At 45.6% G+C, this 56,819-nt stretch carries 59 protein-coding genes and 2 riboswitches (1 of these 61 running past the window's edge); of the genes, 15 read left to right on the plus strand and 44 right to left on the minus strand.

Annotation, left to right across the window (positions count from 1 at the left end; all coding sequences use genetic code 11):
• Positions 1–408 precede the first annotated feature (408 nt).
• Positions 409–1,509 carry an AbrB family transcriptional regulator gene (locus tag L2D08_RS14795; protein WP_242234707.1) on the minus strand — a complete coding sequence of 367 codons (1,101 nt, stop codon included), beginning with the start codon at positions 1,507–1,509 and terminating at the stop codon, positions 409–411.
• Positions 1,510–1,629: 120 nt separating this feature from the next.
• On the opposite strand from L2D08_RS14795, the gene L2D08_RS14800 reads away from it, so the two are divergent.
• Positions 1,630–2,502 carry a LysR family transcriptional regulator gene (locus L2D08_RS14800; protein ID WP_242234709.1) on the plus strand — a complete coding sequence of 291 codons (873 nt, stop codon included), beginning with the start codon at positions 1,630–1,632 and terminating at the stop codon, positions 2,500–2,502.
• Between the two features lie 39 nt (positions 2,503–2,541).
• On the opposite strand, the gene L2D08_RS14805 is transcribed toward L2D08_RS14800, so the two are convergent.
• The 9 genes from L2D08_RS14805 to L2D08_RS14845 all read right to left on the minus strand — a co-directional run bounded on the left by L2D08_RS14805 (position 2,542) and on the right by L2D08_RS14845 (position 8,821).
• Positions 2,542–3,186, minus strand: coding sequence for an SDR family oxidoreductase (locus L2D08_RS14805; RefSeq protein ID WP_242234711.1), 645 nt, complete (start codon positions 3,184–3,186; stop codon positions 2,542–2,544).
• 76 nt (positions 3,187–3,262) lie between these two features.
• Positions 3,263–3,775 (minus strand): acyl-CoA thioesterase, encoded by a 513-nt coding sequence (locus tag L2D08_RS14810; RefSeq protein WP_242234713.1) that lies wholly within the window; start codon positions 3,773–3,775, stop codon positions 3,263–3,265.
• 80 nt (positions 3,776–3,855) lie between these two features.
• Positions 3,856–4,707, minus strand: a complete 852-nt coding sequence (locus L2D08_RS14815) for a Cof-type HAD-IIB family hydrolase (protein WP_242234715.1) — start codon at positions 4,705–4,707, stop codon at positions 3,856–3,858.
• The gene (locus L2D08_RS14820; protein ID WP_242234717.1) at positions 4,704–5,462 is read right to left on the minus strand and encodes an inositol monophosphatase family protein; all 759 of its coding nucleotides are present in this window, start codon (positions 5,460–5,462) and stop codon (positions 4,704–4,706) included. Before L2D08_RS14820 ends, L2D08_RS14815 begins: the two co-directional genes overlap by 4 nt.
• An 84-nt stretch (positions 5,463–5,546) precedes the next feature.
• Entirely contained in the window at positions 5,547–5,756 is a 210-nt protein-coding gene (locus L2D08_RS14825) for a hypothetical protein (protein WP_242234719.1), read from the minus strand.
• 103 nt (positions 5,757–5,859) lie between these two features.
• Positions 5,860–6,876, minus strand: coding sequence for a GTP 3',8-cyclase MoaA (gene moaA / locus L2D08_RS14830; RefSeq protein ID WP_242234869.1), 1,017 nt, complete (start codon positions 6,874–6,876; stop codon positions 5,860–5,862).
• 18 nt (positions 6,877–6,894) lie between these two features.
• Positions 6,895–7,128, minus strand: coding sequence for a molybdopterin converting factor subunit 1 (gene moaD, locus L2D08_RS14835; RefSeq protein WP_242234720.1), 234 nt, complete (start codon positions 7,126–7,128; stop codon positions 6,895–6,897).
• On the minus strand, positions 7,125–7,577 hold the full coding sequence (locus L2D08_RS14840) for a molybdenum cofactor biosynthesis protein MoaE (protein WP_255821979.1): 453 nt from the start codon (positions 7,575–7,577) through the stop codon (positions 7,125–7,127). Before L2D08_RS14840 ends, moaD begins: the two co-directional genes overlap by 4 nt.
• On the minus strand, positions 7,562–8,821 hold the full coding sequence (locus L2D08_RS14845; protein ID WP_242234721.1) for a molybdopterin molybdotransferase MoeA: 1,260 nt from the start codon (positions 8,819–8,821) through the stop codon (positions 7,562–7,564). Before L2D08_RS14845 ends, L2D08_RS14840 begins: the two co-directional genes overlap by 16 nt.
• A 67-nt stretch (positions 8,822–8,888) precedes the next feature.
• Between L2D08_RS14845 and moaC the strand changes: the two genes are divergently transcribed.
• Entirely contained in the window at positions 8,889–9,383 is a 495-nt protein-coding gene (gene moaC / locus L2D08_RS14850; RefSeq protein ID WP_242234723.1) for a cyclic pyranopterin monophosphate synthase MoaC, read from the plus strand.
• A 59-nt stretch (positions 9,384–9,442) separates the two neighbouring features.
• Here moaC and L2D08_RS14855 read toward each other — a convergent pair whose 3' ends face one another.
• Positions 9,443–9,943: a MogA/MoaB family molybdenum cofactor biosynthesis protein gene (locus tag L2D08_RS14855; RefSeq protein WP_242234724.1), complete on the minus strand. Its 501-nt coding sequence runs from the start codon at positions 9,941–9,943 to the stop codon at positions 9,443–9,445.
• Between the two features lie 15 nt (positions 9,944–9,958).
• The gene (locus L2D08_RS14860) at positions 9,959–10,978 is read right to left on the minus strand and encodes a ThiF family adenylyltransferase (protein ID WP_242234726.1); all 1,020 of its coding nucleotides are present in this window, start codon (positions 10,976–10,978) and stop codon (positions 9,959–9,961) included.
• Positions 10,979–11,029: 51 nt separating this feature from the next.
• On the opposite strand from L2D08_RS14860, the gene L2D08_RS14865 reads away from it, so the two are divergent.
• Positions 11,030–11,413, plus strand: coding sequence for a hypothetical protein (locus L2D08_RS14865; protein ID WP_242234728.1), 384 nt, complete (start codon positions 11,030–11,032; stop codon positions 11,411–11,413).
• Positions 11,414–11,470: 57 nt separating this feature from the next.
• On the opposite strand, the gene L2D08_RS14870 is transcribed toward L2D08_RS14865, so the two are convergent.
• The 7 genes from L2D08_RS14870 to L2D08_RS14900 all read right to left on the minus strand — a co-directional run bounded on the left by L2D08_RS14870 (position 11,471) and on the right by L2D08_RS14900 (position 17,081).
• Positions 11,471–12,538, minus strand: a complete 1,068-nt coding sequence (locus tag L2D08_RS14870) for an ABC transporter substrate-binding protein (protein ID WP_242234730.1) — start codon at positions 12,536–12,538, stop codon at positions 11,471–11,473.
• A gap of 13 nt (positions 12,539–12,551) precedes the next feature.
• Entirely contained in the window at positions 12,552–13,331 is a 780-nt protein-coding gene (locus tag L2D08_RS14875; protein ID WP_242234732.1) for an ABC transporter ATP-binding protein, read from the minus strand.
• A 4-nt stretch (positions 13,332–13,335) separates the two neighbouring features.
• Positions 13,336–14,142 carry an ABC transporter permease gene (locus tag L2D08_RS14880; protein ID WP_242234734.1) on the minus strand — a complete coding sequence of 269 codons (807 nt, stop codon included), beginning with the start codon at positions 14,140–14,142 and terminating at the stop codon, positions 13,336–13,338.
• 110 nt (positions 14,143–14,252) lie between these two features.
• The gene (locus L2D08_RS14885; RefSeq protein ID WP_309241369.1) at positions 14,253–14,477 is read right to left on the minus strand and encodes a GIY-YIG nuclease family protein; all 225 of its coding nucleotides are present in this window, start codon (positions 14,475–14,477) and stop codon (positions 14,253–14,255) included.
• Between the two features lie 9 nt (positions 14,478–14,486).
• Positions 14,487–15,233, minus strand: a complete 747-nt coding sequence (locus L2D08_RS14890; protein WP_242234736.1) for a DUF2087 domain-containing protein — start codon at positions 15,231–15,233, stop codon at positions 14,487–14,489.
• Positions 15,234–15,338: 105 nt separating this feature from the next.
• Entirely contained in the window at positions 15,339–16,799 is a 1,461-nt protein-coding gene (locus L2D08_RS14895) for a glycoside hydrolase family 32 protein (protein ID WP_242234738.1), read from the minus strand.
• Between the two features lie 33 nt (positions 16,800–16,832).
• Positions 16,833–17,081: a hypothetical protein gene (locus tag L2D08_RS14900; protein ID WP_242234740.1), complete on the minus strand. Its 249-nt coding sequence runs from the start codon at positions 17,079–17,081 to the stop codon at positions 16,833–16,835.
• A 163-nt stretch (positions 17,082–17,244) separates the two neighbouring features.
• Here L2D08_RS14900 and L2D08_RS14905 point away from each other — a divergent pair, with 163 nt between their 5' ends.
• From L2D08_RS14905 to L2D08_RS14920, 4 genes are all read left to right on the plus strand, one after another.
• A complete protein-coding gene (locus L2D08_RS14905) occupies positions 17,245–18,246 on the plus strand; it encodes a LacI family DNA-binding transcriptional regulator (RefSeq protein ID WP_375337594.1) in 1,002 nt (333 codons plus the stop codon).
• 143 nt (positions 18,247–18,389) lie between these two features.
• A complete protein-coding gene (locus L2D08_RS14910) occupies positions 18,390–19,829 on the plus strand; it encodes a sucrose-specific PTS transporter subunit IIBC (RefSeq protein WP_242234742.1) in 1,440 nt (479 codons plus the stop codon).
• A gap of 61 nt (positions 19,830–19,890) precedes the next feature.
• Positions 19,891–21,363: a glycoside hydrolase family 32 protein gene (locus L2D08_RS14915; protein ID WP_242234744.1), complete on the plus strand. Its 1,473-nt coding sequence runs from the start codon at positions 19,891–19,893 to the stop codon at positions 21,361–21,363.
• A gap of 1 nt (position 21,364) precedes the next feature.
• The gene (locus L2D08_RS14920; RefSeq protein WP_242234746.1) at positions 21,365–22,351 is read left to right on the plus strand and encodes a carbohydrate kinase family protein; all 987 of its coding nucleotides are present in this window, start codon (positions 21,365–21,367) and stop codon (positions 22,349–22,351) included.
• Between the two features lie 28 nt (positions 22,352–22,379).
• Here the strand turns inward: L2D08_RS14920 and L2D08_RS14925 are convergent, their stop codons facing one another.
• Positions 22,380–23,396, minus strand: a complete 1,017-nt coding sequence (locus L2D08_RS14925) for a C40 family peptidase (protein WP_242234749.1) — start codon at positions 23,394–23,396, stop codon at positions 22,380–22,382.
• A gap of 180 nt (positions 23,397–23,576) precedes the next feature.
• A complete protein-coding gene (locus tag L2D08_RS14930; RefSeq protein ID WP_242234751.1) occupies positions 23,577–23,939 on the minus strand; it encodes a YidH family protein in 363 nt (120 codons plus the stop codon).
• A gap of 185 nt (positions 23,940–24,124) precedes the next feature.
• Between L2D08_RS14930 and murB the strand changes: the two genes are divergently transcribed.
• Together murB and L2D08_RS14940 are read left to right on the plus strand one after the other, a co-directional pair.
• Positions 24,125–25,021, plus strand: coding sequence for a UDP-N-acetylmuramate dehydrogenase (gene murB, locus L2D08_RS14935; protein ID WP_375337595.1), 897 nt, complete (start codon positions 24,125–24,127; stop codon positions 25,019–25,021).
• Positions 25,022–25,076: 55 nt separating this feature from the next.
• A complete protein-coding gene (locus L2D08_RS14940; protein ID WP_242234755.1) occupies positions 25,077–25,811 on the plus strand; it encodes a MurR/RpiR family transcriptional regulator in 735 nt (244 codons plus the stop codon).
• 138 nt (positions 25,812–25,949) lie between these two features.
• Here the strand turns inward: L2D08_RS14940 and L2D08_RS14945 are convergent, their stop codons facing one another.
• From L2D08_RS14945 to pruA, 13 genes are all read right to left on the minus strand, one after another.
• Positions 25,950–26,429: a C40 family peptidase gene (locus L2D08_RS14945; RefSeq protein ID WP_242234757.1), complete on the minus strand. Its 480-nt coding sequence runs from the start codon at positions 26,427–26,429 to the stop codon at positions 25,950–25,952.
• Between the two features lie 510 nt (positions 26,430–26,939).
• Positions 26,940–27,446: a flavin reductase family protein gene (locus tag L2D08_RS14950; protein WP_242234759.1), complete on the minus strand. Its 507-nt coding sequence runs from the start codon at positions 27,444–27,446 to the stop codon at positions 26,940–26,942.
• 193 nt (positions 27,447–27,639) lie between these two features.
• Positions 27,640–28,038, minus strand: a complete 399-nt coding sequence (locus tag L2D08_RS14955; protein ID WP_242234761.1) for a DoxX family protein — start codon at positions 28,036–28,038, stop codon at positions 27,640–27,642.
• Positions 28,039–28,218: 180 nt separating this feature from the next.
• Positions 28,219–28,626, minus strand: a complete 408-nt coding sequence (locus L2D08_RS14960; protein ID WP_242234763.1) for an Rrf2 family transcriptional regulator — start codon at positions 28,624–28,626, stop codon at positions 28,219–28,221.
• A gap of 99 nt (positions 28,627–28,725) precedes the next feature.
• Positions 28,726–29,100 (minus strand): hypothetical protein, encoded by a 375-nt coding sequence (locus L2D08_RS14965; protein WP_242234765.1) that lies wholly within the window; start codon positions 29,098–29,100, stop codon positions 28,726–28,728.
• A 4-nt stretch (positions 29,101–29,104) separates the two neighbouring features.
• Positions 29,105–29,788 carry a ribose-5-phosphate isomerase RpiA gene (rpiA, locus tag L2D08_RS14970; protein WP_242234766.1) on the minus strand — a complete coding sequence of 228 codons (684 nt, stop codon included), beginning with the start codon at positions 29,786–29,788 and terminating at the stop codon, positions 29,105–29,107.
• Positions 29,785–30,081, minus strand: coding sequence for a DUF3219 family protein (locus L2D08_RS14975; RefSeq protein WP_242234768.1), 297 nt, complete (start codon positions 30,079–30,081; stop codon positions 29,785–29,787). The genes rpiA and L2D08_RS14975 overlap by 4 nt, the downstream gene beginning before the upstream one ends.
• A 136-nt stretch (positions 30,082–30,217) precedes the next feature.
• A complete protein-coding gene (locus L2D08_RS14980; protein ID WP_242234770.1) occupies positions 30,218–31,936 on the minus strand; it encodes an ABC transporter ATP-binding protein in 1,719 nt (572 codons plus the stop codon).
• 26 nt (positions 31,937–31,962) lie between these two features.
• A complete protein-coding gene (locus tag L2D08_RS14985; RefSeq protein ID WP_242234772.1) occupies positions 31,963–32,778 on the minus strand; it encodes an ABC transporter ATP-binding protein in 816 nt (271 codons plus the stop codon).
• 309 nt (positions 32,779–33,087) lie between these two features.
• Positions 33,088–34,692, minus strand: a complete 1,605-nt coding sequence (locus tag L2D08_RS14990; RefSeq protein ID WP_242234774.1) for a M20/M25/M40 family metallo-hydrolase — start codon at positions 34,690–34,692, stop codon at positions 33,088–33,090.
• 100 nt (positions 34,693–34,792) lie between these two features.
• A complete protein-coding gene (locus L2D08_RS14995) occupies positions 34,793–36,112 on the minus strand; it encodes a Glu/Leu/Phe/Val family dehydrogenase (RefSeq protein WP_375337593.1) in 1,320 nt (439 codons plus the stop codon).
• Between the two features lie 185 nt (positions 36,113–36,297).
• The gene (locus L2D08_RS15000) at positions 36,298–37,500 is read right to left on the minus strand and encodes an ornithine--oxo-acid transaminase (protein WP_242234775.1); all 1,203 of its coding nucleotides are present in this window, start codon (positions 37,498–37,500) and stop codon (positions 36,298–36,300) included.
• Between the two features lie 22 nt (positions 37,501–37,522).
• A complete protein-coding gene (gene pruA / locus L2D08_RS15005; protein ID WP_242234777.1) occupies positions 37,523–39,070 on the minus strand; it encodes an L-glutamate gamma-semialdehyde dehydrogenase in 1,548 nt (515 codons plus the stop codon).
• 210 nt (positions 39,071–39,280) lie between these two features.
• Between pruA and L2D08_RS15010 the strand changes: the two genes are divergently transcribed.
• Together L2D08_RS15010 and rocF are read left to right on the plus strand one after the other, a co-directional pair.
• Positions 39,281–40,690 (plus strand): sigma-54 interaction domain-containing protein, encoded by a 1,410-nt coding sequence (locus tag L2D08_RS15010; RefSeq protein WP_242234780.1) that lies wholly within the window; start codon positions 39,281–39,283, stop codon positions 40,688–40,690.
• A 98-nt stretch (positions 40,691–40,788) separates the two neighbouring features.
• A complete protein-coding gene (rocF, locus tag L2D08_RS15015) occupies positions 40,789–41,694 on the plus strand; it encodes an arginase (protein ID WP_242234783.1) in 906 nt (301 codons plus the stop codon).
• 30 nt (positions 41,695–41,724) lie between these two features.
• On the opposite strand, the gene L2D08_RS15020 is transcribed toward rocF, so the two are convergent.
• The 4 genes from L2D08_RS15020 to L2D08_RS15035 form a co-directional block, all read right to left on the minus strand.
• Positions 41,725–43,551, minus strand: a complete 1,827-nt coding sequence (locus tag L2D08_RS15020) for an APC family permease (protein ID WP_242234785.1) — start codon at positions 43,549–43,551, stop codon at positions 41,725–41,727.
• Between the two features lie 133 nt (positions 43,552–43,684).
• Complete coding sequence (locus L2D08_RS15025) at positions 43,685–43,822, minus strand: hypothetical protein (protein WP_242234787.1); 138 nt, start codon at positions 43,820–43,822, stop codon at positions 43,685–43,687.
• 33 nt (positions 43,823–43,855) lie between these two features.
• Positions 43,856–43,999, minus strand: a riboswitch (cyclic di-AMP (ydaO/yuaA leader).
• Positions 44,000–44,049: 50 nt separating this feature from the next.
• A complete protein-coding gene (locus L2D08_RS15030; protein ID WP_242234789.1) occupies positions 44,050–44,421 on the minus strand; it encodes a Na-translocating system protein MpsC family protein in 372 nt (123 codons plus the stop codon).
• 82 nt (positions 44,422–44,503) lie between these two features.
• Positions 44,504–45,763: a DUF445 domain-containing protein gene (locus L2D08_RS15035; RefSeq protein ID WP_242234791.1), complete on the minus strand. Its 1,260-nt coding sequence runs from the start codon at positions 45,761–45,763 to the stop codon at positions 44,504–44,506.
• A gap of 162 nt (positions 45,764–45,925) precedes the next feature.
• A riboswitch (Lysine riboswitch) is annotated at positions 45,926–46,105 on the plus strand.
• 74 nt (positions 46,106–46,179) lie between these two features.
• On the opposite strand from L2D08_RS15035, the gene L2D08_RS15040 reads away from it, so the two are divergent.
• Complete coding sequence (locus tag L2D08_RS15040; RefSeq protein WP_242234792.1) at positions 46,180–47,574, plus strand: amino acid permease; 1,395 nt, start codon at positions 46,180–46,182, stop codon at positions 47,572–47,574.
• Positions 47,575–47,632: 58 nt separating this feature from the next.
• Here L2D08_RS15040 and bcaP read toward each other — a convergent pair whose 3' ends face one another.
• The gene (bcaP, locus tag L2D08_RS15045; RefSeq protein ID WP_242234794.1) at positions 47,633–49,027 is read right to left on the minus strand and encodes a branched-chain amino acid transporter BcaP; all 1,395 of its coding nucleotides are present in this window, start codon (positions 49,025–49,027) and stop codon (positions 47,633–47,635) included.
• Between the two features lie 248 nt (positions 49,028–49,275).
• Here bcaP and chrA point away from each other — a divergent pair, with 248 nt between their 5' ends.
• A complete protein-coding gene (chrA, locus tag L2D08_RS15050) occupies positions 49,276–50,460 on the plus strand; it encodes a chromate efflux transporter (RefSeq protein ID WP_242234796.1) in 1,185 nt (394 codons plus the stop codon).
• 40 nt (positions 50,461–50,500) lie between these two features.
• On the opposite strand, the gene L2D08_RS15055 is transcribed toward chrA, so the two are convergent.
• Together L2D08_RS15055 and L2D08_RS15060 are read right to left on the minus strand one after the other, a co-directional pair.
• On the minus strand, positions 50,501–51,355 hold the full coding sequence (locus L2D08_RS15055) for an MBL fold metallo-hydrolase (protein ID WP_242234798.1): 855 nt from the start codon (positions 51,353–51,355) through the stop codon (positions 50,501–50,503).
• A gap of 84 nt (positions 51,356–51,439) precedes the next feature.
• A complete protein-coding gene (locus L2D08_RS15060; protein WP_242234800.1) occupies positions 51,440–51,613 on the minus strand; it encodes a hypothetical protein in 174 nt (57 codons plus the stop codon).
• A 150-nt stretch (positions 51,614–51,763) separates the two neighbouring features.
• On the opposite strand from L2D08_RS15060, the gene L2D08_RS15065 reads away from it, so the two are divergent.
• Positions 51,764–52,699: an SDR family oxidoreductase gene (locus tag L2D08_RS15065; RefSeq protein WP_242234801.1), complete on the plus strand. Its 936-nt coding sequence runs from the start codon at positions 51,764–51,766 to the stop codon at positions 52,697–52,699.
• Between the two features lie 235 nt (positions 52,700–52,934).
• On the opposite strand, the gene arsD is transcribed toward L2D08_RS15065, so the two are convergent.
• A complete protein-coding gene (gene arsD / locus L2D08_RS15070) occupies positions 52,935–53,255 on the minus strand; it encodes an arsenite efflux transporter metallochaperone ArsD (RefSeq protein ID WP_242234804.1) in 321 nt (106 codons plus the stop codon).
• A 254-nt stretch (positions 53,256–53,509) separates the two neighbouring features.
• On the opposite strand from arsD, the gene katA reads away from it, so the two are divergent.
• Positions 53,510–54,964, plus strand: coding sequence for a catalase KatA (gene katA / locus L2D08_RS15075; RefSeq protein WP_242234875.1), 1,455 nt, complete (start codon positions 53,510–53,512; stop codon positions 54,962–54,964).
• Positions 54,965–55,140: 176 nt separating this feature from the next.
• Here katA and L2D08_RS15080 read toward each other — a convergent pair whose 3' ends face one another.
• Together L2D08_RS15080 and L2D08_RS15085 are read right to left on the minus strand one after the other, a co-directional pair.
• Complete coding sequence (locus L2D08_RS15080; RefSeq protein ID WP_242234806.1) at positions 55,141–55,863, minus strand: glycerophosphodiester phosphodiesterase; 723 nt, start codon at positions 55,861–55,863, stop codon at positions 55,141–55,143.
• Positions 55,864–56,008: 145 nt separating this feature from the next.
• Positions 56,009–56,819, minus strand: the 3' portion of a protein-coding gene (locus tag L2D08_RS15085) for a class I SAM-dependent rRNA methyltransferase (RefSeq protein ID WP_242234808.1). It continues 389 nt past the right edge of the window; 811 of the gene's 1,200 nt are visible here — the last part of the coding sequence; its start codon lies beyond the right edge, outside the window; it ends in the stop codon at positions 56,009–56,011.

The following is a 56,819-nucleotide window of genomic DNA, read 5'->3' on the forward strand; positions in this document are numbered from 1 at the left end:
GTGTTTTTAATGGGAAATAAAAATTTTAAAACGTTGACGTTTTTATTGATTTTGTTCAGTTTTCAATGTTCAATTTGTTTACGCTATCTCTGCGACAGCTATAACAGCATATCATTAATCACTTTTGAATGTCAACAACTTTTTTAAAGGTTATTTATTTCATACTGAGAAGTTATTAATGAAGCTAAATCACTTTATCATACCTCTCAAATCTAGTCAATCTTTTTGAGAAGATATTAACCAAAACCGTTTAAAATTTTCATGTTTTGAATTACTGTTCAAGAGACGGTATTAAATATAACACTTTTACTTTTTAAAAGTCAAACCTTTTTAAAAAAGACTAAAGAAATAACTCTGTTTTTCTTCTCTTCTGCTAAAGAAGAAAAACAGAGCCAAAAGTTAATTGTACTAAACGGATGCATGAGAATGAGTTTCTTTTCTTGTCTCCCATGCATGCAGCATTCGGAACACTGGCGGCAGCACGAGGATCACCGCGATAATACGCAAAACTTGAACCGCTACAACAAAAGTCGCATCAGCATTGAGAACGACTGCAGTTGTTGCCATTTCTGCTACCCCACCTGGCGCGAACGCCAAAGCAGCCGTCATAAACGCAATGCCCGTTGCTTTTGATACAATATATGCGCAAACAAACATAGCGCCGATAAACAGAACCGTACTAATAAACGCGATGGCAATGGTCTGCTTTAATCCGTAAAACATTTCTTTCCGAAACCGTGATCCAATGGAAGCAGCAATCACAATTTGCGAAAGGATCATAATTTCATGCGGCCAGTATGCCTGCATATCGTATCCGACTGCAGAAGATGTACCTGACTGTACAATTGCTGTCGACAGCATGCCTCCCAGCAGCCAGGGGGCAGGAAATTTCAATTTTTTTCCAACATGGTAGCCTGCATACGCTGTTACAGCGAGGACCGATGTCCAGCCAAAGCTGGTCCATTCAAATACAGAAGGAGCTGTTTGGGCAGCAGAAGCGGCAGATGGATGAAATACGAGGACCGAAACAACGATAGGGATAATAAAGATAACCAAAAACACACGCATCGTCTGCAAAATGCTGACAACCGCTGTATTAGCCCCTACTTCTTCGGCAATTCCCGGCATAGCCGACAAACCACCAGGAGCTGTACTGAAAAAGCTTGTCAGCATATCTGTTTTGCTGAATTTCCACAAAACCACACCTGACAGGAGCGAAAATACAATCGAAAGCAGGAGCATAATGATAATAACCGCCCAATCCTTTTGAAAAACAGTAAGAACGGAAAGATTGATTTTTTGACCAAGCTCAATGCCTAAAATACATTGACCAGCATAAAGCCAGTATTTCGGAACGCCTTTCTTTCCTAAAACGTTTGGCTTAGTGAAAGAAATAAGCATAGCGGCTAAAAGTGTGCCGAGCATCCAGCCAATCGACAGGCCAGTCATGGAAAGCAGCAGCCCTCCAATAGCGCTTATGGCAATAAACAGCCATTTTGTTTCTTTCATGGTGACTCCTTCTTTCTTCTTGTTCTACTATTTACTATAATGAAAAAAGAGAAATAAATAAAATATCGTTTTTCTATACTTAACGATAAATATTGATTATACCTGTAAGGAGACGGTCAAATGGATGAACGCGACTGGCTTATATTACAAACACTGCATGCACATAAAAATATTACAAGCGCCGCGCGGTCGCTTTATATTTCCCAGCCTGCTCTGACAAGCCGTCTGAAACAAATGGAAAAAGAGTTTAGCGTGCAGATTGTCACACGCGGAAGGCGCGGTGTGCAGTTTACACCGCAGGGAGATTATTTAGCAAAGTGTGCAGACGATATGATTCACCGCATGCAGAAAATCAAAGAAAACGTGTTAAATATGGAAAATACGATGTCCGGCACACTTCGTCTTGGTGTCTCAACTTTTTTTACGGATTATAAGCTGCCGGGCCTTTTAAAAATGTTTAAAGAAGAATATCCAAATGTCGAGTTTAAAGTTGTGACAGAATGGAGCAGCCATATTACCCATTTAATCCACAACCAGGATGTACACGTTGGATTCGTCAAAGGCGATTACGGCTGGAAAGACCAAAAGCGCCTCCTGTTTGAAGAAACCATCTGTGTGGCATCGAAGCACGAAATTGACCTGGAGAACCTGCCTGACCATCCGAGAATTGATTATAGGACTGATCAAGGACTGAAAATGGTCGTCGATAACTGGTGGGCAGAGAATTATGCGAAGCCGCCTTTAATCAGCATTGACGTTGATAAAGCCGGCACGTGCAAAAACATGGTGGCAAACGGTCTCGGCTATGCCATTTTGCCAAGCATGATTTTAGAAGATATCGAAAATCTCTATAAAATCCCTTTAAGGCAGCCAAACGGCGAGCTGATCAAGCGGAAAGGCTGGATGTTTTTCCATGAGGAATCGCTTGAATTAAATATTGTCAGAGCGTTTGTTGAATTTATTGAACAAATTGACCTTAAAGCCATCCATTAAAAAAACAGCTCTCCCTGTTTCACAGGGAGAGCTGTTTTTTTAAATTTGTTTTAACGCACTGCTGACCGACTTTTCCCCGGAGATCAAATCAAAGGAGCGGTTAAACGTATGTGCCTCGTCAAGTGCATGAAAAACGACCAGCGCTACGTCTTCACGCGGAATGGAACCGCGCTCAAGCTGTTTGCCTGCCTCCACTCTCCCTGTGCCTGGCTCATTCAACAAGCCGCCAGGGCGCACAATTGTATAAGTGAGTGAGCTTTGTTCAACTGCACGGTCTGCATAGTGCTTCGCTACATAGTAAGGAAGAATCGCTTTATTCCAGTTTTCGCGATTGTTCGCTTGCAGCGCACTCACCATCACAAATCGTTTTACTCCGATTTTTTCGGCTGCTTCCACCATTTTTACTGCTCCGTCCAAGTCAATCAAAAGCGTTTTATCAGGGCCGGTGTGACCGCCGGATCCAGCGGTAAAAACAATCGCATCACAGCCATACGCCGCATCTGTCAGCTCATCTACACTGCCTTCCAGATTGGCAACAACCGCTTCTATTCCCTTTTCCCTCAGCGCTTCCGCTTGTTTTTCCTTGCGTACCATAGCCCGCGCTTCGTGCTTCTCACTATCCTGCAGAAGCCCGACTAATTTTTGCCCGATTTGTCCGTTTGCTCCAACTACCAGCACTTTCATTGTATATGAGCACCTCTTTCCAAATCATTTCCTGCTCATTATTTCAAAAAAAGGAAGTGGGATCAAACGAGACGACTTACGACTCTAATTTGTCTGTCGTTAAATAAGCCGCTAATTCTTTACTGTCCTTTTTCCGCTCTTTCCGCTTTTGTGCCCGCATTGGTGCCGTTTCATTCAGCTTTTTTTCTTCATTCGTAACAGGGATCACACCTGGAACAGGAGCCGGACGCCGATTGTCGTCCAGGGCGACAAACGTCAAAAAAGCCGTAGCCGCGATTTTTCTCGCACCGGTTTTTAAATCTTCCGCAATAATTTTAACAAAGACTTCCATCGAAGAACTGCCTGTCCACGTCACAAACGATTCAAAGCAAACCGAATCGCTCGGGCGGATCGGATGTAAAAAGTCCACAGAATCGGTTGAAGCCGTCACACATTCCTTCCGGCTGTGGCGCGCAGCTGAAATGGACGCTACCTGGTCCACATCACTCATCAGACGTCCCCCAAATAATGTATTATGATTGTTTACATCATTTGGAAACACCCGGCTCGTCCGCACGACACGAGATTCTCTGCATTTTTTCGGCTCCATTGTTTATCACTCACTTATCCTTAATTTTAGAAATATGCGTTTCATTATAATCCCAAAATGTGCATAAAGAAAGAAGGATTTTACAAGAGCTGGCGGATCGCATGAGCGACGCCAAATTCGTCGTTGGCGAGTGTGACAGCCCCTGCCTTTTCTTTTACTTCTTCCGGCGCATTGCCCATTGCCACACTCCGGCCGGCGGCTTCAAACATCGATATATCATTGAAGTTGTCGCCGATCGCCATCGTTTCTTCTGTTTTCACACCAAATTGATCAGCCAGCTTCCGAACAGCATTTCCTTTTGAAACATCCGGATGCATAATATCGAACACATGACTCGCTGAAGCCGTCAGAGCAAGATCACGCCGACCCGCATAACGGTCCCATGCTTCCTGCAATTTTTCTTCATCATAAGAAAAAGCGAGCAAATTAAAATACTGATTCGTTTCCTCCAGTATCTCTTTATAAGACGTTACAAAATGAAAAGGTTCCTGACTAAACTGCCGCTCGGCCGCTTCTTTCATTTCCTCACGGTCCGCATACGGGTTGGCGGTTAGAATACGGTCCATTTCAACCTTTACCAATTCATGGCCATTGTTCGGTGAAAAAATGCTTTGTTTCGAAAACACCTCGTAGTAAAAGCTGCGCGCTTCAAAATAAGCGAGGATCTCTTCTGCCTGTTCTCTGCTTAAGGAAACAGCCTGGACGCAGGTTCCGGACGGGTCATGTATTGTCGCTCCGTTCGCGCCAATAATCCAGGTGACCAGTCCAGCCTCCTTCATAAGCTTTGAAGCATCCGGGTATGAGCGTCCAGTTGAGATGACAACCTCTATTCCTTTTTTCTGCGCTTTGCGTATCGCTTCTATATTTTCATGCGGAATTTTATTTTGGCTGCTGAGAAGTGTTCCATCCATATCTATAGCAATCAGCTTCATTTTGCTTCCTCAAGTAAAGAAACGAGTTTGTCAGCCGCCTGTTTCTGTCCAAACATCGTATACGGACCGGCTGCTGCCATTACACCTCCGGCTTCTGTTACAAGAAGCTGACCCGCCGCAATATCATAAAAAGCCGGGTGCATATAAAGTGCAGCATCCCATTTTCCGGCTGCAATGTATGCGAGCGTAACGGCTGCCGTGCCAATAATGCGGACGCGGTATACGTCGTTTACAATCTTCGAAAGCAGATCGAGCCGACGCACATTCGCTTCTTTGTTACCGTCTTTCGCAAAATCACTATGTGAAACAAAGGATTCCGCCAAAGGCACATTCCTTACACGAATCGGTTCACCATCCTTAAAAGCACCGCCGCCTTTTGATGCCCAATACGTCTCATCCAGCCCTGGCAGATCAATGACTCCGACAATTGGTTCCCCTTTGTATGTAAGCGCAATGGAGACACCATACTGCGGCACGCCAATGCTGTAGTTAATCGTTCCATCAATTGGATCAATTACCCATTCGTAGTCACTGTCCGCCTCAATCACTCCAGCTTCTTCACTGAAAATGCGATGTTCTGGATACTTCTGTTGAATTCGTTCGATAATAAGCGCTTCAACTTTGATATCCATTTCTGTAACGAAATCCTTTGCTGCTTTGATTGTCTGTCCGCCCGCTTTTCCGGCATTCGGCCGTAAAAAAGCACCCGCTTCCTTTCCAAGCTCAATCGCAAACGCAGTATACTCCTCGTACATCTAATCGCCCCTATCCTTATATGTATTAATCGTATCATATCAAAAAAAGGGCCTGCTCCTCCACCGTTGGAGAGCAGGCATCCATTAATAAACACCACGAATATGCTGTTTTACTTTTTCATCATAAAACGCTTTGACCCGCTCCTGCTCTTCCTGTGTGAAAGAAGGCGTGTGGGGCGCCCGCAGGTTTTGCTCGACTTGCCGCGTGTTTTTAAATCCGGGAATGATGCACGTTACTTCCGGATAGTCGAGAGAAGCTTCTGCCCTCGATCCTCTTCCCTCTGCAATCCACATGATCCTCCCTTGGTTAAGAAAACGCTTTTATAAAAGTAAGTACACGAGACAAGCCGATAAAATAAAAGCGCCGGCCCCCCGATCAAAGGAGCCGGCACTGCTTTTATCCGCCAATATAAGACATGCCAATTTTTTTACGGCTTTTCGCCGTTTGCTCTGTTCGCTCATCGGAATAGCGGTCCGTCCGCCCTTCCCATACACCTCGAATAGCCTGAGCCAGCTCTTCGTCTGAAGCACCGGAGCGCAGCAGTTCTCTTATATCAAACCCACTTGTCGCAAACAAGCATGTATAAAACTTTCCATCCGATGAAAGCCGGGCGCGTGTGCAGGAAGAACAAAACGACTCAGAAACAGAAGGAATAAACCCAACTTCTGCTTCCCCATCTTTATAACGGTACCGTCCGGCCACTTCACCAAAATAAGCCGCTTCGGCTGGAATGAGTTCTTCTGTTTCGCGAAGGCGGTCAAGAAGCTCCCCTTTTGTGACGACTTGTTTAAAACTCCAGCCGTTGTCTGTGCCTACATCCATAAATTCAATAAACCGGAGAGTGATGTCCCGCTTCTTAAAATAAGCCGCCATCGGAGCGACTTCATGATCGTTCACACCTTTTTGCACAACCATATTAACCTTCACTGTAAATCCAAGTGACTGCGCGTAGTCAATATTTTGAAGAATAGCGTCCGGTGAAACCCCGCGGCCATTCATTTTCCCGAACGTTTCTTTTGATAACGCATCCAGACTGATGTTCAGCCTCCGAAGCCCTGCATCGAACAACGATTTACCATGCTGCTTCAGCAAAAGTCCGTTTGTCGTCAGACCGATGTCTTCTAGTCCGTCAAGCGATGACAGCATGCGGATTAATTGCGGCAGATCACGACGCAGCAGCGGTTCTCCGCCTGTCAGCCGCACTTTCTTAACGCCAAACCCTATAAACAGCGCTGCCAGCCGTGTGATTTCTTCAAAAGAGAGAAGCTCGCTTTTCGGCATAAACGCGTAATCATCACCAAAAATCTCCTTCGGCATGCAATACGTACAGCGAAAGTTGCACCGGTCAGTTACGGAAATCCGCAAATCACGCAATGGACGCTGAAGTGTATCGGTTATGTTCAAAGCGCTCAGTCCTTTTCATAGTTTTGGTTATCCCCCGCTTACCGGTGGAATAAAAGCTACGTGATCACCTGGGTGAACAGGCTCACTTTCGAGTACATATTCTTCATTAACCGCTATTTGCACAGCGGAAAAATCAAACTGTGGATAAGATGTTTTGACCCACTGCAGCACATCTGACGCAGTGCCGCTCTCCCATGCAAGCTCTTCTTCGGCTTTTCCGGCTGCTTCTTTTAAGCCCGCAAAATAATGCAGATAAATCATCCTTTGCCTCCTTCCGGTTTATAAGCTTGATCGCCGATCCATTCTTCTCCATCTTCCCATATTTCTTTTTTCCAGATTGGGACCACTTTTTTGATTTGCTCAATCGCGTATTCATTCGCTTCATAAGCGGCTCTTCGATGCGGAGAGGAGACAGCGATAATCACCGCAATGTCAGAAATGGCAAGCTCGCCAATCCGATGAACAATCGCTACGCGTGAACCTGGCCATTTCTCCATAATTCCATCACCGATTTGCGCCAGCTTTTTTTCAGCCATTGGCACGTATGCTTCATATTTTAAGTACATTGTCCGCTTTCCATTTGTCCACTCACGAACTGTACCAGCAAACAGTGTAACCGCACCTGCTCCCGGATGCGTGACGTAATCCATATATGGCGCTCCGTCAAGCGGCTCCTCTGTTACATGAAATGGTTTTAATTCAGCTCCCATACTGCTGCTCCTTCCTCTGATCCAATGATCAGTACATCTACTTCATCGCCTTTTTGGAATCCGCGCGTGCCGCCTGGCAATACGATAAATGCGTTTCCTCTTGCAATTGATGTGACTGAGTTTGATTTATTAAATCCTGCCGGGCTGACCACCGCGCCTGATGGAGCGGATGTATAAACGGCCCGAATGAACCGGTTAAACGGGTTTGGCTTTTTAAAATCTGCCGCCAGTACCGCCTTCTCATAAGGTAAATACGGCCGGCCGCTCCCCATCATGGAAAGAAGAGCGGGACGCACAAAAAGCTCAAAGCCAACAAAGCAGGCGGATGGGTTTCCGGACAAGCCAAATAAAAAAGTATCCCGCACATGAGCAACTGTTGTAACACTGCCTGGGCGCATCTGTACTTTATTAAATAATACCTCAGCTCCGAGACGGGCGTATACGGCCGGCAGGAAGTCAAAATCACCTACCGATACTCCACCCGTTGTAATAACGGCATCACATTCATTAATTGCCGCCTTCACCATATCGAAACAGGCATCCTCATCATCGGGAAGCGAACCAAGCAGCCGGCACTCTATGCCCATTCGCGCCAGCTGAGCGGCAATCATAGGACCATTTGAGTTACGGATTTTCCCCGGCGCAAGCGGCTCATGAACGTCAACAAGCTCGGTGCCTGTTGCCAGCAGCCCGACGACCGGCTTTTTCGCTACACGTACCTGTGCGTATCCGAATGTTGCCAGGACAGCAATAACGCCAGGCTGGATAAAAGTTCCGGCTTTGACGATAATCTCTCCTTCCTGTGCGTCTTCTCCTTTTAACGACACATTTTCAAGCGGTTCAAATGGCTTGCGAATGGTGAACGTATCTTCTGTGATCACTGTCTGTTCCAGCATCACAACAGCGTCCGCTCCGTTTGGCAGCGGTGCCCCGGTCATGATACGAACTGCTTCTCCCGCGCCGACTGTATGCGGCGACACAGCTCCTGCGCCAATATGATCAATGACGCGAAACTCAACACGCGACTCGCCGGAGGCGCCCTTTGTGTCGGCAGAGCGGACGGCAAATCCGTCATACGGAGAACGATCAAACGGGGGCACATCGTGACTGGCCCGAACCGGCTCCGCTAAAATCCGCCCGTATGCTTTATGGAGCGGTACCGTTTCCTCTGTTAAATGTGTCACCCGTTTCATCACTCTCTCAATCGCCTCTTTTACTGCAATCGGCTTTCGCTTGTCAACCATTCTCTTTTCCTCGCTTTCTTTTCCCCATGCTATACTGAGATTATCTATTACTTGAAAGGATGTTTGTATGTCTGAATTCACGCATTTTAATGAGCAGGGACGCGCTAAAATGGTGGATGTTTCTGAGAAAGCAGAAACGGTCCGTCTTGCTGTCGCTCATTCCTCTATCGAAGTAAACCAATCTATTTATGAGCAGATCACGCAAGGTACAAATAAAAAAGGGGATGTCTTCGCGGTTGCCCAAGTAGCCGGCATCATGGCCGCTAAACAAACCTCTTCAATTATTCCCATGTGCCACCCTATACCTTTAACCGGTGTTAATATCACGTTCCATTGGAAAGTGGACGAAGCAGCCGGCCGCTTTGTTGTATTCATTGAAGCAGAAGCAAAAACAAAGGGTGTAACCGGGGTTGAGATGGAGGCATTGACTGCCGCTTCAGCCGCTGCACTCACTATTTATGATATGTGTAAAGCATCCGGGAAAGAAATGGTGATCGGTCCAACGTATTTGCAGAAAAAGTCAGGCGGCAAAAACGGAGACTATGAGCGCGGCCGCAGTTAAGCGGCCGCTTTTCCCTTCCTCTACCACCGAATGAAAAGCTCTACACTTTTTATGCCTTTTTATTTTCTAGCTTCATGAAGCAAATGCGCCGCTTCCGGCAAAATCAACTTCCGCATCGCTAGATCAACCGCCCCGCGCGAGCCCGGCAGAGCAAAAAGCAGCTTTCCGCCTTTAGCTGTTCCCGCTAACGCTCTGGATAACATCGCTTTTGTGCCAATATCTTCTGTGAAACTTAAATAACGAAAAAACTCTCCAAATCCCGGAATTTCCTTTTGAAGCAGCGGCTTTACCGTCTCAATAGTAATATCCCGGGGTGCAATGCCAGTTCCGCCTGTTACAATGATCAAATCAATCTGATCATCTTCGAGCCACTTTCCAATCATCCCGCCCACTGCTTCCTGTTCATCCGGCACAATGGCATACCGCATCGTTTGATGGCCGTTTTCTTCCAGGAGAGCCTGGATGTGAGCACCGCTTTTATCCGATTCAACGGTTCGTGTGTCGCTCACAGTCAGAACACCGGCTGAACATGACGTTTCTTTCCCAAAATCAACTGACATTTCTTCCGCTCCCCCTTAACTGAAAAGCTGGTTATAAATTTTCAAAGCCTGCTTAGCGTCCTGCATTCCATGAAAAAACAAACGACCGTTTTCAAACAAAACAATTCGATGTTCACCAAACATAATCTGCAAAAAATAAGGCGTCCGCTTATGTTTCAACTGCTGTTTCCGGGCTATTTTCTCTCCGTCTTCAAGTGTCAGCGTCCGGCCGGCACCAGGTGTCAGCTGAATGGTGTCACGGCCGCACAATAAAGCCGCCTTTGTTTCATCTGACTGCCTCAAAGCCGGATACGTGCGTTTCACTCCGCACGACAGGCAGTCCAGCCGCTTCATTTTCTTCACACCGAATGCGTGCTTTTCATTTGTCCATGTGTCAATTCGCAGCATATCACGCCGTATAGAGTCAGCGTTCCCCGTCAACCATTTTAGTGCTTCAGCGCACTGAAAAGCTGCAGTTATATATACAGCCGGCGCAATCACACCGGCCGTGTCGCATGTTTCAGCAGAAGAGGGAAGTACCGGCAGCAGGCATCGAAAGCAAGGGCCTTCTCCGGGGATAAACGGCATAACAACACTTGTTGCACCGACGCAGGCTCCATAGATCCAAGGAATGCCATGCTTGACACTTGCATCATTGATCACAAGACGTGTTTCGAAATTGTCGGTCCCGTCAATCAGTAGATCGCTTCGCTGTGCCAGCCCTTCAATGAGCGCTGCATCTGCATGATCCATCCACGTTTCCACAGCAACCTCGCTATTGACGGCCGCCAGACGCTTTTTCGCCGCTTCCACTTTTGGCATCATATCGAGTGCATCCGCTTCTGTGTAAAGCGGCTGCCTGTGCAGGTTAGACACTTCAACATAATCACGATCGACAAGCAGCAGCCGGCCAACACCAGCGCGCGCCAGTGTATCTGCCGCGGCAGAACCGAGCGCCCCGCACCCAATAATCGCGACCGTTGACTGCGCCAGCCCTTCCTGGCCTTTTCTGCCGATCGGATAAAATTTTTGCTGCTTTGCAAACCGGTTTTCCATTTTCCCGCTTCCTCCCTGACGCTTTTCCCATCTTCATGGATAGATTGCTGTATGCTTTTAACGGCTTCGTTTGATTCTTTTATTTTACCATACTCTTTTTCTTTCCGCGCAGCCAGACAAAAGGATAAAGGCGCCCCGCAGCGCGCGAAACACCTTTATCCTTTTGATAGCGTAAATTTGTCAATGGCCCGCCGAAGTGTATCAACAACGAGAGAGCTTTGCCCTGAGTCAAAGCGCACGTCTTTAATCAGCTCAGCCATTTCCCCTGCCGACCCGTCCACCTGCCCGATTGTCTGTGCGTTTTGTACATTGCTTCTTATTCATGCAACGAATGGGACGGTTAGAATGAGAGCCGATAAGGCAGCGGGCTTTCCACATCAGCTTCTTTTAAAAAGCGGTGCCTCCCGACAAGCAGCCTGTCCGTTTTCTTTATGAAAGAAAAGACTGACGACTTTGCCGCCAGCCTTGGAACAGGTATTTATATGCAAGCCTTCATTTATAAATGCCAATGATCTCAACCGCCTTTTCTGTAACGGTTGTATCAATCGCTTTATCAAAATCAAATTCGCCGCGGATGGCTCCATGTTTCTTGTACATATCATATTGCTGGCGGATATCGTCTACGAACATTTTTCCATTTGGATCAAGGCCTGTTACGTACACTTCTTCCCACACTGCTGCATCCTTCAAAGAAGTATACTTGGTCATAATGTCAATGATCTCTTTCTTGCCTTCTCCTTTCTTAAAGGCATCGTTATAGTCGCGGACTCCTTTTAAATAGGCAGCCATAAAGCGCAGAGAAATATCCTTTTGTTCGTTAATAAACTGCGGCGAGCCAAGCACCATGGCAATTTGCGCTTTCGGGGCAAAGTCCGTTGCATCACCGAAGCGGACATGAATGCCTTCCGATACGCCCTGCGTAATGAGCGGTTCAATTTGAAGCGCTGCATCAACGGAGCCATTTTCGATAGCTGCCAGCATATTGCCGAAGTCCGGCATTAAAACAAACTCTACGTCGCTTTCCTTTAAGCCGGCGTGCTCGAGCATTTTCCGGAAGATATAATCATCAACCGCGTGCTCGGTGGATACCGCTACTTTTTTCCCTTTTAAATCGCTGTAATCTTTAATTTCATCCTTCTTGTCTGCGCCAATCACGAAAGTAAAATACGATTTTCCTTTTTCATTGTGCCCTTTGTCAGCGATAATTTTCACATCGATTCCTTGAGCAATGGCGTTGAAGAATGAGGCGGAAGAAACCCCTCCCGCAATATCTACTTCACCGGATGCAAGAGCGGGAAGCATATCGTCACTGTTAGCAAACGTCGCAAACTCCACTTCAATGTTGTAGTCCTCAAAATATCCTTTTTCATTGGCAATGTAAAATCCAGCACCGGATGCTGAACCGTCTTCCGCTATAATGACTTTTGTTTTTTCTTCCAAAGGAGCCAGATCACCGGATGGATTAGTCTTACTTACTTCATTCCCTACACTAGATGGTTTTTCTTCTCCACAGCCCGCTAAAAGGAACATAACACTTAACAATCCAAGCCACTTTTTCATTCTGAAGCTCCTTTCATTCTCTTGATCCCTGTACTTCTTCCTGCAGATGCTGCCAGATTTTCGAAAAGGCGGCGGTCATGTCCGGATTGGACCGGATATCTTCAAGCTTTCTTGGCCTCGGCAGATCAATGCGGACATCAGCAGCAATACGGCCGGGCTGCGCGCTCATCAAAAGAACCCGGTCGCTTAAATAAAGAGCTTCATCGATACTGTGTGTAATAAAAAGAACCGTTTTCTTCGTTTCGGACCAAATCGACAGCAGCTCCTCCTGCAAAATAAACCGGTTCTGTTCATCGAGTGCCCCGAATGGTTCATCCATGAGCAGAATCTCAGGGTCGTTCGCAAAAGCCCTGGCGATGCTGACCCGCTGCTTCATTCCGCCTGAAAGCTCTTTCGGATACATTTTCGCGAATTTCTCCAGTCCTACTTTCGCCAAAAAATATTGTGTTTTTTCTTTCACATAGGATTTTGGCAAGTGACGCATATTCAAACCGAAGGCGACGTTTTCTTCTACTGTCAGCCACGGCAGAAGCCCCTTCTCCTGAAACACCATCGACTGGCCCGGACGGTCTGCACCACTTTTTTGAATGTCAAAACGGCCGGCACTTTGTTTTTCGAGACCGGCAATAATACGGAGCAGTGTGGTTTTTCCGCATCCGCTCGGTCCAACCAAACAAACAAATTCCCCTTCTGCGATATCAACGGAAATCCTCTCAATAGCGGTTGTACTGCCCTGCTTTTTATAAAAAACTTTCGTCAGCTCGCGAATGGATATTTTTGGCTTATCATTCATCTAATCACCTCCACGGAAGTAACTTTCGCTGCAGTGCACGCAGAAGCAGGGAAAAAAGATAGCCGAAAAATGAAATTAAAATAAGCCCGACAAACATGTCTTTGAGCAGAAACGCATTATACGATGTCCAGATTAAGTAGCCAATTCCCGACCGCGCCCCCATCATCTCAGCCGCTACGATGGTTAATAGAGCAATCGCCTGCCCCATTTGAACTCCTTCAAGCATAAAGGGAAGTGAACCAGGCAGGGCAATTTTAAAAAAGAAATCTTTACGGCTTGCGCCATAGTTTTTAGCTACGTCCAAGTACATGGAATCAATGGAAACAACACCAGCCGCTGTATTGATCACCACTGGAAAAAAGACACTCCCTGCAATCGTCACAACTTTCGACGTTTCACCAATGCCAAACAAAATTAAAATGATTGGCAGCAGCGCAAGTGTGGGGATGGGCATAAGCGCCATAATTAGAGGAGAAAGAAAATGCCTGATTGGTGCATACAAGCCCATGAACAGACCGAGGATAATACCGGGAATGGCTCCAAGCAAAAAGCCCACAAAAATACGAAACAATGAAATCCGAATATGCCCGAACAGTTCACCGCTTACAAGCATATCAACAAACGTAGCTGCAATAGCGGTCGGCGGCGGAAAAAACCGTGCATCGATTAAGCCGCTTCGGGACAAAAATTCCCAGATCAGCAGAAGAAAAAGTGGAGAAAAAACAGTTAAGGCCGTTTTTGCTTTTTGCCGTTTACGTTCCTTCTTCCATTCCTGTTTTTCGGTTTCCACCGGATTGTGTAAAATTTTCATGTTCACCACCTCTTCTTACCAATAATATGCATGCTTTTAAAAGTGTGTTCCCACCAAAAAAGCCGGCCTGCTCGCATTTGAGCAGGCCGGCTTTTTTGGTATTTACTTATTTAACGGAATCGATCTCTACCATATTCGTTCCATTCTTTCTGTAAAGCCTTGTTTGTGCTTGAACCTGCTTCCAGCCCGAACTTCCGCCCATTCAACGTTTTAAAATTCCGAGTGCTGCCAATAAAGATCTTTTGATTGATCGTATTTTTTATTTCATACACGCCTGCTTCTATCTTCATTTCTTTAATCTGCTGTTTCAGTTCTCTTTTTCTCTCCCTTTTCATTGCCTCCCCTTATTCATTCACCCAATATTCGCTTCCGTCCGGCTTGCGGTTTAAAAATCCATATTCAATTAAGTATCTTCGTATTTTGACGTAATCATTGAAAATAGCGAATAGAATCTCGTTTGTTTCTTTTTCGCTATACACCTGGCCTGCTTTGAACTTTTTCGCCATTTCCCGCATGATAATGAGCCGCTGTTTTTCTTTTGGCGGAAATGCGAGCAGAATTCCCTCTGGCATAAACTTTTGAATCACCTTTTCCTGTTCCTCTTCTGTTACGTTATAACGGCTGTCAACCATTCTAGCCTGTTTGTGGGGAGGGACGACAACAGGAGCATGGGCATCCCTTTCATTTAACAGCTCCATCACTGCCAAAAACATTTTAGCCTGGCGTTCTTTTTCTTTTAGTACAAAACGATGGTTTCGGATGGTGGAAATACTTCCGATCCCCATTTCCGCTTGTATTTCTTTATTGTTTTTTCCCTCGTAAAAAAGGCGAAGCAGCTTATTTTGATGTTCGGTCAGCCCCGTCAGCTTTTTATCCATTTTCATGATATAGTCAAAAACAGAGACATGTTCTTGGTTAATGTGAGCCTGCGTATACCGCTCCGCGTCATAGAGCTTGTCTTCAACCGGATAAATGATCCCTTTCTCAATTCTTTTTCCGCACAGAAGGCAGGTAAAAAAATCAGTTTCTTCTACGTAGCCTTTTTTTAATTCTTGAATCGATGCATTCCAAAACATTGCTGAAGTATCCATAACAAACATTTCCTTTTTACGTTTATTTATTTATAGACATATTAATAAAACGTCTGTTTTATGTCAATAAAAAAACCACCTGTTTTCTAGGTGGTTTAAAAACATTTATTCCTGTTTCCACACATCTTTCAGTTTCCATGCCGCGAACGAAACCAGCCTCGCTTCACCGCCGTCGGCAAATAATTGAACCTTCGTACTTTTTTCATTCGGATAAATACGTCCGGTCATAACCGCTTCTCCATCATTCACAAACACTTCAACCGAAGAACGATCGACAAATATATGCAGTTTCACAACAGCTGATACTCCAATTTTTGCCCTGCGGATACCGCCTTCCCCTTCACCAGATGAATGCCGGTCAAAAATAATGGCTTGATCAGCTGCATCAAAGCGGATCGTCGTTTTTTCCCGGCTGTCTTCTGAACATCTTACATGCAGGCCAAACGACATGGCACTTCGCGCTTCAAATTCCGCTTTGATTTCCAGACGGTCTCCGGATATATGGAACAGCTGTGTCCCGGAAAGAGGCATTGGACCGGCAATCGTTTTTTCCCGGCGCAGTTTTTTCAATTCTTCTACAGGCTGCATCACAAGCCGTCCCGATTGATTAAAGGACAGCTGGCGCGGAATCGTCAGCGCCCCTGCCCAGCCATGTGCCTGTTCCGGCATAACCGCCTCCCACATATTCATCCAGCCGAATACAATCCGCCGTCCCTGGTCATCCTCAAATGACTGTGCCGCATAAAAATCAAAGCCTTGATCAAGCTCAGTAAATTCACTGTACGTGAATGCAGCCGTTTCGTAATCCAAATCACCGATCAGCGTTCCGGTCTGGTAAAGGTTTTGATAACGGTCGCCAGAAGCTTCAATGCCTTGCGGTGAAACGAGAAGCACATGCCTGCCCTCAAGCTCAAAAAAGTCAGGACATTCAAGCATGAATCCAAGCTTACCATCGCTTTTTATAATGGCTCCGCGATCCTTCCATGAAAAAAGATCCGCCGACTCATACAAGTGTACACGGCCAAGCTTGTCCTTTTGACTGCCGACAACCATATACCATTTCTCTTTATACTTCCACACTTTCGGGTCACGAAAATCAGCCGCGGCTCCCCGGGGAGGGGCAGAAATAACCGGGTTTTGTGGATGCTTCTCGAAATGAATGCCATCTGTGCTCGTTGCGATACACTGAACCTCTTTTATTCCGTCTTCACCTTCTGCATGTCCGGTATAAATAAGCGTTAATATACCGTCATGATCGACTGCACTGCCGGAAAAACAGCCGCTTCTGTCATATTCCTCATCTGGTGCAAGTGCAATCGGCAAATGCTCCCAGTGAACAAGGTCACGACTTTTCATATGCCCCCAATGGATGGAGCCCGGTTTTACGTCATACGGGTGATGCTGATAAAACACGTGATAGTCACCCCGCCATTGAATAAGGCCGTTTGGATCATTTATCCAGCGGGCCGGCGCCATAATATGATAACCGAGCCGGTATGGACTGTGTGCTGCCCGTTTTTCGTCCTGACGAAAAGCGTGATGCGCTTTTTCAATTGCTTGTTTCATTGATTCCGCCTCCTTTAAATGCCCGACAGCACTTTAAAAGTCATCTTTTATATGTATGGGAGCCGAAATATCCGCATACATCCGTTCAGCCTTTCCTGGTATATCGCCTGGCAGCTCCCTCGCAGCAAGCCATGAACTTTCAGAACACGAAAGCGGGTTATTCTGGTTATTAACCACCCGTAAGTCATGGCGAACGGCTTTTTTCTTTTTGTAACAAATTCCAGGCAATTTTGTGTGCTTTAAAATGAAACTACTCAACTCCCTTAAACCTTTCTTCTTCATTTTATAGCGCTTACATTTCATCATAGTCGATTTTTCTCTGTATTTCACTCCAAAACGGTGTGAACCGCTTCGTTTTCATAAAATTCTCTTTCTGTATTTCGCTTTCTTTCGTTTTCTCCCTTCTCTTCAATCATGTATAGTAGAAGATAGAAACGGAGTGGAATTGATGAAAACCATTGCAGATATTGCCAAAATCGCCGGTGTCGCAAAAAGCACTGTATCACGGTTCTTAAACGGCGGTTCGGTCAGTGAAGAAACAAAAAGGAAAATTGAACAGGTCATCAATGAAACAGGTTATACACCGAACGCTTTTGCCCAGAGCTTAAAAGCGAAACAAACAAATATGATCGGCACAATCGTTCCCCGGCTCGATTCCTATGCTACTTCCCGTACGCTGATGGGGATTGATGAACGGCTTCGCGAATTAAATTATCATATGCTTATTTCCAATGCGGGACAAGATCTCCACCGGGAAATTGAAAGCATTTATACACTCGCCAAACAAAAAGCGGCGGGCATTATTCTGCTCGCTACCCAAGTAACAGATGCGCATTTACAAGCGTTTCGCACCATTGACATCCCGGTTCTTCTTGTCGGCCAGCAGCACGAAGAGGTATACAGCCTGATTCATGATGATGAAACAGCAGGCTACGCCATTGGTAAATACATTGCCCAGCGCGGACATAAAAAAATTGCTTTTCTTGGGGTCGGCGAATATGACGTGGCAGTTGGAGTCAAGCGAAAAAAAGGAGTAGCCCAGGCGTTGCGCGAACATGCGGAAGAAGTAGAAGCCCGCTTTTTTGAAACGACCTTTAGTATGACCGACGCTGCCGAAAAAGCAGAACAGCTTTTTGATGAATTTTCGCCTTCAGCGCTTATTTGTGCCACCGATAATATTGCTTTCGGAGCCATGAAAGCAGCCTACCGAAAAAAACAGTATGTTCCAAAAGATATTTCCATTACGGGCTTTGGAGGCTATGAAGTAACCGCTATGATGCACCCTTCTTTAACAACCGTCCACATTCATTTTAAAGAAGCCGGCCAGATGGCAGCGGACCATATCACCAAGCTGATTAAAGGGGAGGACATTCCAAAATTGGCCTATTCGCGGTTTGAACTCGTTTTACGAGAAAGTGTTGACATCCGTACAGATCATCTTTTATAATTATGTAGAAACCGGTTCCAACTCCGGTTTTCCTATTTACTCGTTCTTGGAACCGGTTCCCTTTTTATTTGATGTTTTTGGGAACCGGTTCCAAATAATCTTACACGTATCGGTTATACTTTACCTACAAAGGAGGAACTCCAATGAACTACCCTCAAATTGCACGCGAAACGCTTGAAGCGCTTGGCGGAAAGGAAAACATTGCAGCAGCAGCCCACTGTGCTACACGCCTTCGGCTCGCTCTGCATGATGAATCGATTGTCGATCAGGAAAAGCTTGACGCGATGGACAGCGTCAAAGGGACTTTTTCTACCGGCGGTCAATACCAGATTATTTTCGGCTCTGGCACCGTTAACAAGGTATATGCAGAGTTTGCCCAGCTGACTGGTACTGGCGGCATGTCAACAGCTGATGTGAAAAGTGCCGGCGCCAAGAAAATGAATCCTCTCCAGCGATTTGTAAAAATGCTGTCCGATATTTTTGTACCAATTATTCCGGCGATCGTTGCCGGCGGTCTGTTGATGGGAATCAACAACCTGCTCACAGCACAGGGACTGTTTGTAGATGGCAAGTCACTGATTGAAGCTTATCCAAATATGGCTGATTTAGCAGCTCTTATTAATACATTTGCCAATGCTGCCTTTGTATTTCTCCCTATTTTAATTGGTTTTTCTGCAACCCAGCGCTTTGGCGGCAACCCTTATCTTGGCGCCACGCTCGGTATGCTGATGGTTCACCCAGATTTATTGAATGCTTATAATATTGCAGATGCTCTAGCTAAAAACGAAATTCCTGTCTGGTCTATTTTCGGATTTGAAATTGAAAAAATCGGTTACCAGGGTACAGTTCTTCCCGTTCTCGCTGCTTCCTTTATTCTGGCTAAAGTAGAACTATCCCTTCGCAAAATTGTTCCATCGATCTTTGATAACTTACTGACGCCGCTTTTAACAATTTTCATTACAGGTATTTTAACGTTTACACTTGTAGGCCCGCTTACTCGTACAGCCGGCAACCTGCTGTCTGACGGTATGATCTGGCTCTATGATACAACCGGTTTTGTAGGAGGCGCCCTGTTCGGCCTGCTTTACGCACCTATTGTCATCACCGGTATGCACCACAGCTTTATTGCCGTTGAAACACAACTTCTTGCGGATATAGCAAAAACCGGCGGCTCCTTTATCTTCGTTGTAGCGACCATGTCAAACGTCGCTCAAGGAGCGGCTACACTTGCCGTCTTTATGAGAACAAAAAACAAAAAGCTAAAAGGAACAGCTTCCGCCGCAGGTGTTTCAGCCCTGCTTGGCATTACAGAACCTGCCCTGTTCGGAGTGAATTTAAAGCTTCGCTATCCGTTTATTGGTGCGTTGATCGGTTCTTCTGTGGCAACGGCGTATGTGACATTCTTTAAGGTAAAAGCGATTGCGCTTGGCGCAGCCGGTCTTCCGGGCATCATTTCTATTCAGCATGAAGGACTTATTCAATATGTGATTGGAATGGTTATTTCGATTGTAGTTGCTTTTGCTGTAACGATGTTCCTTGGAAAACGCGATGAGAAAAAACAGGCTGTGCAAAAAGCAGCATAACATTTAGGTGGAGAAGATTTCTCCACCTCCTTTTCATTTTAATAAATATGAGGTGATCAGATTGCAATGGACAACAGAACAGCGTTATACACGACTTGAAGACATATCTAAATCAGAGTTGGCTGCCTTAAAAAAGCAGGTGGATGGTTCCCCCTGGCGGCAAACTTATCATATTCAGCCCGAAACAGGATTGTTAAATGATCCGAACGGCTTTTCTTTTTATAATGGTGAATACCATTTGTTTTACCAGTGGTTCCCGCTTGGCCCTGTTCACGGCATTAAATATTGGTATCACACAAAATCAAAAGATCTCGTTCATTGGGAGAATGCCGGTATCGCGATTCGGCCAGATAGTGACCTTGACAGTCACGGTGCTTACTCTGGCAGTGGTATCGTGCACAATGACCAATTGTACTTAATGTATACCGGCAATACACGTGATGATCAATGGGTGCGGCATCCGAAGCAGAATATTGCCATTATGGACAAGCAGGGCATTATTCAAAAAAAGCAAAAACCAGTGATTCATGAAGTGCCCCCCGGCTATACCGATCATTTCCGCGATCCAAAAGTATGGAAAGAAAACGGGCTTTTTTATGCCATTATCGGTGCCCAGCGGACAAACCTGACGGGCTGTGTCGTGCTCTACAGCTCCCCGGATATGGAAACATGGACATTCGAAGGCGAAATTAAAACCAATCTTCCCCACTTCGGTTATATGTGGGAATGCCCTGATTACTTTACAATTGATGGACAAGGTGTCCTTGTTTTTTCACCGCAGGGCATTGCGCCGAAAGGCGATTGCTATCATAATATTTATCAATCCGGCTATGTTCTCGGGAATCTTGATGTTGAAACACAAAGCATAGATCATGGCGTATTCGCCGAGCTGGACCGCGGCTTTGATTTTTATGCACCGCAAACGATGGAAGCGCCGGACGGACGGCGTATTTTAGTCGGCTGGATGGGACTTCCTGAAATGTCTTATCCAACGGATTCACATGGCTGGGCGCACTGCCTGACCCTGCCCCGGGAAATCGCGATTGAAAACGGGCGGCTTATGCAAAGACCAGTCCGGGAGCTTGAGCGCCTGCGCGGTGTTCAAATGGAAGCTTCAGCTGATCTTTGTGATGAAGTACAGACTTTTGACAGCTTCAGCGGTACAGCTTTTGAAATGATTTGTTCGTTTGAGCTGGAGGATGCAGATTCATGCGGAATTGAAATTCGCGTAAGCGAAGAAGAAAAAACCGTTATTACGTATGACGCTCTCCAGCAAAAGGTCCATTTGGATAGGACATATTCCGGTGCGCTTACAGATTCGCCATATGGAACGGTGCGCAGCTGCTCGTTAGCGGGGGACAAAGTGACGTTTCGTTTATTTGTGGATTCCTCTTCCCTGGAGCTCTTTGTAAACGATGGAGCCGAAGTTTTTACAAGCCGTATTTTTCCAAGCAGGGACTCAGCAGGCATCCGCTTTTTTGCAAAAGGCGGCCGCGCATCATGCCAGGCGGTAAAATGGACGATAGGAGAGTAAAATGAGTACATTATTTTCAATCGGAGAAGTATTAATTGATTTTATCCCACAGCAAAAAGGACTGGCTCTTAAAGATGTCGTATCCTTTGAACGCGCACCCGGCGGAGCCCCGGCCAATGTGGCCGCTGCCGTTTCAAAACTCGGCGGGCACTCCGCCATGCTGACGAAGCTTGGCTCCGATGCATTCGGTGATTTTTTATTGGAGAAGCTGGTTGAAGCAGGAGTGGAAACCAAGCATATTATCCGCACGAGTGAAGCCAATACGGCTCTTGCGTTCGTTTCCCTCCGTGAAGATGGTGAGCGGGACTTTTCTTTTTACCGGAAGCCTTGTGCAGATTTGCTGATGACAGCAGATGAAGTGGACGAATCCTTGTTTCACCCCGGTGACATTCTGCACTTTTGTTCCGTTGATTTAGTTGAAAGTCCAATGAAGCATGCGCATATTAAAGCAATCGACCGGGCTAAACAGCGCGGTGCTTTCATCAGCTTTGATCCGAATGTGCGGCTTCCGCTTTGGGATGATCCGAATGCGTGCCGCGAAACCATTTTAGCATTTATACCCAAAGCGCATCTGATCAAAATTTCGGATGAAGAACTTGAATTTATTACAGGTATTTCAGAAGAAAAAGCGGCTATTGCTTCCCTGTTTACAGGAGATGTAAAAGCGGTGGTGTATACCCGGGGGGCAGCAGGTGCCTCACTGTTTGTGAATGAAAAAGAAATCCAGGCAGCCGGCTTTACTGTACAGGTGCAGGATACGACTGGTGCGGGGGATGCTTTTATTGGCGGCTTTTTATTTCAACTGCTTCAGGCTGGTGCCAATTTAGAAAACGTTTCTTCTCTTCTTGAGCAGCGCGGAGAAGAAATCGTCCGTTTTGCCAATGCAGCCGGAGCCATGACGACCACCGGCAAAGGAGCCATCTCTTCCCTGCCTTCCCTGCAGCAAATAGAAAATATGCTTAATGAACTTCATTCAGATACAAAATAAAAAGCGCCGCCCGTTTGGGCGGTGCTTTTTATTTTGCGTTCATTGCATTGTAGATGGCTACTGTAAATGCTTCACGTGTTGCATTGTGTGTTCCATAAAACTTGTCGCCTTTAAAAAAGCCGGTTTTATCAATAGAAGCCATGGAAACGATGCCTTCGTATGCCCAATGGCCTGCCTTAATGTCTGTATACACCACATTTGCTGCCGCCGTTTCGGACACTTTTAAGTTAAAAGCACGCTGGATCAAAGATGCCATTTCGTTTCTTGTCATTTCTTCTTCTAAGCCGAATGTTTTATCTCCGTAGCCATTCATAATTCCCGCTTCATGAACCGCTGCTATATCCACAGCAAATCGGTTTGTTTTCGGCACATCTGTAAAGTAGCTCATTTTTTCTGGTTTCAAGCCACGTACACGGTTGATAATGGCTGCGGCTTGTCCACGCGTTATTTTTTCGTCCGGCGCGAATGTATCAGCCGTAAATCCATTAATAACTCCCTGTTCCGTCAATGATTTAATCGCATTGTACGCAAGATCTGTTTTTTCTATATCTGTAAACCATTTTGGTGCTTGTTCTTCTTCAATCACACGTTTAGCGCCTGCATACTTTGGAGACCAGTATGGATCACCATCTAGTGGAACAAGCGCGATGCCTTTGCTTGATGTGGCATTCAATACTTGGTTGTTGCCTGCATATACCCCAACATGAGAGATGCCTTTTTTATATGTGTTAGCATAAAAAACAAGATCGCCAACCTGAAGATCGCTTTTGGCTACTGCTGTGCCCACATTGTACTGTTCACCTGTTGTGCGCGGCAAAGAAATATCAGCAGCATGTTTATAAATGTATTGAACGAAACCGGAGCAGTCGAATCCTTTTGGCGTTGTGCCGCCAAACACGTACTCTACACCCATGAATGTTTTCCCAAAAGCAACAACTGATTCACCAATGGACTCGGCTTCCGCTTTAACAGATGCCAATGGGGACACGCTAAAAAACAAGATAACCGCTAAAAATGAAAGAATTGCTTTCTTGCAGCTGTTCACCATGTACCTCCCAATTTCCCATTCTTTTTTCTCTACTTAATTCCTCATAAATCTTATTCTAGCAAAAATAAACATTACGATGTTTTACGGTAAAATTACAAATTTCGATCTTTCTGTAATAATACATCCTTATTTTTCCTTAAATAAACATAAAAAAAGAACTGGGGAGCGGCAGTTCTTTTAAGAAAAAACAAATAATATATACACTCCGAACAGCAAAATTAAAGTGATAATGATCCCTGTCAGGAGCAAAATACTCGCTTTTTCAGGTTTAAACATTTCGTTGTCTATCGCTTTGGCTTTAATAAAATAACTGCGTGTAGAAAAAGCAAGGACGAGCAGTCCTGATAGAATAGCAGCAAATCCAACTATGTCTGCCAGGAGATCGGCACGTGTCGAATGCCGGGACAAAAAACTAAAGTGAAGGTTGCTGATTAAAAACCCAATTCCTATAATAGCAATAGCCGTTCTTGTCCATGCCAAATAAGTGCGTTCATTCGCCAAATGCTGCTGAACAAAAGCAGCGCTTTTTGTTTTTGCCATTGTGTCGATTCCCTCCTCTTCAACCGTTTAAGGCAGGCACCCATTTGTCTATACTTACATACAATACCCTGAAAAATGGGGAACATTTCTCAAATCGTGAAAGATCATTAACGAATTCCCTCATATCCTTTATAATAGAGAGGATTATGAGAAAAGGAAGGTGAGCAGCTATCGATGCGCTGCAAATTGCAAACGACTTAAAGAAGAAAGTGGATGAACAGTCTGTGTATCCACTGTTTCCATTGTATAAGCACACATATACGAAAACAGGCGGGGTAGCCGATGTTTTCATTAAGCCTAAACATATAGACGATCTACAAACCGTTATACATTACGCAAAAGAACACGCACTTCCACTGACGATTTTAGGAAACGGATCAAACGTGCTTGTCCGGGATAAAGGCTTGCGCGGCATCGTCATTGCCCTTGAATACTTTGACCAAATTCATGTGGACGGTACGACGATTACGGCAGGAAGCGGGGCAAAAATTATTGATGTTTCCCGTACAGCACTCGGTCATCATCTAACGGGCCTTGAGTTCGCCTGCGGCATTCCGGGTTCTGTAGGCGGGGCTCTTGTCATGAATGCCGGCGCTTATGGAGGCGAGACGTCAACGGTGCTGAGAAAAGCAACGGTTCTTTCTTATGACGGTGACTTGGTCACGCTTGGGGAGGATGATTTTCACTTCGGCTACCGCAAAAGCATTTTCACAGAAAAGGACTACATTATTCTAGAAGCGGTGTTTGAATTAAAACCAGGCCGTTTTGAGGAAATTAAAGAAGCAATGGACACTTTTACTGCGCTCCGCGAATCAAAACAGCCGCTTGAATATCCATCCTGCGGAAGTGTATTTAAGCGCCCGGCCGGTTATTTCGCCGGCAAGCTGATTCAGGACAGCGGCTTGCAGGGAACCCGGATCGGAGGCGCGGAAATTTCTAAAAAGCATGCCGGCTTTATTGTAAACGTGGACGGCGCTTCTTCTACGGACTATTTAAACTTAATCCGTTACGCGCAGGATCGTGTACGCGAAAAATTTGGTGTAGAACTTGAAACAGAAGTAAAAATTATCGGCGAAGATTAATCAAAAGCCGCTTCGGTCGACCGAAGCGGCTTTTTGTTCGTAAGGGGGGCTTCACTTGTTTACAAATGAAATGATTTCATCGTTTAATGAGCTTGAAACCGCCGTCTATCAATATGTATCTAAAAATGGGAATAAAGTCATTTATATGCGTATTCGGGAGCTGGCAGCGGAAACACATGTCTCAACAGCAACCATTCTGCGTTTTTGCCGAAAAGCAGGCTGTGATGGTTTTACAGAATTTAAAGTTCGGTTAAAACTTTATTTAAAAGAACAGGAGCCATTTGAGCCTAAAAGCATGCACCATTCTGTCACAGATTTTTTTGAACGGTCGCTAAATGGACCGATTGAAGAGCAAATGCTTGAAGCAGCCCTCGCAATGTCTCTTTCCGACAGCATTATCTTTATTGGAATCGGCAGCTCAGGAATTTTAGCTGAGTACGGCGCCCGCTACTTTTCGAGCCTTGGCAAGCTGTCCCTTTACATAAAAGACCCGCACTATCCGATTCATACAAACTTTCTTCAAAACAGTACGACGATTGTTCTGTCTGTATCCGGTGAAAACGATTATACCATCCGTCATACCCACCAAATGCGTGAAGCGGGCAGCACCATTATCAGCATTACGAATAACAAACATTGCACCATTGCCAAAATGTCTGATATTAACCTTTCCTACTATGTTTCAGAGGAGCGGTTTGCACACTCCAATATTACAACGCAGGTACCGGTTGTGTATATTCTTGAATCACTCGCCCGTGAACTGTACAGGCTTTCAAATACTCAAAAGTAACTAAACCGGACTGCCAGCAGACAGTCCGGTTTTATTCACAGCTCTTCTCCGGCTGCCAGAATCATAAGCTGTTATCAGGCCAAGCTTCCGCAGCTTTTCTTCATATAAGGCCGATATTCTATTTGTTTATACTGCTTGTTATTTGACAATTCTTTTAGCGCCTATATACCGTTCCTTCCAATACGTATCGCTCATTTTCACTACCTTTACTCCTTTGGAGGTAGCGCCAATAAAAGTGCCGTCTTTATAATAGATGGCAGCAAATGATACCTTTCCTTTTGTGCCGGTTGCATAAAAAACTAAATCGCCGGGTTTAAGCTGGCTTCGGCTTACCGACGTTCCAATTCTATATTGGTCAACGCTTGTGCGCGGAATCGTCATTTTCGTTGCGGCGTTTTTATAAACGTACTGTGTAAACCCGCTTGCATCGAATCCTTTTGGCGTTGTTCCTCCGTACTTGTACGGGCTTCCTACATACCTTTTGGCCACAGCCGCTGCTTCTTCTCCATAATTGATTGTTGCGGATGCACTTGGGGTTAATAAACCAAGCATGAATGCTACTGCCAGAGACAAAATTGCCAGAACTGCCGCTGCCCATCTTACCCTTGATCCGTTCATAACCAATGCTTTTCCTCCTCGAAATGAAAAATGAACCACAAAAGTAAATATATGAGTGTATCCTTTTTTCATTCCAATAAAATGTAATTTGTAAAAATAAAAAGCACAGGCGAATAAGTTCGTCTGTGCTTTTAGTGTGTAAACAAAATCTTTTGCTTCTAAAAAAGAGCCGATAAGTGAAGCCCGCCAGACTTCGCGACCCTTAGGGCAGTGCGGGAGCCTCCTCGGCTGCGCCCGCGGGGTCTCCCGACTCACTGTACTTCCCGCAGGAGTCTTCGTCCGGCAGGCTTCACTCAATAACCTTGAAGATCCATAAGCAATGAACGAATAGAAATTTCTCTTTTTTAAACAGAAAGATACGGCCTTATTCGTCCTATACCATCTTGTCGCAAGCCACTTGGCGCGGGAGGGCGGCGCAGACTCCTATGGGACTAGCCGGCAGCTGAGACCGGTGAAGCCGCCAGGCGAAGTCGGGCTCTTCGCCTGTGCTTTTCTTTTCTATCTAAAAAACTACTTTGAAGCGTAAAAAGTGGCTGGAATCGAAGCAAAATGGCGGCGATGATAGAGCATGGGGTCTTTTTCCTCATTAATTTGAATGGTGTCTACTTCTCCAATCAAAATTGTATGATCTCCTGCCTCCACTGTTTGAACGGTTTGGCATTGAAAAACAGCAAATGCGCCTTCGATAACCGGCAAATGGTGTTCAGGTGAAAAGTTCCATTTACACGTGCTGAAGCGGTCGGCTCCTTTGGTCGCAAACGTCATGCAAATATCTTTTTGATTGCCGGCTAAAATGTGCACGGCGAATGTGCCGTTTTCCATAAACGCTGGCAGGGTTGCAGCTTTGTGGTCAATCGACCATAAAATCAAAAGGGGATCAAGTGATACAGAAGCGAATGAATTCACAGTCAGGCCAGCCGGTTTGCCATTTGAGTCCACCGTTGTCATAACCGTGACACCGGTCGGGTAATTGCCCATTGCATCTTTGAACAACTGCTGTTTTTGTTCGTCTGCCATTTTTCCTTCCTCCTTTTAATCAAAGACCTGCTTTTATCGTATCGCGCTTTGGTTCACTTTACCACTTCAAAAACAAAAAGACCGCCTTATTGAACAGACGGCCTTTCCTTTATATTCGTTTTTTGCATTGAGGAAGCGGCAGCTTTTACTTCCGCTGTAACGGAACCCATCCCTGCTGCCCTCTTCTATTTTTTTAACCAAGCAGCGCGTCCAGCGCATAGCGTCCTGGGCCTGTTAGGGCAATACCGATGGCAACAGCCAGCAGCACTAAATTGTACTCATAGCCGTTTTGTGTGCTCCAGAAACCGTTTGGACCATGTACTTTTACAATCGCAACAACCATTGTCAAAGCAATTAATACACCAGCAAGCGGCGTGAGCAAACCGAGCGCAAACAGGGCACCGCCGACGAATTCTGAAAGCCCTGCGATCAGCGCCATCGCGTAACCAGGCTTCATGCCGATAGAGTCAAACCAGCCTCCCGTTCCTTTTAATCCATAGCCTCCAAATGCGCCAAATAGTTTCTGCGCGCCGTGTCCGACGAACGCAAGCCCAATGATTAAACGTATAATTAACAATCCTGCATCTAACATTCTTTCTTCCTCCTCTTTTATTATCTTGAATTCGAGATATATAGTTAAAAAAGTTCGATATATTCCACTAACGTTTTGGTTATTTATCTTGAATTCAAGATAATAATAACAGCTTTTTAAAAAGACGTCAATCACTTTTAGAAACTTTTTTACTTTTTCCCACAAGGAAAACCACCCCTATTATAAGAGATGGTTCATAACATCTTTAAGGGTCTGGCTGCTTAACTCCTGCTCCATCGCAGTCTGAGCCCTTCCAAACGTGACGTCGAGCGCCGACTGAATATTTTTTCCGACCGCACATTCCGGATTCGGTTTTTCATGGATGGCAAACAATTCTTCTTTCGGCTCAACGGCTCGAAAAATATCCAGAAGAGTAATGTCTGCCGGATCCTTCGTCAGGGCTGCGCCTGTTTTACCAGCACGTGAGGTTAAGAGACCGGCTTTGCGAAGCATACCCATAATTCGCCGCACTACAACGGGGTTTGTATTGACACTCCCTGCCATCCATTCTGATGAAACCGTTTCACGGGGATTGGATGCAATGAGGATCATAATATGAATTGCGACTGCGAGACGGCTGTTGATCATTTCTTTTCACCACCATTTGTTCTTATTTTAGTTACACTTAAAATCCTTGTCAAACAAGCGGGAAACCCTTTACCATTGCAGAAAAAGACCGCTTTTAAATTAAAAGCGGCCTTTTTCTTCGTTTTCATATCGTTCATATAACGTATCGAGTACTTCATCGACCACATCTTGAACTTCACTGGCAAAATGAACAAAAATAAACTGCATGGCTTCTGCTTCCTCCATAAACCGCTCGCCTTCAGGGCCATAGGCACTGAAGAATGGAACCGTAAAATGAACGTCGATTTCTTCGCTTCCCTCTTCTTTTCCAAAGCCTTTTGCTACAAAATAAATATCCAAGTCACCGACATGCTCACCTTCTCGATCTTTAAAGCTGACCGTCTGGCAGTACGTTTCGTTATGTTCTTCCGGCTCAATTCGTTTCTCTTTTAAGCTGCCCTCTGCCAACACTTGAATGCCGCTTACTGAATACATACTATCACTCCTGTTTTGTTCGTTTTTTAACCTGTATCTCCTGTTTTTCATTTACGGTAATGATCGTATCCGCCATATCGATAAACAGTCCGTTTTCTACAACACCGGGGATGAGATTCAATTCCCACTCCAATTCTTCAGGCGACGCAATAAGACCAAAATCGCAGTCGAAAATATAATGCCCATTATCAGTGATATACGGTTTTCCTTCTTTTACCCGTAATGCGGATGCCCCTCCTAAAGAACGGATTTTTTTCTCTGTCATCTTGTATCCGAATATCTCCACCTCAACCGGAAGAGGAAGCCGCCCGAGTTGTTCGACCATTTTAGATGGATCCGCCACTACTACAAATCTCCGTGCGGAAGAGGCAATGATTTTTTCCCGCAGAAGTGCTCCTCCTCCGCCTTTGATTAAATGAAAAGCAGGATCGGCTTCGTCAGCGCCATCGATAGCCAGATCGAGCTCGTCCACTTCCTCCAGGCTGAGAAGCGGAATTCCGCATTCTTTCGCTAATTGTTCCGTTCGAATTGACGTAGCCACGCCTTGAATGGACAAACCTTGTTGAACGAGCCTGCCTATTTTCTCAATGGTATACCGTACTGTACTGCCTGTTCCAAGACCAATGATCATGCCGTCTTCTACAAACCCTGCCGCTTTTTCACCGACGAGCTGCTTTTCCGCTGTCATCGGCCGATCAGTTCCAGACTGAATGTCCCTGTTGCGCCCGCTTTATATAAATTCGTTACCGAGGTAGAATACGTGTGAATCATGGCCGGAAACTCCATTCCTTTTTCGGGCACCTTCACTTGAAAATTATTTTCATATAAAAGAACCGTTATATCGTGATACTCTTCGCTTGTGACGGGAAATTGAAAGCTGATTTTTGGCACTTTTGCACCCGTCTTTTTATTTACAACCGTTTCTTCGTGAAAATTCTCCACCTGAATCGGCGTATCATTCAAGATCACTTGCTTCACCATTTTTCACTCAGCTCCTATCTTTATCGTTAGAGCCATTATAATGCTCCTTTTTTAATTGAGCCATTTTTTCGCTTCACTGCTATCATTTAAACAAAAAACCTTTCACTGCTCCAAGCAGTGAAAGGTTTTAATAAGCTTATACGTGGCCGAACTGTGCTTCATGCAAACGCCGATAATGGCCGTTTTGCTCAAGCAGCTCATAATGGCTGCCTTGTTCTTCAATGCCTGATGGCGTAACGACAATAATCCGGTCGGCATGCTTGATTGTAGCGAGCCGATGGGCAATCACAAGCGTTGTCCGCCCGACAGACAGCTCCGAGAGCGCCTGTTGAATGGCAAGCTCTGTTTCCGTATCAAGAGCAGAGGTTGCTTCATCCAATATTAAAATCGGCGGGTTTTTCAGGAAAATCCGCGCAATGGCAAGACGCTGCTTTTGGCCGCCCGACAGCTTTACACCGCGTTCGCCAATGACCGTATCGAGTCCATCTGGCAAAGAAGAAACAAATTCATCAAGGCGCGCCCGTTTTAAAGCGGACAGGATAGCTTCTTCAGACGCACCAAGATCGCCATATAAAATATTTTCACGAATTGTGCCAGAAAACAGGAATACATCCTGCTGCACGATCCCAATTTGACGACGCAGCGACGCAAGCGACATTTTTCTCGTGTCGAGCCCATCAATTGAAATAAATCCTTCCTGCGCCTCGTAAAAACGTGGCAGCAAGCTGCACATAGTCGTTTTACCGGCACCGGACGGACCGACAAACGCCACTGTTTCTCCGGCTTTAATCGACAAGCTGATATTTTGGAGAACCGGCTTTTTGCCTTCGTACCCGAACGTCACGTTATGGTAGCTGATGTCGCCATGCACTGCGTCTACGTCTATGGCATCTGGTGCATCCGCTACATCGGGAGCCGTCTGGAGCAGTTCCACATAGCGTTTGAAGCCGGCAATTCCTTTTGGATAGCTTTCAATAATGGCATTAATTTTTTCAATCGGACGGAAGAAAATATTAGATAGGAGAATAAATCCGACAAATTCACCGTAGGTAAGCTCACCCTGCATCACAAAATACGTTCCGCAAATAAGTACAAACAGTGTAATTATGCGCATAAGCATGTAGCTGATCGACATATTCTGCGCCATAATTTTATAGGAAACGAGCTTTGTCATCCGGAATCTTCCATTGTTTTCTTCAAATTGCTTCTTTTCATGTTTTTCGTTCGCAAAAGCCTGCACGACACGAATACCGCCCATGCTGTCTTCAATACGGGCATTGAAATCAGCAATATCACCAAAGAGCTGGTGAAAGGCCCTGGTCATTTTTTTATTGAAGAAAACAGCGAGCCACAGCACAGCCGGCACGATAATAAATGTTAACACAGCCAGCTTCCAGTTGATTGTCAGCATAATGCCAAACGCCCCGGTCAGTGTCATCAGTGCAATAAACAAATCTTCCGGCCCATGATGCGCCATTTCACCAATCTCCATTAAATCACTGGTCATCCGTGAAATAAGATGGCCTGTTTTTGTGTTATCAAAAAAACGGAATGACAGCTTTTGCACATGGGCAAACAGTTTGCTGCGCATATCTGTTTCAATATTAATGCCGAGCATATGCCCCCAGTAGGTAACCACGTAATGAAGACCGGCATTTACAATATAAATAAGCAGCAAGCCAATACTTGCGGCTACAATTAAATTCCAATTCCCTCCGGGCAGAAGGGTATCAATAAAATAATTCACAACCAGTGGAAATGCGAGCTCTAACAGACCCGCAAATACCGCGCAAAAAAAGTCTAAAAAAAACAGTTTTTTATATGGGCGGTAATACGAAAAAAAATACTTAATCACACAGTCACCTGCTTTATTGAATTCCTTTATCGGCTTCCTGCCAGCGCAAGTTCTGGTGCTTTTACCAAGTCATAGGTTAAACAAACCGGCTTGCCGGAACGAGGATCGCGGACAATTTCCGCATCGATTTGAAAAACAGAACGCAGATTTTCTTTTGTCATAACCGTTTCTGGCGCTCCCTCGCATATGATACTGCCTTTTCTCATCGCGACGAGGTAATCGGCGAAGCGTGCCGCGTGGTTTAAATCATGGAGTACCATCACAATGGTCCGGCCTTCCCGTTCATTTAATTCCTGTAAAAGCTCCAGCACTTCCAGCTGGTGGGCCAAGTCTAAGTAAGTCGTTGGTTCATCGAGTAAAATCAAATCTGTTTCCTGTGCCAGCGCCATCGCGATCCAGACACGCTGGCGCTGTCCGCCTGAAAGCGCGTCAATTTCCCGGTCGCGGAAGTCCGCCGTACCGGTTACATCCATCGCCCACTGGATCACTTCTTTATCGTGTGCATTTAATGTGCCAAAGCCTTTTTGATGCGGGAAGCGGCCATATGAAATCAGCTCATAGACAGTCAGTCCAGCCGGGGCTTCCGGCGTTTGCGGCAAAATAGCCATTTGCTTGGCGATTTCTTTTGTAGAGAGACGGTGAATGTCCGCACCATTTAAGTACACCGAACCGCTGTTTTGATTTAAAAGACGTGCCATTGTTTTGAGCAATGTGGATTTCCCGCAGCCGTTCGGCCCAATAATCGTTGTTACTTTTCCTGCTGGAATATCGACGGTTAAATCCTCGACGATTGTCGCAGCCCCATAGCCAATGTTTACTCGTTCCGCACGCAGCTTGCTCATTTCTTCCACCTCGTTTACGTTTTTCCTTTATCATCTATATCGGACGGTTGCAATTGATAATCAGTTTCAATTAAAAGTTATCATAAAATTGCCTGCCCTGTCCAGACTTTCGAAGAAAAAAGCCTTGAATGGGTTCAAGGCTTGAGAGTGTAGACAAAGTAAGAAAGCAGGCTGATTGAAAACGTCTGTCTTTCCAGGAACGCTGCCGGCTGGGAAGCGGAGTGACCTTTTCAGGGTCATGAGCATTCACAGCTTGGCAAGTGACGCCGAAAGCGGGCGTTTGTCAACAGCCTGAAGCCTTGAACGGGTTCAAGGCTTTCTGTGTTTAATCCATTTTTCTAAAAGAACCGGAAGCTGCTCAAAAGCATGTTTCATATGAAGCCGTTCTGTCCGCTTATGGGCATCTTTTCCGAACGGCCCGATGTTTAAAACCGGCGCTTTGAGCTTAGCCATATCGGCAAATGGAATGGAATAGCTGTCCTGCCATACAGGTGTATTTTTTTCAAACGCCTGCCAGCCTTCTCCCTCACCGTTTCCATTTACATAACTTAAATCACAAATACCGTTAAAGTAATGGACCCGTTCAATCGGCAGCCCAAACTCTTTTTGGGCCAATGTTGTTAGAAACTCGACAGCTTCTTCTACGAGCGCCTCACCGGAGGAATAAACAGCGGGATAAAAAGGAGGCGCAAACAGCAGAATAATGGCTGGTGCCAGCTCCTGTGACTGGATAATCAGTTTATCCGCGATCCGAAATGACTTTTCCCGATCGTCCCATTCCTCCCGAGTGTACACATCCGCTTTGATTTCTTCTATTGCTTCTTCTCCAAGCTTATCAATTGAGTAGCGCAGTAGCTCTTCGAAGCGGATGACACGGACCTTTCCTACCGGCTTCACACCGTGCATTTGGCAGATTTGTTCATAGGCAGCATTACATTCTCCGGCTGCTTCTTTAGCAATTTGTTCGAATCCTTCTATTATATGTTGTGCTGTCTGCTTCATTAAAAATACGTTGTAAAGAGCAGATGAACGGTATGGCGTCTGCGTTGAATATTCAAGACGAAGATCTTTTTGCTGCAGGGTGACGGGAAGCGGTGTTGTTTCACCAAGCTCCGTTTCTTGAAACAGGGGGTTCCATTCCATTTTTCGTGTTAAAAATGACGCAATGTAAGGGGACGTTAATCCGTTAAATGGCTCGCCCGCATGCGTTTCACGTCCATAAAAAAGAGCACCCGGCATAATTTTGCCAATCGTACCCGTATAGACCTTACGCGTCCTATCACCCGGTTCCTGAGAAAAAACAGGCTCGCTGTTTAAAAATAGTTCATATTCAAGATCAAATTCCTCTTGAAGCTCCAGCAGCTTCGGCACAGCAGCGCGCATTCCAGCTGAGTTTACTTCTTCATCCGGCACGGTTAACAGCAGCAGATTGACGGGCCATTGTTCCACACTTGCTTTCTCAATAAGCTGCATATGCAAAGCCAGCCCCATTTTCATATCCATCGTCCCGCGTCCGAATAAGTACTCACCTGATTGCAAATCAGCCAGCACATCCGGCGGCAGATCATTCGGCCGCTCCAGCCAGTAGGCGGTCAATTCTTCCGGCTGCGTCGCCAGCGGCTCCAGCTCGCCATATTCTTCTGTACTGACAGTATCAAAGTGGCTGATCAAGCAAATGGTGCGCACAGCTTTTGGGTGTTTGTAAAGCGCCGTTAAAAACTTCCGCCGCAAATCAGCTGGATGAAGGGACAGGTGCTCGGGATGCTGCTGAAAATAGTGGAGTCCGAGCAGCTTCGATTGCAGCTTCATTGGAAACTGCCGCTCATCCTCAGACAGGGTGATGCTTTTCCAGCTGACAAGCTCATCCAGCAGGGCACGAAGTTTTTCTGGTGAATCCCATAGACGCTTTTTCATACCGATCAATCCCTTTCCAAATAAAAGAATGTCCCTTCATTTTGGGACATTCTTTTACTTTTTTCAATTTTCATGGAAGAAAGACTGCCAGACTCTTTATTTACACCCATCCTCTGAATGTCGCTGCTTCCGCCGCACGTTTAATGCCGACAATGTAAGCAGCCAGCCGCATATCAACCCCATGTATGTGCGCCGTTTCATAAATGAGGTTAAACGAATCGACCATTCTCTGTTGCAACTTTTGCATAACCTCTGCTTCTGACCAGTAATAGCCTCCATTATTTTGCACCCATTCAAAATACGAAACCGTTACACCGCCTGAGCTTGCCAAAATGTCCGGAACAAGCAAAACGCCGCGCTCGGTTAATTGTTTCGTTGCTCCAATCGTTGTCGGGCCGTTCGCTGCTTCTACAATAATTCCTGCCTTGATGCGTTCTGCATTTTCTTCCGTGATTTGGTTGGAAATGGCAGCCGGAATTAAAACGTCACAGTCAAGCTCCAGCAGTTCCTGATTCGAGATCGTGTCTTCGAACAGGTTTGTCACCATACCGAAGCTGTCGCGGCGGTCCAGCAAGTACGGAATATCAAGCCCGTTTGGATCATGAATACCGCCAAGCACATCCGAGATACCGATAATCCGGGCGCCTTCATCATGCAAAAACTTGGCCAGGAAGCTGCCGGCATTGCCGAATCCTTGAATGACAATACGGGCGCCTTCAATTTTCATGCCTTTTTTTCTGACCGCTTCTCTTAAGCACATGACCACTCCCTGGGCAGTTGCCGTTTCCCGGCCGTGAGATCCGCCAAGTACAATCGGTTTTCCGGTAATAAAGCCAGGAGAATCAAATTCCCGTATATGGCTGTACTCATCCATCATCCAGGCCATAATTTGCGCATTTGTATACACATCGGGAGCCGGAATATCTTTGGCCGGCCCGACAATCTGGCTGATTGCGCGTACATAGCCGCGGCTGAGCCGCTCAAGCTCACCGGCTGACATTCGCTGCGGATCGCAAATAATGCCGCCTTTTCCACCGCCGTAAGGAAGACTGGCAATCCCGCATTTGAGTGTCATCCAAATCGACAGCGCTTTCACTTCTTCTTCCGTCACGTTCGGATGAAACCGGACGCCGCCTTTGGTCGGGCCGACTGCGTCACTGTGCTGGGAGCGAAAGCCAGTAAACACCTTTACATGCCCATCATCCATTCGGACTGGAATCCGAACTGTCAGCATCCGCATAGGCTCCTTTAATAATTCGAAGACACTTTCAGGGTATCCCAGTGTATCGAGTGCTTTTTTTATAATCGTTTGGGTAGATTGAAACAAGCTGCTTACTTGTTTTTGCTTTTCTTCATTTGGAATCGCTGCTGATTTTTGAACAAGCGGCTTTCCTTTTATTTCATTTTTCAGCATGGGCATCGCGGCCACCTTTCTGTTTGATCTTATGAAAAAGAATGCAAGGATTATGCCAAAAACAGCGGCCGCTATTCCAAAGGGACCGGCCTTCAGAAAAATAAAAATAGACAATAAATTTTGCATATGGCAGAAAAATTTATTGTCTGGAAGCAAATAAAAAGCCGGCGTATTCATCCGCCGGCTTCTTATTAAGCAAAAATCTTTTGAATTTTTTCGATGGCCCAATCAAGATCTTCTTTAGAGATAATCAACGGCGGAGCAAAACGGATCACCGTCTCATGTGTTTCCTTGCATAAAAGACCTTCCTGTTTTAAACGCTCGCAGTATGGACGAGCTGGCTCTGTCAGCTCAACACCGATAAACAATCCACGTCCACGCACTTCTTTAATTGCCGGATGTTTAATCGCTGATAGCTTTTCCTTAAAGTACGTACCAAGTTCCAATGAACGCTCTACAAGCTTTTCTTCCTCAATCACTTGGAGTGAAGCGAGCGACACCGCACACGCAAGCGGGTTGCCTCCAAATGTAGAACCATGCGATCCAGGGTTAAACACCCCTAATACGTCTTTGTCTGCCACAACGCAGGAAATCGGGAATACTCCGCCGCCCAGTGCTTTTCCAAGAATCAGCATGTCTGGAACAACATCTTCCCACTGGCAGGCAAACAGTTTACCACTGCGGGCAAGGCCGGCTTGAATTTCATCCGCAATAAACAGCACGTTTTGTTCTTTACAAAGCGTTGAAGCTGCTTTTAAGAAGCCTTCCGGTGGAATGATAATCCCAGCTTCACCTTGAATCGGTTCAATTAAAAAGGCGGCTGTGTTCGGTGTAATGGCTGCTTCAAGCGCATCAATATCACCATATGGGATCAGCTTGATTCCGGGCAGCATCGGTCCAAAACCGCGTTTATATTCTGCTTCTGAAGAAAGCGATACAGCCGTCATTGTGCGTCCATGAAAGTTGCCGACACAGGCGATGATTTCAGCCTGGTTTTCTGCCACACCTTTTACGTCATATGCCCAGCGGCGTGCTGCTTTCACTGCTGTTTCTACCGCTTCCGCTCCAGTATTCATTGGCAGGGCCATATTTTTACCCGTTAATTCACAAATTTTTTCATACCACGGACCAAGCTGGTCATTGTGAAAAGCACGTGAAGTAAGTGTAACCCGGTCTGCCTGGTCTTTTAGTGCCTGAATAATTTTCGGATGGCGATGCCCCTGGTTAACAGCGGAGTAGGCGCTCAGCATATCCATGTAACGATTGCCTTCCGGATCTTTTACCCATACCCCTTCTGCTTCCGACACAACGATTGGCAGCGGATGATAATTATGCGCCCCAAATTGCTCCGTTTGTTCAATGATTTTTTTCGATGAGTTTGTTGCAGATGTCATTTTCTTCTCCCCCTTTTTGAGCTTAAAAAAATTCCGAAATTGTTTTTCCCTGCATGTGAAGAATCAAATAATCCGGGCTTCCTGCTTTTGAATCGGTTCCTGACATGTTAAAGCCGCCAAATGGCTGGTAGCCGACAATGGCACCTGTGCAGCCGCGGTTAAAGTAAAGGTTTCCGACATGAAATTCTCTGCGGGCTCTGTCAATATGTTCACGATTGTTGGAGATAAGTGCTCCGGTCAAGCCGTAATCTGTGTTGTTCGCAATTTCCAGCATGTGATCGAAATCTCTTGCCTTGCAAAATGCGACGACCGGGCCAAAAATTTCTTCTTGCATGAGGCGGTCCTGTTCCCCTACATCGGCAATGATTGTCGGCTCAATAAAGTAGCCGGTTTCGTCATTTCCGCTTCCTCCGGTTACAAGCCGGCCTTCTCCTTTGCCAATTTCAATGTAGTTCATAATTTTTTGGAATGCCCGTTCGTCAATCACCGGGCCCATATACGTATCAGCAGATTCCGGGCTGCCAAGCGTTAAGGTTTTCGTTAAGGCCGCTGCTTTTTCCAGCACTTCATCATATATATCTTCGTGGATGACCGCGCGCGATCCAGCGGAACATTTTTGGCCGGAAAATCCAAAGGCTGAGTAAACAATAGATGTTGCGGCAAGATCCACATCGGCGCTGCTGTCAACAAGCACCGTATCTTTTCCACCCATTTCCGCAATGACCCGCTTCAGCCAAATTTGTCCTTCCTGTACTTTTGACGCCCGTTCGTAAATACGGCAGCCAACGGTACGAGAGCCGGTAAATGAAACAAAGCGTGTTTTCGGATGTTCCGTTAAAAAGTCGCCAATTTCGGCACCGCTGCCCGGGATATAATTCAGAACGCCCGGCGGAAGACCTGCTTCCTCCATCACCTCTACAAATTTTGCCGCAATAATCGGTGTGGTTTCTGCCGGTTTTAACAGAACAGTGTTGCCCGTTACAATGGCTGCAACTGTTGTGCCGGCCATGATGGCCAGCGGAAAATTAAACGGTGAAATCACAATGCCGACACCAAGTGGGATGTAACCGAACTCATTGTGCTCACCCGGCCGGCTTTGAACGGGTGATCCCTTTTTCAGCTCGTTCATTTGACGTGCATAGTACTCCAGAAAATCAATCGCTTCCGCTGTATCTGCATCTGCTTCTTTCCACGGTTTCCCTGCTTCTTTTACAAGCCATGCCGAAAATTCATGCTTTCTGCGCCGGATAATCGCAGCTGCGCGGAACAGAATCTGAGCACGTGCTGACGGATCTGTATACTGCCACGTTTGAAAAGCAGTGAGTGCTGCCTGCATTGCCTGCTCGGCTTCTTGTTTTCCTGCCATCGAAACTGTTCCGATCACTTCTTGCTTGCATGCCGGGTTGATGGATGCTGTTTTCGTTTCTGTCTGTACACGCTTTCCATTAATAACAAGCGGGTATTCTTCACCGAGCTTTGTATTTACAAACCCAAGCGCCTCTTGAAATGCCTGCTTGTTTTCTTCCACATTAAAATCAGTAAATGGCTCGTGCTTGTATGCGATTACCATGATGATCCCCCCAGAAAAATAACTGTCTCGCTTTATACTATGCAGGAATCATGCCAACTTTTTAACGAGCGGAAGATCAGCTTTTGTTTTCTTGAATCTCTTTTAATACGCAAAATTATTTTGCATCTGACGAAAAAATTTGCCTTTTCAGTCCATTTTTTTTGCTCTATAGTGAATGAGAGCAACACACCTGAAACGGAGGACTCCGGAATGAAAGAAGATCAGCTGCATTTTATGAATGCCTTATATGAATATATTATGGATCAGGTCGACGTGGGGATTCATGCAATTGACGATGAAGGGAAAACCATTATTTACAACCGAAAAATGCGTGAAATTGAAGCAATGGACACGCAGGATGTGCTGCACAAAAATGTACTGGACGTATTTATGTTTCCCGAAAACCAAAACAGTACGCTCGTCCGGGCACTGCAGCAGGGAGAAGAAACCGTCAATGTGAAACAAACATACTTTAATAATAAAGGAACGGAAATTACAACTATTAATCATACATTTCCGTTCCGGGAAAAGGATGAAATCCGCGGTGCCGTTGAAATGGCTAAGGATGTTACGAAAATTGAACGCCTCATGCGCAGCAGTACCCGAAAGGAGGATACACGCTTTACCTTTGACAGCATTATCGGCAAAAGCGATGCCATACAGGAAGTGATCGAACTGTCAAAGAGGGCTACCCGCACTTCTTCTTATGTGCTTGTCGTCGGGGAAACCGGTACAGGAAAAGAACTGTTTGCACAAAGCATCCATAATGGGAGTGCCCGGGCTTCAGCACCGTTTATCTCGCAAAACTGCGCGGCACTGCCAGACAACTTAATTGAAGGGCTGCTATTTGGTACCACAAAAGGGGCTTTTACCGGAGCTATTGACAGTGCCGGTTTATTCGAGCAGGCAGAAGGCGGCACGCTTCTTCTCGATGAGATCAACTCGATGAATATTCACCTGCAGGCGAAGCTGCTGCGTGTTCTTCAGGAAAAAAGGGTCAGACGGATCGGCGGCACGAAAGATATTCCAATTAACGTCCGGATTATCGCCACGATCAATGAAGACCCTGTCGATGCAATCGCAAACGATCACTTGCGCAAGGACTTATATTACCGGCTTGGAGTAGTGACCATTTTTATTCCTCCGCTGCGCGAGCGCCTGGATGACATCCCGCTGTTGATCGAACAATTTATCACGAAATACAATGCACTGTTTGATATGAAAGTGCTCGGTGTAAAGCCGGAAGTACTGGATGCTCTCAATGCGTATCATTGGCCTGGAAACGTGCGGGAGCTTGAGCATGTGATCGAAGCATCCATGAATTTGCTTTTAGACGAGGACTGGATCGAATATGATCATCTCCCTTATCACTTCCGCCATAAATCAATGACAAGCGACCAGTCTGCACCCGTATCAAAGCTTGCCTCATTCCTTAATGGCGACGAAGAAGGAACCACTCATTTGAAAGATCAGCTGGATGCCTTTGAAAAATACTATATTGAGCATTTCCTGCACAAGAACCAATGGAGTATTTCCAGGACCGCTAAACAGCTGGGCCTAAGCAGGCAAAGCCTTCAATACCGTTTAAAAAAAGTCGGCCTCTCTTCAAAAAATGAATAAACAAATATGAATACTCCAAAAGATGCGTGCTTGAGCCATTTTATTTTTTTATGTTTCATAAAACAGCAGGGCATTTACGATACAAAGGGGATATTTACATGCAAAAGAAACAAGTGTCAATCATAGGGGTGCCAATGGATTTAGGGCAAACACGCCGGGGTGTCGACATGGGTCCAAGCGCCATCCGCTATGCGGGACTGACAGAGCGGATCCGCATGCTTGGATATACAGTCCATGATGAAGGCGATATTAAAGTGGAAATTCAGGAACGGGCCATTCCAAAAGAAACAGCCAACTTAAAAAATTTAACAGCGGTTGCAGAAGCTAGTGAAGCGCTGGCAAAAAAAATGGAAGAAACGGTCAGCCAAGGCCGCTTTCCGCTTGTGCTCGGCGGTGATCACAGCGTGGCAATCGGAACACTTGCAGGCATCGCAAAAAAACACCAAAACCTCGGCTTGATCTGGTATGATGCGCACGGCGATTTAAACACATCGGAAACCTCTCCATCCGGCAACATTCACGGAATGCCGCTTGCCGCGAGCCTCGGCATCGGTCACCGCTCCCTCACCCATATTGGCGGCTATTCCCCGAAAGTAAAGCCGGAGAATGTGGTGATTATTGGGGCACGGGATCTGGATCATGGTGAGCGCGAACTGATTAAAGAAAAAGGAATTAAAGTGTACACCATGCACGAAATAGACCGTCTTGGCATGACAGCCGTTATGAAAGAAACCATTGAGTATTTGCGTGAGCGCACCGATTATGTTCATCTTTCATTGGATCTCGATGGGCTTGATCCGACAGAAGCACCGGGAGTGGGGACGCCTGTAGCAGGCGGGCTCAGCTACCGTGAAAGCCACCTGGCGATGGAAATGCTTGAGGAAGCAGACATCATTACATCAGCAGAATTTGTAGAGGTCAACCCTATTTTAGATGAGAAAAATAAAACAGGCGATGCAGCAGTGGCGCTTATTGCTTCCCTGCTCGGTGAGAGACTTCTTTAAAAAAAGCCGCACAGCTCTGTGCGGCTTTTTTTACTTTTTCAAATGATACGGCACTGTTGTGACAACGACATTTCTGCGGTAAAGCAGAAAAGCCCGGATAAGCAGACTGGATTGATTGTGAAGAAAATTATGCCAGCCTTTTTTCGTAATAAACTGCGGAATAAGAACCGTCACCTGGTAGTTCGATTCACGCGCCTTATGTTCTACTGTATCCACAAATTTTGTCAGCGGCTGAATAATACTCCGATAATGCGAATGCAGGGTAACCAGCCGTACATCCGGCTGCCATATATTCCATTTTTCTTCAAACTTCTTTTCTTCTTCTCTTTCAAACGCAACGTAAACGGCAATAATCCGCTCAGGCGAAAGAGACTTCGCATAGTTTAAAGAGTTTTCAACTACATGCGTAATACCAGAAACCGGCACAATGATAATATTTCCTTCAATCGGAACAGCAGGCTCACATGTGGTAATACGCAGCTGGTCACCGACCGCTTCATAATGCATTTTAATCCGATGAAAGAGGTAAATAATAATAGGCAGAAACACAAGTACCGGCCAAACCTGCGCAAACTTTGTTAAGAAGAACACGATTGTGACAACAAAGCTGATTAAAGCTCCAGTTGTATTAATCACAAATTTCGCGGCCCATCCTTTCGGCTTTTCACGAAGCCATTTGACCATCATTCCCGTCTGTGAAAGTGTAAACGGAATAAACACACCGACCGCATAAAGTGGAATCAAGTTTTCCGTGTGCCCGCCAAATAAAATAATTAAAAGGATAGAAGCAGCACCCAGGATCATAATGCCATTCGAGTAGCCAAGCCGATCTCCTCTAAGGGTAAACATTCTCGGGATAAATTTATCCTGCGCCAAATTTACCGCCAGCAAAGGGAATGCCGAATATCCTGTATTCGCGGCGAGAATTAAAATTAAAGCCGTCGTTCCTTGAATAAAGAAATACATAAAAGTGCGGCCGAATGTTTCTTCTGCAATTTGAGAAACGACCGTTACTTCCGCCAGCGGCGAGACGCCATAATAATAAGCCAAATATACAATGCCCCAAAACAATAGAGCCAGCAGAAGCCCCATCGCTGTCAGCGTTCTGGCTGCATTGACCGGGGCCGGGCTTTTAAAATTCGGAATTGCATTGGAAATTGCTTCAACTCCCGTTAAAGCAGAACTTCCCGATGCGAACGCCCGCAGCAAAATAAACAAGCTGATGCCTGCAACCGGGGTTCCGGCCGGAGTATGCAGATCGGGCGGCACCTCTCCAGTTGCGATTCGAAACAGCCCCACACCAATTAAAATAAACAAAGCAAGGACAAACAAATAAACCGGATACGCCAGCACGGAGGCAGATTCTGTTACCCCCCGCAAATTAAGAAGCGTTAACAGCACAACGAATATAACGGCAATCATTACATTGTATTCATGCAGAGCCGGAAAAGCGGACGTAATCGCGTCCGTACCAGCCGACACACTAACAGCAACCGTTAAAATATAATCAACCAGCAGTGATCCCCCGGCTATCAGCCCCGGATTGGTTCCCAGGTTTGTTTTCGACACCACATAGGCACCGCCGCCTTGCGGATAAGCATAAATAATCTGCCGATAAGACAGGATCAATGCTGTTAATAAAATGAGCACACCGAACGCGATCGGAACCGAATACCAAAAAGCAGCTGCACTAACAGTCATTAAAACAAGCAGTATCTGTTCCGGGCCATACGCAACAGACGAAAGGGCATCTGAGGACAAAATAGCAAGCGCTTTTGTTTTGTTTAATTTTTGTTCTCCAAGCTCAGTTGATTTTAACGGCCGCCCGATCAAAAACCGTTTTACAGAAGACACCATGTTGTTCACCATCCAGTTTTGAAGTGTGTATTTTCTGTTCTTTCTTGCTGTTTTTACGCAGAAAAAAACCAATGACATTTTTTCCACGCGAAAACAAGAAAAGAATTTTCCTGATTTGCAATTGAAAAAAACATCATTGGTCTACGTAACGCCCAGCAAGCAATTCTGCCCTCTTTGCGTTCTGTCTTCCAAGCTGTTTTTTAAAAATAGGCATAATAAAAAGACCTGCTTTTTTGATCAAGCTGCTCTCTTTCGCAGCAATATACGCCACAAAAAAAAGCCCCCTGAATAAAGGTGGTCTTTAGACCTCCCTCGCTTTAGCCGACGAAGTTAGCTGACGGGCAGGATGGCGAAAGAGTACTCTCATCCCTTCCACAAAAACCGTGGAATTAGCCCCGGAAAAATTGGGTCCTCCGTTCCCCTCTGGGGGATTAAGCCGATTATGCGCTTGTTGATGACATCATTCTACTGCGCTCACTTTTTAAAGTCAATAGAATTTTAGTCAGCAGTCACTTCTTTTTCCAAATTGCGGTCGATCACAAATATTTCAATGCGTTCCCCTGTTTTGGTACTCATATCACTATGGCTTGAGAGCACTTTACAGCCTGTATACTTTTCGACGATTTCCTCGAATTGACTGCTGTACATTTCCCGCAGCACCTGGCGCATTTCCTTTACAAGCTTCCGTCCATCCTGGTGGCCGGCCAGGTGCTTTTCTTCTACCGTCATCACGCCTTTGAAACGGGCGATCACCATATCCTGAACGATATAGATTTTCGTTTCCTGCGGTCCCCGCCCAATCAATTCGCGCTGCAGCTTAATAAGTGCTTCACCCAGCTCGGCTTCAAGCTTTTTTTTCCGTCCTGCCACTGCCTCTTCCTCCCATTTGTCAAGATCAACCGTTTTTCATCATACGTTGAATCGTAAACATCTGTAAAGAAGAAATTACAGATTACACAAGAGTCTGAATACCGGCCAGCACAAGACCGATGAAAAAGCCGCAGACAGCCCCATTTACTCGAATCCATTGCAGATCTTTGCCAATATGGTTTTCCATCATCTCGACAAGTGTTTCATTATCAAGCTTGTTTAAATTTTCTTCGACCAGCTTACCGATTTTTGAATGGTTTTCTTCAACGAGCACACCTATTTGATGCTGAGCCCACGCTTCCAGCCGGTTTATTTTATCGGGATTATCCTGCACGCTTCGAATCGTCCGGTTTACAAAAGGAAGAATATAGTTCTCCATGCATTCACCGCTTTCGATAAAAGCAGAAGCTTTTTGCTGAATGGATACTAAAATCTCCTCGATTTTCCCGGAAAGCTCCCAGTCATGAATCGCTGCTTCTTTCCGAGCCTCTATAACCTCCATCCATTCTTTCCGTTCTGTAATTCCCCGCATTTCTTCCTTCACCTTTAATAAAAGCGTCTGCCGGTTCATATCCTCCGGGTTCTTTATATTAATGAGTGCATTCCGCAGCAGGTTTTGCAGAAGGCTTCCCAGCTTTTCTTCGCTTAACATCTGCTGGAACGATTTCAGGGCAAACTGCATAAATCCATCCAGCTCCAAGCCCTCGATGGCTCTTAAAGCTGTTCGGCCGAGCTGTCGGCTCGTTTCATTTTTATTCAGCCACTGCTCCATGCGATCAAGCATATAATCAAGCGCTTTTTCATCGTATTGATGATGAATCAGCTTCTCTACGGCCATTTCGATCACGTGCCCTGTATCAATAGAACGCAATGCCTTTTTTAGTTCTTTTTCAATCAGAGGCGCTATTTTTGCCACATCGATGGAGCGGACCATTTGATCAAGAAGCCCATTGATTTCTTTTTTTACCGCTTCTGACGAAACTTCTTTTTGGATAACCGGTATCATTTTTTGAATAACATGCGCATTTTGCAGCTTACTTTGAATGCTCTCTTTAGAAAGCCAGTCGTTTTCCAGTGTATTTACGAGCGCCGCTACAATTTTTTTGCGGTTTTTTGGTAGAAGAGCTGTATGCGGAATAGGAATGCCCATTGGATGACGAAACAGCGCTGTTACAGCAAACCAGTCAGCAAGACCGCCAACAAGGCCCGCTTCAAATCCGCCATGCAAAATAGCACTCCAGGCTGTTTCTTGAAAAGGAATAGTTGCAATAAAACCACCGCCCATCACAGCAAGTGATGCACTGGCTAAATGCTTCGATTGTGTTGGTTTTTTATTTGTCATATTTTCTGCACCTTCCGTACGTTCTGTTCCTTTTATTATAGCAATAATGTGAAAAATATTTTAACGTGAAGCAGATAATTTTTATATTATATTGACATAACTAAATATTATTTGTTATCCTCTAGTTTGTAAAAATTGAATATAAAATCCTCATGGCTGTCTCAATGAGGTAGAGGTTGCGATTATTAAAAGTAGCATATCGGAAGTCTAATGGGGCTGTTGAAGATATGTGAAAGGAAGGGTCGCCGAAGTTTGAAGCATCCATTTTATGCTTCGAGCTGGGTTTGTATCGAATAGGTGCAAAACTGTCACGGATTGATTCTGTGGAGAACTATAAAGAGACAGAAAATGAGGGTTATAACGATAAAACACAAATGTCCCATGCATTTGTGTTTTTTATTTAGGAGGAACATGGAATGGATAAAAAATGGGGATTATGGCTTCTGACAGCTATTGTCGTCGGAAACATGGTCGGTTCCGGTATTTTTATGCTGCCGAGCACACTGGCCCAGATAGCGAGCCCGCTTGGTGTAACGATTGCCTGGCTTCTGACTGGTTTCGGCGTTTTAATGATTGCTCTCGTGTTTGGCACATTGTCAATTCGCAAGCCTGAATTAACAGGCGGCCCGCAAAGCTATGCGCGGTCGTTGTTTGACTCACCAAAGTACGGAAAAACTGCCGGCTTTTCGATGGTATGGGGCTATTGGGTCGCCAACTGGATCAGCAATGTCGCGATCATTACAAGTTTTGCAGGCTACTTATCAACGTTTTTCCCGGTTATGAGAAGTGAACATCCTCTTTTCACAATTGGCTCTCAGCAAGTTTCTGTAGGGCAGACGATTACATTTGTCATTTGCAGCTTACTGCTTTGGGGCACACATTTTATTTTGATCACAAGCATGCAAACTGCCGGTAAGTTAAATTTTGTCGCTACTGCTTCAAAAGTGATCGGGTTTCTGCTGTTTATTACAGCTGCTCTGTTCGCTTTCCAAGTATCGAATTTTGGCGAGATGTATACACTGATTACAGACAGTGAAGGCCAGACGCACGGTTTGTTCAGTCAAGTAAACATGGCAGCTATTTCTACGCTTTGGGCATTTGTTGGAATCGAGTCAGCCGTTATCTTATCCGGCCGGGCGAAATCCCAGCGTGATGTTGGACGTGCAACGGTTCTTGGCCTGCTCATTGCTCTTGCCATTTATGTAGCGCTGACCCTGATTACGATGGGTGTATTGCCGCAGGACGTGTTAAGATCATCTGATAAGCCATTTGTCGATGCTCTTTCTGTTTTAATCGGCGATACAGGAGCAACCGTGATGGCCCTGCTTGCGGTGATTTCGTTGTTCGGTTCCACAATTGGCTGGATTCTGCTCGCCTCTGAGGTGCCATACACTGCAGCGAAAGAAGGCAATTTCCCGGCTTTCTTTGGGAAAGTGAATAAAAAAGGCAGCCCGTCTCGCTCATTGGCCATCACAAATGCGATGTCACAGATTTTCGTTTTCTCGACAATTTCCGGAACAATCAGCGAAGCATTCACGTTTTTAACAACGTCCGCTACGCTTGCTTACTTGATTCCGTACCTGGTATCGTCTCTGTATCTGTTAAAGCTTACTTTAAAAGGCGAAACGTACGAAGCAGGCGACAAAGCGCGCATCCGTCACGGGGTTATTGCCGCAATTGCGCTTGTATACTCTCTTTGGGTTATTAAATCAGGAACAGCTGACTGGTTAACCTTTACGCTTGGAATCGGATTGTTCCTTCTAGGTATTGTCATCTACCCTATTCTGCGTCGCTCACGTCTTATTAAATAAATCTCTTCTTTATACAGATAAAAAACCCTCCCGAATTCGGGACGGTTTTTTTTTATTGTTATTGATTTAATTTTGAATGCTTCCGTGAATAAACGAAATAAATTACGACACCGATCAACAGCCAGATAATAAAACGAATCCATGTAGCCGAACCAAGCTGCAGAATCAAGAATCCGCAGAATAGGATGGCTAAAATCGGAATCAGTGGAACAGCCGGGCAGCGGAACGCACGCGGCAGGTCCGGCTGCTTGTATCGAAGTACGATAACAGCAATCGATACGAGGACAAATGCTGACAACGTACCGATGTTAACGAGCTTCGCCAGTTCATCCAGCGAAATAAGCGCACCCATCAAGCCGGCAATCAATCCGAAAATCCATGTTGCTGCAAAAGGTGTTTGGTATTTCTTATGGACTTTTGACAAAACAGGCGGCATTAAACCGTCCCGTGACATGGAAAACATAACACGTGTCTGGCCATACAGCATAACGAGCATAACTGTTGTCATTCCTAAAATCGCACCAAGGTCAATTATACCAGCTACCCAGTTTTGTCCAGAAACTTGAAGCGGCAGTGAAACCGGATGCGCCACCCCTTCGAATTGAGCAAACGGCACAACACCTGTCATAATGGCAGAAACGACTACGTAAAGCACTGTACAAATAAACAGCGATGAAAGAATCCCGATTGGCAGGTCTCTTTTCGGATTTTTTGTTTCTTCAGCCGCAGACGAAATCGCATCAAACCCGATAAAAGCAAAGAATACAAGTGCCGCAGCGGCAAACACACCATCAAAACCAAATGGCATAAACGGATCCCAGTTAGCCGGCTTTACATACCCGGCAGCTACTACGATAAACAAAAGAACAACTGCCACTTTAACGATAACCATAATGTTGTTCACACGCTTTGATTCTCTCACACCGATTGAAAGTAAAAACGTAATGAGCATAACAATCAAAAAGGCCGGAAGATTAAAATATGTTGTCGTTCCTTCAATAGTACCTGGAGCTGCTGTAAAGGCGGTAGGAATATGAAGGCCAAACCCAGCAAGCAATGATTGAAAATAACCAGACCATCCGACTGATACAGCACTTACAGCCAATAAATACTCAAGAACCAAATCCCATCCAATGATAAAAGCAATAAATTCACCAAGTGTCGTATACGTATATGTGTAAACAGAACCTGCGATTGGTACCGTTGACGCAAATTCAGCATAAGACAGAGCAGCAAACAAGCAAGCAAGACCAGCGATCACAAACGATATAATTAATCCCGGTCCAGCGGTTAAGGCACCTGTCCCAGTCAGAACGAAAATCCCCGTTCCGATGATGGCACCAATACCCAGCATCGTTAAATCAAAGGGACCCAATTCTTTTTTGAGCGCACTTTTTGGCTGGCCATCAAGCAGATCCCTAATATTCTTTTTTCGAAATAATGATTGATTCATACTTTTTTCCTCGCTTTCTGAAAATTTATTATATTAGAGTAATAGACTTGTTGCAATACAATAATAAAAATTTTTTGAAAGTTTAATTTAATTTAAAAATTCTTACTTTTATCCTTTATTTCCCTGTTTTCCTTTCCGGCAAAACGGCTGATCTTTAATATTTTGTAAAGGTTTCCTCCTGCTTCTTGAAGGAATGAAACAGCCGTGCTACGTTAAATAAAACGTTTTTGAGATTAAAGGAGTAAACGATGAGGAAAAGAAATGCTAAGACACTATGGGAAATTTTAGTTGTATCAACCCGGCTTGGACTGACTTCTTTCGGCGGCCCCACAGCCCACTTAGGATATTTTCACGAAGAATATGTACGCAGGCGAAAATGGATAGATGAGCAGAGCTATGCTGACTTGGTCGCTCTCTGTCAATTTATTCCTGGTCCAGCAAGCAGCCAGGTCGGAATCGGCATTGGTGCCGCACGAGGCGGTGTGATCGGCGGCTTGCTGGCTTTTCTCGGCTTTACGCTTCCTTCTGTTATTGCCCTCATTTTGTTTGCCCTTCTTTTGCAAGGAGGAAACATAGCGGAAGCCGGCTGGATTCACGGATTGAAGCTTGTGGCTGTAGCGGTTGTGGCTCATGCCATTTTAGGAATGGCGGAAAAATTAGCCCCGGATCTTAAGCGGAAAGCCATTGTGCTTGCTGCACTTGCAGTCGTTTTGCTCTGGCAGGCTGTGTTTGTCCAGGTACTCACCATTGCAGCGGCTGCTTTAATCGGCTTTTTTCTTTATCCAAAGCATAATTCAAATACGGCCCGTCCTTTTATTTTTCCTATTTCCCGGGCATTTGGTATCGCTTGTCTCGTGCTTTTCTTTGCTCTGCTCTTCTGTCTTCCTTTGCTTCGCCAGGCGACAGGGCTGGACTGGCTGGCACTGTTTGACAGCTTTTACCGTAGTGGTGCACTTGTATTCGGCGGCGGGCATGTTGTTCTGCCTCTTTTGGAACGAGAATTTGTTCCAGCGGGCTGGCTGACAGCAGAACAGTTTTTGGCCGGCTATGGAGCTGCTCAAGCTGTACCAGGGCCGCTTTTTACATTCGCTGCTTATATGGGTGCCGTGATTGATGGCTGGAAAGGCGGGCTGCTCGCTACAGCTGCCATCTTCCTGCCGGCATTTTTGCTCGTTTTTGGTATCCTTCCTTTTTGGGATGAGCTTCGCCGCAAGCCGGCTGTTCAAGGCGCACTGATGGGTGTAAACGCTGCGGTTATCGGTTTATTGATTGCTGCATTTTACATGCCTATTTGGACGAGCAGCATCAACCGTCCCCTTGATTTTGTTTTAGCTGCCGTATTATTCAGCCTGCTGGCACACTGGAAGCTTCCTGCCTGGATGGTCGTCATAATCGGCGCACTGGCCGGCATACTTTTGGACGCTTTTCTATAAAAAATGGTCTCTTTCCAAAGAGACCATTTTTTACGTACAGTTATTTTTCTTCATCTACATATTTTCCATAATCGGGAACTGCCACTTTGTCGAATTCTTGAACGAGCATAGCTAATCCATCCGATAATTCGCTGCCGCTCATCGGGCGCCCATGGCCCGTTATCGTGACAGCCGGCTTTAGCTTCTCCAATGCTGCTACAGAATTTTTTGCAGCTTCCCAGTCGGTCGTCAAGTACCGGGGAGGACCGTTTAACTCTTCCTTTTGCGTCACCACTTTGTAAAAAGAATCCTGCTTAACGGTTACAAATGCGTCACCCGCCAGTAAAAGGCGATCCTTGTCGCGGAACAGCGATATGTGCCCCGGTGAATGCCCCGGCGTATGAATCCAGCGAAAATCCGGCAGGTGCGGGAGTTCCCCATCAGGTGGAAGCTTTTCTACATTCCCTCCAAGGTTAATCGGCTCACGCGGAAACAGCGGCGACATCTTCGCTACCATGCCTCCCTCTACCGTCGCATCCGGCTTCGGATACGGTTCTTGGCCCGTTAAATGCGGCAGCTCCAGTTCGTGTGCATACACCGGCACCTTCCAGTGTTTTACCAATTCAATAACAGCTCCCACGTGATCAAAATGGCCGTGTGTTAAAATGATTGCTTTCGGACGGCTGCCAGCACCAAAATACTTTTCTGATACGGAAATAATGTCCCCGGCAGAGCCGGGCATTCCTGCATCTACTAAAACGAAGTCTCCGGTGTTTGGATCTCCAATCAGGCAAATATTGACGATTTGAATCGTGTGGCAGACAATACCCGGCACGACTTCGACGGACTCGCCGCTTTTTACTGAAGTGGCGGGAATAAATTTGTAATCACTGCCATATGTCATCTGCTGTTCCATCTGCCATCCTCCTTTTTTGCTGTAAATGGTACGCCCGTTAGTATTCCTCTGCCAGAGCAAACTATAAAAAACAAAAGCAGCCTTTTAAATCACCGGGTATACCCACCCATAACGTGGATTGCAGTAATATGGGGGCCTTGCGCCTATTTTCGGCACTTGAATGCTTGCACCCTCTGCCGTGTACATAATTCGTTCTTTTTCATTAGACTGTTGAACAAGCAGCAGTCTGACCTGGCCATGTACTTCATAAGCCTGCACGTGCATCTTCCTCCCTTCTGTTTCGTTTCTCCTTACTTTATTCAGCTGTCATTTAAATGGACTCTGGCTTCGCTTCGAAACATTCACCACAAATGCCTATCTTACATAAAGTGTGATAGGTCATTTTCAAATAAGGAGGGGTTTTCCATTTTGAATGATAAAACAGATAAGAACCAAAACGGGTCTCCACATTCGTATCCTCTTTACCCTAATTACGGAAAAATAACACAATATGAAGATGTTTCGCTTACGGTTCCAGAACAGCGTCAGCTGCGACAGCCCGGGTTGGAAAAGTGGATGGTGCCCCGCCCAATTGTAGAAAATCCAAATGAAAAAGGAAGCGGAAAGCTGAAAGGAAAAACGGCCCTAATCACAGGAGGAGACAGTGGCATCGGAGCCGCCGTGGCCATTGCTTTTGCCAAAGAAGGAGCCAATGTGGCGATTGCTTATTTGGATGAGCATGAAGATGCCGAGCGGACCAAAAACAGAATCCAGGAGCTCGGACAGTCTTGCTTACTGCTGCCGGGTGATCTCGGAAAAAAAGAGCAATGTGCTGCCATTGTAGAAAACACCGTAAAAACATTTGGCGGTCTTGATGTGCTGTGCAATCACGTCGGCATTCAATTTCAGCAGCTCAGCCTGCTCGATATTACAGACGAACAATTTGATCTTACCTTTAAAATTAATATTTATTCTCACTTTTACACAACGCGGGCCGCTCTTCCCCATTTGAAAGCAGGCAGTTCGATTATTAACACTTCTTCCGTTACGGCTTACCGGGGCCATAAGGAATTGGTTGATTATTCGTCTACCAAAGCAGCAAATATTGGTTTTACACGGGCTCTAGCCAACAACGTTATCAGCCAGGGAATCCGCGTAAACGCTGTGGCACCCGGCCGCGTATGGACTCCTCTTATTCCGGCAAGCTTTTCAGCAGACCAGGTTCCGCTCGTTAATAACCTGATGGACCGCCAGGGGCAGCCGTTTGAACTGGCCCCTGCTTACGTATATCTTGCTTCCGACGATTCACGGTATATGACCGGGCAGACTATTCACGTTAATGGAGGCGAATGGACTTCTTCATAACGACTATCTTGAAAAAATAAACAAAGAAAAGGAGACAGCATTCAGCTGCCCCCTGTGAGAGCATGGACAAAGTAAGAAAGCGCCTGCTCTTCCAGGAACGCCGCCAGCCGGGAAGCGGAGTGACCTTTTCGGGTCATGAGCATTCACAGACGGCAAGTGACGCCAAAAGCGGGCATTTGCCAACATCCGAAAAAGGAGACAGCGTTCAGCTGTCTCCTTTTTCGGCTTATTCGTTTTACTTCTGTAAACTGCCCGCTTTTGCACCCAGCCATTCTGCAAATTCAGCATCCGTAGGATACATGCGTTCTTTCACTACTTCTCCGTTCAGAAAAATAATCGGCAAAATTCCCGGTCCTTTTTCTTGCATAAGTGTATGTACCGTTTCATTTTCTAAAAAAGCCTCTGAATGGTCCGCTAAGTTAAAGCGTTTAATATGGGCTCCTTTTTCCTGCCACATATGAACGGAAGCGGCCACACGGGCGAGCTCAGGGTCTACGCGTGGACCGCATGTGCCAGAACAGCACATGGCCGGGTCGAAAATATGAATGGTTGTCATTCTATTCCCCTCTTTCTTCATTTGCTAAAAGTATACACCGTTTTAGACAGCGCTTTCAATGATAGATTTTTGATAAAAAAGGACATTACGCCTTTATAATTTTAAAAAACAATTCTATAGATCGTCTTGATTTCATACATTATCATATTAGAGAAGATTTTTGTTAATAATTATTATAAATAAATATTGACTTTCGTTTGAGAAGTGTTATCATTTACTTACAGCAAACAATAACTGATGAGGTGATTTCTTTGATCGAAAAAAGCAATCGTTTAACAACCAGCTGGGGTGCTCCTGTTGGGGATAATCAAAACTCACAAACAGCGGGAGATCGCGGCCCTACTTTAATTCAAGATGTTCATTTGCTTGAAAAACTAGCTCACTTCAACCGCGAACGCGTACCCGAGCGCGTTGTTCACGCAAAAGGCGCTGGTGCACACGGCTACTTTGAAGTAACAAATGATGAAATCTCAAAATATACAAAAGCAGACTTTTTATCCGAAGCAGGCAAACGTACGCCGATGTTTATCCGCTTCTCAACCGTTGCTGGTGAGCTTGGATCAGCTGATACAGTTCGCGATCCACGCGGCTTTGCAGTTAAGTTTTATACAGAGGAAGGCAACTATGATATTGTCGGAAACAACACACCTGTGTTTTTCATTCGCGACGCGATTAAATTCCCTGACTTTATCCATACACAAAAACGCCATCCGCAAACGCACTTGAAAAATCCTACAGCCGTTTGGGATTTCTGGTCTTTATCACCTGAATCACTTCATCAGGTTACGATTTTAATGTCTGACCGCGGTATCCCGGCAACGCTCCGTCATATGCATGGATTCGGCAGCCATACCTTTAAATGGGTAAATGCTGAAGGACAAGCTGTCTGGGTGAAATACCACTTTAAAACAGACCAAGGTGTAAAAAATCTGGATGTAGATGTTGCCGCAAAACTAGCTGGTGAAAATCCGGATTATCATACAGAAGACTTATTTAACGCTATTGAAAACGGTGATTTCCCATCATGGACATTGTATGTGCAAATTATGCCATACGAAGACGCCAATACGTACAAATGGGATCCATTCGATGTCACAAAAGTATGGTCACAAAAAGACTATCCATTAATCGAAGTTGGTAAAATGACACTGGACCGCAATCCAGAAAACTATTTTGCAGAAGTTGAGCAGGCTACATTCTCACCAGGTACTCTTGTTCCAGGCATTGAGCCGTCACCAGACAAAATGCTTCAAGGCCGCTTGTTCGCCTATGCAGATGCGCACCGCTACCGTGTTGGTGCTAACCATAATACACTGCCAATCAACTCGCCAAAATGCCCATACCACAACTATCAGCGCGACGGCCAAATGCGCTTCGACGGCAATGGCGGCAAGTCGGTTTATTATGAGCCAAACAGCTTTGGCGGCCCGGCTGAAACACCGGAAGCGAAGCTGACACCATTTGAGGTGCAAGGCCTTGCAGGCCAGCATAGCTACAGCCATGATGACCATTACACACAAGCAGGCGACTTGTACCGTTTATTGTCTGAAGATGAGCGCACACGCCTTGTCAACAACATCGTTGGCGCAATGAAACCGGTAGAGCGTGAAGACATTAAGCTCCGCCAGATCGCCCATTTCTATAAAGCAGATCCGGAATACGGCACACGCATTGCAGAAGGGCTTGGCCTTGCCGTTCCAGCTCAGTAAACAAAAAAAGAGGTATCCGCAAACGGGCGGAATACCTCTTTTACTTTGAAAAGGAGTGAACATTCATTGAAAAAAGCCCAAATTTGTCCTGACTGCCAAATGGCTATGAAAAAGCTAAAGCACAGTACTTTATGCGGATGCGGTATTAAACTTACAACGATCAGCCGCTCAAAGCGTTAACGAAACCGTTCAGGAAAATCGGTAATAAGCGCTTCTACCGGCACACCGCTGCTCCGAATCCGCTCCCACTCTTTTGGATGGTTAATTGTATAGAGACGAAGAAGCATGCCGCTGTCAACAGCTTCCCTTCCATAGCCGCTAAGCGCATAGGATGACTGTGTATGAAGGGCCCTTAAACCAAGCTCTTTCGCTCTTGCCAATGCATCACGGCGTATTTTCCAAATAAGTCCTGCAACTGCTATGTACGGGTCCAGCTCAATCACCCGCTTAATGCTGTCGAAGTTAAACGAAGAAATAATGATTCTCTCCCGCATCTGGTAAGCGCCAGCCAAATCCAGCACTTGCTTTTCGATTCCGTGGTAAGGTACTTTATTGGTTTTAAGTTCAATATTGATCTGCAGCTTATTTCCTGCCGCCCATTTAAAAAATTCATCGAGCGTTGGGATTTTTTCACCTGAGTAAGACGGACTGAACCAGCTTCCTGCATCAAGCTGTGCCAATTCATCCAGCGTCATTCGCCCAATGGCTCCCCTGCCGTTTGTTGTCCGATTAACGGTTTCATCATGAATAATGACAAGCTCTCCATCCCTTGTCATTTGTACATCGAGTTCAATGCCGTCTGCCCCTTTTTGAGCAGCTGCCCGGAAAGCGGCCATTGTATTTTCGGGGCATGTTCCGCTTGCACCGCGATGGGCAAAAATGACCGGCTTTTGGTTCATGCTGATCTCTCCTTTTTATATCATCCTCTTTATCTTATGTTAAATGAAAGAAGAAGCGCCAGTTTTGAGCGATGCGCTGCAAGGGCTCTATATGTTAAATCGGTTTTCCTAATAAAAATGGCTTCCTTGTGCGGAAGCCGGTTTTTTATTTCTTTTTAATTTTTACAAACATCACTTTTAAATAATGGCCTTCAGGAAAAGCGTCTATGGTTCGAAAATCTTCTGGCAGCCCGTATTGCTCGACAATCTCATAAGCCGCTCCCTGCTCCTTGCAGGCCTCTTTAATAAACCTCTTAAATGTTTTTACATCCACAGCGCTGCTGTTTGTAGAGGCAACAATGATGCCTTTATGCTTCGTTAACTGAATCGTTTCTTCAAGCAGCTTTGTATAATCTTTTGCTGCGCTGAAGGTCCGTTTTTTTGTTTTCGCAAAACTGGGCGGGTCGACAACAACAAGATCAAAGGTCCGCTTCTTTCGGGCAGCGTATTTAAAATATTGAAACACATCGTCCACGACGATTTCCTGCTCCGAGACATCGATTCCGTTCGCTTCGAATTGCTGGATCGTCTTTGGCCTGCTTCGGTTGGCGACATCCACACTTGTTGTTTTTACAGCGCCTCCAAGCGCGGAAGAAACAGAAAATGCGCCTGTATAGGAAAACATATTAAGCATTTCCGCATCTTTGGCATACCTTGTGCGGATCGCATTTCTTACTTCACGCTGATCAAGAAAAATCCCCGTCATGGCACCGTCATTTAAATCCACACAAAAATTCACGCCATTTTCTTTGATCAGCATTGGAAACTCGCCGCGTTCTCCTTCTACAAAATCATCATCTTCAATGTACTGCCCTTTCTGGTCAAAGCGCTTTTTCTCATAAATCCCTTTGAATTCGAGCTTCTCGCGCATGGCAGTCAGGATGTCTTTCCGGAATGAGTAAATGCCCTCGCTGTAC

The sequence above is a fragment of the Domibacillus sp. PGB-M46 genome (genome assembly GCF_022668875.1).
Taxonomy (GTDB): Bacteria; Bacillota; Bacilli; order Bacillales; family Domibacillaceae; genus Domibacillus.

Excerpts from the sequence above, each read along its gene's own strand:
- L2D08_RS14955 (WP_242234761.1), bottom strand. The coding sequence starts at position 28,038 with ATGTTAGATGCAGGATTGTTAATTATACGTTTAATCATTGGGCTTGCG.
- L2D08_RS15000 (WP_242234775.1), bottom strand. The coding sequence starts at position 37,500 with ATGACATCTGCAACAAACTCATCGAAAAAAATCATTGAACAAACGGAG.
- moaD (WP_242234720.1), bottom strand. The coding sequence starts at position 7,128 with ATGATTTATCTGCATTATTTTGCGGGCTTAAAAGAAGCAGCCGGAAAA.
- L2D08_RS14875 (WP_242234732.1), bottom strand. The coding sequence starts at position 13,331 with ATGAATGATAAGCCAAAAATATCCATTCGCGAGCTGACGAAAGTTTTT.
- L2D08_RS14795 (WP_242234707.1), bottom strand. The coding sequence starts at position 1,509 with ATGAAAGAAACAAAATGGCTGTTTATTGCCATAAGCGCTATTGGAGGG.
- L2D08_RS14995 (WP_375337593.1), bottom strand. The coding sequence starts at position 36,112 with ATGCCCATGCTGAAAAATGAAATAAAAGGAAAGCCGCTTGTTCAAAAA.
- L2D08_RS14870 (WP_242234730.1), bottom strand. The coding sequence starts at position 12,538 with ATGAAAAAGTGGCTTGGATTGTTAAGTGTTATGTTCCTTTTAGCGGGC.
- L2D08_RS14885 (WP_309241369.1), bottom strand. The coding sequence starts at position 14,477 with ATGAAAAGGGAGAGAAAAAGAGAACTGAAACAGCAGATTAAAGAAATG.
- L2D08_RS14825 (WP_242234719.1), bottom strand. The coding sequence starts at position 5,756 with ATGTGGATTGCAGAGGGAAGAGGATCGAGGGCAGAAGCTTCTCTCGAC.
- L2D08_RS14855 (WP_242234724.1), bottom strand. The coding sequence starts at position 9,943 with ATGTCAGTTGATTTTGGGAAAGAAACGTCATGTTCAGCCGGTGTTCTG.
- L2D08_RS15040 (WP_242234792.1), top strand. The coding sequence starts at position 46,180 with ATGGATAAAAAATGGGGATTATGGCTTCTGACAGCTATTGTCGTCGGA.
- L2D08_RS14900 (WP_242234740.1), bottom strand. The coding sequence starts at position 17,081 with ATGAAGAAGAAAGGTTTAAGGGAGTTGAGTAGTTTCATTTTAAAGCAC.
- L2D08_RS14965 (WP_242234765.1), bottom strand. The coding sequence starts at position 29,100 with ATGTATTCAGTAAGCGGCATTCAAGTGTTGGCAGAGGGCAGCTTAAAA.
- L2D08_RS14880 (WP_242234734.1), bottom strand. The coding sequence starts at position 14,142 with ATGAAAATTTTACACAATCCGGTGGAAACCGAAAAACAGGAATGGAAG.
- arsD (WP_242234804.1), bottom strand. The coding sequence starts at position 53,255 with ATGACAACCATTCATATTTTCGACCCGGCCATGTGCTGTTCTGGCACA.
- L2D08_RS14865 (WP_242234728.1), top strand. The coding sequence starts at position 11,030 with ATGCTTTTAACGGCTTCGTTTGATTCTTTTATTTTACCATACTCTTTT.
- L2D08_RS14945 (WP_242234757.1), bottom strand. The coding sequence starts at position 26,429 with ATGAACGGATCAAGGGTAAGATGGGCAGCGGCAGTTCTGGCAATTTTG.
- chrA (WP_242234796.1), top strand. The coding sequence starts at position 49,276 with ATGAGGAAAAGAAATGCTAAGACACTATGGGAAATTTTAGTTGTATCA.
- rpiA (WP_242234766.1), bottom strand. The coding sequence starts at position 29,788 with ATGACAGCGGAAAAGCAGCTCGTCGGTGAAAAAGCGGCAGGGTTTGTA.
- L2D08_RS14815 (WP_242234715.1), bottom strand. The coding sequence starts at position 4,707 with ATGAAGCTGATTGCTATAGATATGGATGGAACACTTCTCAGCAGCCAA.
- L2D08_RS14895 (WP_242234738.1), bottom strand. The coding sequence starts at position 16,799 with ATGAAACAAGCAATTGAAAAAGCGCATCACGCTTTTCGTCAGGACGAA.
- moaC (WP_242234723.1), top strand. The coding sequence starts at position 8,889 with ATGTCTGAATTCACGCATTTTAATGAGCAGGGACGCGCTAAAATGGTG.
- L2D08_RS14920 (WP_242234746.1), top strand. The coding sequence starts at position 21,365 with ATGAGTACATTATTTTCAATCGGAGAAGTATTAATTGATTTTATCCCA.
- L2D08_RS14810 (WP_242234713.1), bottom strand. The coding sequence starts at position 3,775 with ATGGAGCCGAAAAAATGCAGAGAATCTCGTGTCGTGCGGACGAGCCGG.
- L2D08_RS14960 (WP_242234763.1), bottom strand. The coding sequence starts at position 28,626 with ATGATCAACAGCCGTCTCGCAGTCGCAATTCATATTATGATCCTCATT.
- L2D08_RS14975 (WP_242234768.1), bottom strand. The coding sequence starts at position 30,081 with ATGGTGAAGCAAGTGATCTTGAATGATACGCCGATTCAGGTGGAGAAT.
- L2D08_RS14805 (WP_242234711.1), bottom strand. The coding sequence starts at position 3,186 with ATGAAAGTGCTGGTAGTTGGAGCAAACGGACAAATCGGGCAAAAATTA.
- L2D08_RS15010 (WP_242234780.1), top strand. The coding sequence starts at position 39,281 with ATGAAAGAAGATCAGCTGCATTTTATGAATGCCTTATATGAATATATT.
- L2D08_RS14840 (WP_255821979.1), bottom strand. The coding sequence starts at position 7,577 with ATGGGAGCTGAATTAAAACCATTTCATGTAACAGAGGAGCCGCTTGAC.
- bcaP (WP_242234794.1), bottom strand. The coding sequence starts at position 49,027 with ATGAATCAATCATTATTTCGAAAAAAGAATATTAGGGATCTGCTTGAT.
- L2D08_RS14985 (WP_242234772.1), bottom strand. The coding sequence starts at position 32,778 with ATGAGCAAGCTGCGTGCGGAACGAGTAAACATTGGCTATGGGGCTGCG.
- L2D08_RS14990 (WP_242234774.1), bottom strand. The coding sequence starts at position 34,692 with ATGAAAAAGCGTCTATGGGATTCACCAGAAAAACTTCGTGCCCTGCTG.
- L2D08_RS14860 (WP_242234726.1), bottom strand. The coding sequence starts at position 10,978 with ATGGAAAACCGGTTTGCAAAGCAGCAAAAATTTTATCCGATCGGCAGA.
- L2D08_RS14950 (WP_242234759.1), bottom strand. The coding sequence starts at position 27,446 with ATGGCAGACGAACAAAAACAGCAGTTGTTCAAAGATGCAATGGGCAAT.
- rocF (WP_242234783.1), top strand. The coding sequence starts at position 40,789 with ATGCAAAAGAAACAAGTGTCAATCATAGGGGTGCCAATGGATTTAGGG.
- L2D08_RS14845 (WP_242234721.1), bottom strand. The coding sequence starts at position 8,821 with ATGGTTGACAAGCGAAAGCCGATTGCAGTAAAAGAGGCGATTGAGAGA.
- L2D08_RS14910 (WP_242234742.1), top strand. The coding sequence starts at position 18,390 with ATGAACTACCCTCAAATTGCACGCGAAACGCTTGAAGCGCTTGGCGGA.
- L2D08_RS14800 (WP_242234709.1), top strand. The coding sequence starts at position 1,630 with ATGGATGAACGCGACTGGCTTATATTACAAACACTGCATGCACATAAA.
- L2D08_RS15035 (WP_242234791.1), bottom strand. The coding sequence starts at position 45,763 with ATGACAAATAAAAAACCAACACAATCGAAGCATTTAGCCAGTGCATCA.
- L2D08_RS14820 (WP_242234717.1), bottom strand. The coding sequence starts at position 5,462 with ATGTACGAGGAGTATACTGCGTTTGCGATTGAGCTTGGAAAGGAAGCG.
- L2D08_RS15020 (WP_242234785.1), bottom strand. The coding sequence starts at position 43,551 with ATGGTGTCTTCTGTAAAACGGTTTTTGATCGGGCGGCCGTTAAAATCA.
- pruA (WP_242234777.1), bottom strand. The coding sequence starts at position 39,070 with ATGGTAATCGCATACAAGCACGAGCCATTTACTGATTTTAATGTGGAA.
- L2D08_RS14890 (WP_242234736.1), bottom strand. The coding sequence starts at position 15,233 with ATGGATACTTCAGCAATGTTTTGGAATGCATCGATTCAAGAATTAAAA.
- L2D08_RS14930 (WP_242234751.1), bottom strand. The coding sequence starts at position 23,939 with ATGGCAAAAACAAAAAGCGCTGCTTTTGTTCAGCAGCATTTGGCGAAT.
- L2D08_RS15080 (WP_242234806.1), bottom strand. The coding sequence starts at position 55,863 with ATGAACCAAAAGCCGGTCATTTTTGCCCATCGCGGTGCAAGCGGAACA.
- L2D08_RS15055 (WP_242234798.1), bottom strand. The coding sequence starts at position 51,355 with ATGGAACAGCAGATGACATATGGCAGTGATTACAAATTTATTCCCGCC.